This window comes from Mesorhizobium sp. M0145 (assembly GCF_040322355.1).
In the GTDB taxonomy this organism is placed as follows: Bacteria; Pseudomonadota; Alphaproteobacteria; order Rhizobiales; family Rhizobiaceae; genus Mesorhizobium.
On the sequence record NZ_JAMYTK010000005.1, the window covers coordinates 56,392 to 113,046 of the forward strand.

Genomic DNA, 56,655 nt, shown 5'->3' on the forward strand with positions numbered 1-56,655 from the left:
TATGATGTGCCAGTGGTCCTCGATGAAAGCCTCGGCGACGCTCCCGAAATCTATTTCGAGGGCGGTGACCATAGGACGCTGGTGCATGTGAGCGGCAAGGATTTCCGCGACCTGACAAAGGACGCGCGCCAGGCCCGTTTCAGCCACCCGGCCTATTGAAAGCTCTGCCCCACCCTGCCCGCACCGGCACTTTCACCGGTGCGCGCAGGGCAGGTTTTTTCAGCTCACGGTCTGGTGGCCGGCGGCGATTCCACAACTTTCCGATAGACATGCCAGGTCGCATGACCAAGGATCGGCAGCACGACTGCCAACCCGGCGAACACTGGCAGCGAGCCGACGATCAGGGCGACGGCGACGATAAGGCCCCACACGGCCATCACGATCGGGTTGGCCAGGACAACGCGCACCGAGGTGTGGATGGCTTCGTAGGCGCCGACATCGCGGTCGAGCAACAACGGGAATGCGACGACCGTGGTGCACAACACAACCGCGGCGAACACGAAGCCGATGGCGTGACCCAGGATGATGAGCGTCCAGCCGCGTCCCGTGGCGAATATTTCACTGATGAAGCTGGACAGCGATTGCGGCGGCGCCGGGCCGAACAGGGTCTGGTAGAATATCTGGGCCGTCAAAAGCCAGGCGATGAAGATCGCAAGCAGCATGACGCCGACCGCTGCAATAGCCGGCAGTGCTGGAGAACTCCTGACCTCAAAGGCGTGCCTCCACGAGGCGTCGAGCCCGGCTTCCCGTCGCCGGCTGATCTCATAGAGGCCGATCGCCGCGAACGGACCAATCAGTGCAAAGCCGGATACAAGCGGAAACAGCAATGGCAGCGTGTTGTTACCTGATGTCCAGACAGCAAGCACGACTCCCGCAATCGGATAGATCAGGCAGAGAAAAACGATGTGCGACGGCTTGACCATGAAATCATCGACGCCACGCCTGAGCGCATCAAAAAGATCGGAGACACCGATTTTTCGAATTCTGGTGTGTTCCAGCGCCTCGCTGGCGCCTGCTATTACGTGAAAGCTTGCCATGACCATTCCTCCAGACCAGGTCCGGTAAGGTCGCGTTTTACGGTGCTGCCGTTCCGCATGATTGGCCCACGCAAACCGCGACCTGCACCATGATCAATATACTCTCATGCGGGGGACTTGTCGCGCTTTGTAGGAAGGCCCGGGAGTAGGAGGTCCCGGGTAGCCTGACTAGCTACGGACGCCGTTCTTCGATATGCTCTTCTAGTCGAAGGTGAAGGTCATGGACGGAAGGACAGTTCTCATACTCGGCCTTGGCGTCATTATTCTGCTGTTGCTGGGATTTTGTGCTCTGCCAACGTGATGTTTTGAGCCGGGGTCAATAGTCGGCTGAAGCGATCACTCGCATTACAATGGTGTCGGCAAGCAACGCCGCAAATATTGCGAAAAGATAGACAATCGAATACGCAAACAGTGCCTTTGCCGGCTTCATCTCCTTGTCGGCGACGAGAACCTTCCAGGCCTGCCAAATGAAACCTGCACCCAACGCGGCTGAAACAGTGCCGTAATATCCGCTCGCGAAGCCGAAGCCCCAAGGAAGCACGCCGATTGGCGCCAAGAGCAGCGAATAGGCGAAGATTTGTTTTCTGGTCGAGTGCTGGCCGGCCACATTCGGCATCATCGGGACCCCCGCCGCGGCATAGTCACCGACCTTGAAAAGGGCCAGCGCCCAGAAATGAGGCGGCGTCCAGAGGAAAATGATCAGAAACAGGATGAGACTTTCAATGCCGATTGCGCCGGTTGCAGCAGCCCACCCGATTACCGGAGGAAGGGCGCCTGCCGCGCCGCCTATGACGATATTCTGTGGCGTCGAGCGCTTCAGCCACATCGTGTAGATAACAACATAGAAAAAGATGGTGAACGCCAACAACGATGCGGCGAGCCACCCCACCAGCACGCCGAGCGTCATGACCGACAGTGCGGAAAGCACCAGACCGAAGCTGAGAGCTTCGCCAGGCGTGACGCGACCGGACGGAATTGGTCGCTTGGACGTGCGAGACATCAAGGCGTCTATGTCTGCGTCGTACCACATATTGAGCGCGCCGGCGGCTCCCGCTCCAACCGCGATTGCGCCGATGGCAATTACGGCGATAACTGGATTCATCACGCCGGGCGCCATCATCAGGCCGACGAAGGCAGTAAACACGGCAAGCGCCATGACGCGTGGCTTCAAAAGCGCAAAGAAATCACCCGCCGTCGCCTCCGAGAGGCGGATGCCGGTATCCTTGAGACGGCTTTCTTCAGTCGACATTCAGACGACCACCGATGGGAATGGCAGCCTAGCCGGCCAATGTCTTTTTTGCAACGAGCCGCCCTCCCCACCGACACTGCCGGCAGATTGCGGCCGAGGCTATGCCTCGACCTGTTTGCTATGCCAAGATCCGGCGGAAGAGTCGGGCTATTTGGAGAATTGCTTCAGATAAGCAATGACGTTGGCGATGTCCTCGTCTTTCTTGAGGCCGACAAACGCCATCTTGGTTCCTTTGACCATCGCCTTGGGATCGCGAAGGTAGGTCGTCAGCGTGGCTTCGTCCCATTTAACGCCGGATTTTCCGGCCTCGGTCATAGCCTTGGAATAGCTGAACCCTGGATGCGTGCCGGCCGTTCGGCCGATGACGCCGTTCAAGGACGGACCGATCTTGTTCTGATCCTTGTCCGCGATATGGCAGACCTTGCATTTGGCGAAGACCTTCTCACCCGCCGCGGCATCCTGTGCCCGCGAGGGGCCGGCAATGACGGTGGCGACGGACATGATGATAAAAAACACAATGGCACGCATGGCATTTCCTCCCTGATCGCCAATTTGCCCTGGCTGACCTGCACAGGCCGACATTTAGTCCGCTGGCATGCGCTCTTGAATGGCAGAACGGATATCCAATGCCTGGGGTTGCGGCACCTACATACCACAGAACCCGGCCGGCAGGTAGAGTTCGGCCATGCAAAGGTTTAATGCGGACAATCTGCTCAAGGCAATTTGGTGTTGCAGCTGGCGGCGATCCGGCCGATCGCCCCTTCAACTCCGGTGAGGTCAAACTCGGCTTTGCCGCGCCCCGACAGCAGCCCGAACCGCCAGGACAGCAGCAGCCGGTCCGCGGAAATCAGTCGCCTGATGCCGTCGGCACCGTCGCGGACCAGCATTCTGCTGCGCGGGCCGACCGACCAGCTTTCGTTGAGCTTGCCGGATTGGCCGACAGTCACCGACATGGCGATGGTTCGGCTGGCGGAAACGGTGTCGCTCAGTTGCAGCCATTCGCTCCAACGCGGTTCGCCGGCTGTCCGGCAGGCGATCGTCAAAACCGGGCTGTAGCTCAATGCGCCGCCACCGGTGATGAGCTTGTTGGTCGCGTAAAGCGAGGCGGTGACAAGGCCATCGCTGCTCTTGTCGAACCGCCAGTTGTCGAGAACCGTATCAGCCTGGGCAATGCCGCAGACCGACGCAAGCAGGAACGCCGCCGCCACGCTTCCGATACCGAAGAACTGTCTCAACGATGCCTCCAACAACCGCTGCGGTCAGCAACCCAGCGCAGATAATCATCAAAGCTTCATATCGCTACCTCGACCGCCAGATGCGTGAAATCCGTTGCGTCTGCGCCACAACGAAAAAGGCCGCCTCGAGAAGGCGGCCTTTCGGAATTCAGCAGGGACGTTATTCAGCGTCCTTGGCGGCCTTCTTCTTCGGCGCGGCCTTTTTCTTCGGCTCTTCAGCGTCGTCGTCGGCCTTCTTGGTGTCCGCTTTTTTCGCAGCCGCCTTCTTCGCCGGCTTGGCCTTGGTTGTCTCCGTATCCTCGTCGTCGGCCAGCAGCTCTTCCTTGCTGACCTTGACATCGGTGACCGAAATCTGGCCGAGCAGATGGTCAACCACCTTCTCTTCGAACATCGGCGCGCGCAACGTGTTCAGCGCTTCGGGATTATTGCGATAGAATTCGAAGGCTTCCTGCTGCTGGTTGGCCGGATAGCGACGCACCTGCTCGAACAGGCCGCGCTGCAATTCCTCGTCCGTCACGGTGACGCCGGCCTTCTCGCCGATTTCGGCGAGAACCAGGCCGAGACGCACGCGGCGCTCGGCAAGCCGCATGTATTCGGCACGCGCTTCTTCTTCCGTCGTCTCTTCGTCGGCAAAGGTGCGCCCAGCAGCTTCGAGGTCGCGGTTGACCTGGTTCCAGATGTTGTTGAACTCGGCCTCGACGAGCTTGGACGGCGCCTCGAACGAGTAAGCAGCGTCGAGCTGGTCGAGCAACTGCCGCTTGACTTTCTGGCGCGTTATCGAGCCGAACTGGTTCTCGATCTGACCGCGCACCACCTCGCGCAGGCGCTCCAGCGATTCAAGGCCGAGATTTTTGGCCATCTCGTCGTTGATCTCAAGCGCACCGGGCTTCGACACTTCCTTGATCGTCACGTCAAAAGTGGCTTCCTTGCCGGCCAGATGCGCCGCCTGGTAGTTTTCCGGGAAGGTAACCGTGACCTGCTTCTCGTCGCCGGCCTTGCTGCCGACCAGCTGGTCCTCGAAGCCGGGGATGAATTCCTTCGAGCCGAGCACCAGCGGCTGATCGGTGCCGGCGCCGCCGCCGAAGGCTTCGCCGTCGATCTTGCCGACATAATCGATGGTCACACGGTCGCCCTCGGCGGCCTTGCCGGTCTTCGGCTCGTAAGTGCGGGCGGATTCAGCGACACGCTTGACCTGCTCGTCGATCTCTTCATCCGGCACGTCGAACACCTGGCGCGTCACCTTGATGTCGGAGAAATCCTTGATCTCGATCGGCGGAATGACCTCATAGTTCAGGCGGAACTCGAAATCGGCAGCGCCTGCCAGGATCTTCTCGGCTTCCTTCTCGTCCTCGGTCATGATCACTTCAGGCTGCATGGCGGCCTTTTCGCCGCGCCCGGTGATGATCGAACGGGTCGAATCATTGAGAATCTCGTTGACCACTTCGGCCATGAATGATTTGCCGTAGACCTTGCGCAGATGCTGAACCGGCACCTTACCGGGGCGGAAGCCGTTGATGCGGACCTTGTTCCTAGCATCGGAGAGCCGCGCCATCAGCTTGGCTTCCATGTCACCGGCCGGCACGGTGATCTTGATCTCGCGCTTGAGACCGGAGTTGAGCGTTTCGGTGACCTGCATCATAAAACCTTTGTTTCCACCAATGAGGCCGTCAAACGGCCCCTGCCGTTTACAGCCTGCCGGTATGATCTTGCCGGGAATGGCTTTTGGTGCGGGACTTGGCGATCTGTCCGCTCAACGCGGCACAAATCCTCCAGAAATACGCTCCAAAATGTGAATAAGTCTTTGTTTTTCCTACTTCTTATCACATTCTGCAGAAGCGGATCGTCGCGTCCCGTCACATTCGACACGCCTTTTGTCACAGGCGCGGCCGATTTTCAACCGTCTTTGCATTCCGGCCAATGATGCCGATATCGGCCCTGACATTGACAGAATGATGGCTACATGGGATTGGCCGGGCAATGCGGATGTGGCGGAATTGGTAGACGCCCTGGATTTAGGTTCCAGTGCCGAAAGGCGTGGGGGTTCGAGTCCCTTCATCCGCACCACCCTTCGCTCTTCGAGCTTCGGGTGGCAGGCCACTCGAAGCTCCTCCGAAGCCTTGGCGAAGGAGGATCATTGCCAAGGCCGTAGCGCGATCTAATAAAGCGGCTCCTCGAACAGTGTCTTGTCGCCGTCCACCAGCGCCTTGATCTGCGCCGTGCCGTTGGCCGCGATCGCCACCCGGATGCCGAACGGCCGCACCCGCATGTCGTTCTGGATCGCTATCCCCTCGCCTTCCGGTAGATAGAAGCGCTCGATGCCGTACTCCGGCGCGATCGTCGTTGCTCCCTGGCTGATATTCCAGCCCTCGGAGACGTGTCCGACGATATCGGCTTCATCGGATGCTGCCGGCGCCGGCGCTTGCCCGAACCAAGCCGCGGTCGGCCCCCAATAGCCGTCGGCGCCCTGCTTCAGCCTGACCACGATCGACGTTTCCTCGCTGGAAAGCTTGCCGGCCGGAATGTTGCCGATCAGCTTCACCGGTATGCGCGAAATATCGTAGCCGAGCAGAATGTAGTCACCGCGCAAGAGATCGCGCGGATCGATCGGCTCGACCCTGAGCAGGACCTGCTTGCCATCGCGCAGGATCGCCGCGCGTCCGGCGATGATCCAGCTCAGAAAGCCGATCTGGACGAGCGCCAGGACCAGCGCCGAGATGATCAGTCTTTTGCCGGTCATCATGCCGCCGCTCCTGTCATGTTCGAGGCGTTCATGCGCTTTTCTATGCGGATGATAATGAAAGCAAGAACGGCGAGAAGCACCGCCGCCGCAAGGAAGAAGCCTGCCGTGTCGAGCATTGATTGCAGCATCACCACATAGATGATGGCGAGTTCGAAGGCGAAGCCCGCATAGGCAACCCAGCGCAGTCCCCGGCTCTCGCGGCCACCCAGCACGATCGCCGCGACGATGCCGGCCAGCGCAACAGCCGAGGCAATGGCGAAGCCGCTATTGTAGCTGCTTTCATCCGCCAGTTCGAATTGGATCATCGCCAGGCCGGTGAGAAAGCCGATCAGCGCGTGCAAGGGCAACCTGCCGCCGAGTTGCAAAACCCTCTCGACCGGCCCGGCAGCAAAGATCGCAGCGGTAAAAAGCAGCACCGATGCGGCAACGAGCGGGATGGCGACTTGCAGCGTGTCGTATTCCATGGCCAACAGCACGAGGTAGAAAAGGACCGACAGGATGATCAGGTGGCGCGCCGCCTGGCTGCGCGTCCAGAACGAAACGGCGAACAGAATTAGCGCCATGACCACGAAGAGATGCGGAAATTCCGTGCGCCGGAAGTAGTCGAACCCTCTCAGGAACAGCCAGGCATCGGCGATGCCGACGGCAGCGACGGTCAGCGGGTTTGAGCGCAGCGCCACCGCCGCCAGCGCCGTGCCGGCGCCCCAGGTGATCAAGGCCGAGGCCTCGTCGCCCGACAAATGATACATCTGGCCGATCAGCGCGATCGAACCGCCGAATGCCGCCGCCGCGACGATCCACAGTGCTTCGCCGATCGCCGCATGGTCGCGCATCTTCAGCACCGCGCCGCCGACATAGCCGGCAAGGATAACGGCAAAAAGTGCCGCGACCCGCACCAGCCGCGGGATGACTTCCCAGTTGGCGGCGATAAAGATCAGGATAGCCGCGCCGAACAGCAGCGCCGCCATCATCGCCAGGATCGAGCCGAAACTCAGCGATTTGCGTTCGTTTGCCTCGACGTCGCGCGTCAGCGCATCGGCTGTCGGCGCGTCGATCAGGCCAGCCTGCTGCCATCGCGCGATATCCGACCTGACCCGTGACGAATAGCTCGCCATGCCCCTCCCCCTTTGCTTGGTCCTTTTAGCTCGTCCGGCCAAGCGTTTGACCTAACGGCATTTTCCGATCTGGGCGGAAAACCGGACGCGCGTTAATGCTGCATTGCACAATTTGCATTGCTGCCATGCACCAATAGCGCTTTTAAATCGATATAACCTCACCTATTTTCACGGTGCACACAAAGACGGAATGATCCGAAAGAAAGACGAAACGAGACTACCATGAACCTGATCCGCAACTATCGCAACTGGCGCCGCTATAGGGACACCGTGTCCGAGCTGAACCGCCTGAGCACCCGTGAACTGACCGACCTCGGCATCAGCCGCAGCGACATTCACTACGTCGCCCGCAAGGCGGTCTAATCCTTCGGGCCGCAAATGGTCCGAACCAGTTTTGAAAAGAGAACGACAATGAACCTGATCCGCAACTATCGTAACTGGCGCGTCTACCGCGAGACGGTTACCGAGCTGGGTCGCCTGTCGAATCGCCAGCTCAACGATCTCGGCATCGTCCGCGACGAGATCAAGATGGTCGCTCGCAGGGCGATCTAACAACAAGAATTTCGCCAGGGTCGACCTCCTCCCCGACCCTGACGGATACGGTCAGCCTTCACCTCCTCCCGAGGGTTGACCACAAAAACGGCGCCCGCCGGACCTCCTCCCCCGGCGGGCGCTGTTTCCAGGTTGTTTCTAAAAGGGTTTCGCGCCCTTCAAATGGCGAAAAGAATTTCGTTAAAGCCGACCTCCTCCCCGGCAATGACGAATACGGTCGATCTTCACCTCCTCCCGAGGATCGACCAACAAAACGACACCCGCCGGATCTCCTCCCTCGGCGGGTGTTGTTGTTTTGGGCGGTCTTTCCTAGGCAGCCCACTTGCGGTGCGATCCCTGGCAATTGCAATCCTCGCGCCAAGCGACTATTTCGGCGCTCATGGACAAGAACCCCATTCACGTTATCGGCGGCGGACTTGCCGGCTCGGAAGCCGCCTGGCAGGCGGCCGAAGCCGGCGTTCCCGTTGTCCTTCATGAAATGCGTCCCGTCCGCGGCACCGATGCGCACAAGACCGACGGGCTGGCCGAGCTCGTCTGTTCCAATTCCTTCCGCTCCGACGATGCGCAAACCAATGCCGTCGGCCTGCTGCACGCCGAAATGCGGCTGGCCGGTTCGCTGATCATGAGCGCCGGCGACGCGCATCAGGTGCCGGCCGGCGGTGCGCTGGCCGTCGACCGCGACGGATTTTCCGAAGCGGTGACCAGAAAGCTCGAAGCCCACCCGCTCATCACCATCCAGCGTGAGGAATTGCCGGGCCTGCCGCCGGCGGACTGGGACCAGGCGATCGTTGCCACCGGCCCGCTGACGGCGCCGTCGCTCGCCCAGTCGATTGCGGACGCAACCGGCGCCGACGCGCTCGCCTTTTTCGATGCCATCGCCCCGATCGTCCATTTCGACACGATCGACATGGATATCTGCTGGTTCCAGTCGCGCTACGACAAGGTCGGTCCCGGCGGCACCGGCAAGGACTACATCAACTGCCCGATGGACAAGGAGCAGTACCTTGCCTTCATCCAGGCGCTGGTCAACGGCCAGAAAACCGAATTCAAGCAGTGGGAAGGCACGCCCTATTTCGACGGCTGCCTGCCGATCGAGGTGATGGCCGAGCGCGGCGTCGAGACATTGCGCTACGGGCCGATGAAGCCGATGGGGCTGACCAATGCACACAATCCGTCTGTAAAGGCCTATGCCGTCGTCCAGCTTCGCCAGGACAACGCACTGGGCACGCTTTACAACATGGTCGGCTTCCAGACCAAGCTGAAGCATGCCGAGCAGGTGCGCGTATTCCGCACCATTCCCGGGCTGGAAAACGCCGAGTTCGCGCGCCTAGGCGGCCTGCACCGCAACACCTATATCAATTCGCCGACGCTGCTCGATGCGTCGCTGCAGTTGAAATCGCGGCCCGGCTTGCGTTTTGCCGGCCAGATCACCGGCTGCGAGGGCTATGTCGAGAGCGCCGCCATCGGCCTGCTTGCCGGACGTTTCGCGGCCGCCGAAAGGCTTGGCCATGCGCCGTCGCTGCCGCCCTTGACCACCGCTTTCGGCGCGCTGCTCAACCACATCACTGGTGGCCATATTGTCTCCGACGACGAGCCGGGAAAGCGCTCCTTCCAGCCGATGAACGTCAATTTCGGTCTGTTCCCGCCCGTGGACGCGCCAAAGATCGAGGGCAAGCGGCTGCGCGGCAAGGACAAGACGGTCGCCAAGCGGCATGCGGTGACATCGCGCGCGCTCGCCGACTGCCGCGAATGGCTGGGGCTGCCTTTTCGGGCGGAAGCTGCGGAATAACGATCAGGTTGGCTACGCGGCAGCCTCTATGCGACCGGCCAGCCCCGCGTCGCGCGCCGGAACAAGAGCAAATGCCGGCGCAAGGCCGAAAGCCGCACCGCGCCATCAAGCGGTGAGTGGCGGGAGCCCTCCATCTTGCCGAGATACGCGCCCGTCAGAGCCAGCGGCAGAAAGGCCGGACGCAGTGAAACCGGCAGGGTGGACGCCCCCTGCTCGAAAGCGGAAAGATGCTCGCGTGCCAGCGCGATCATCGCGGCAACGGCGCGTTCCGCGCCCGGCCCGCCGTCGCCTGTAACGAATTCTTGCGGCGAGGATCCCGCCGCTGCCAAAATGTCGGCCGGGACAAAGCACTGTCCCCGCTTGCGATGCAGCGGCAGCAGAAGCAGCAGACCGGTCATCGCCTGCGCACAACCTGCCCTGCCGGCAAGTTCGGCAAAGCGCGGTGCTTCGGCCGGATCGAGCACGATCGCCGCAAGCTGGATGAGCGCGGCGGCAGTCTCGCCGCAATAGCCTTCGAGATCGGTGCGCGACGGCATCGGGTCGTCATAGAGATCGAAGACGCGCGCTTCGAGCATATTGTCGAAAGCCGCCTTGGGCAGGCGGTGAGTGGAAATCGTCGCCTTCAGCGCGTCCGCCACGGGATGGCCAATCTCTGCCTCATCCTCTTCGGCGGCGATGACATCGCGCCACCATTGCAGCCGGACCTCGCCCGGCAGCGCTTCGCGGATGCGATCGCGTATGCCGGCAATTTCGGCGTTGAAGGCATAGAGCGAAAACAGCGCGTCCCGCTTGTCTTCGGGCGCGTAGAGCGCGGTCAGATAGCGGTCATGATCGGCGGCGCGCACCGTCTCCATGACGACTTTGGTGTTTTCGGCCACGTCAGTCGACGGCGAGGAGTGCTGCCGCCACGGCGCGGTCTTCAGCCAGCAGCACATTATAGGTCCGCACCGCCGCCCCGGTCGACATCGGATCGGCGGAAATGCCGGCGTCCTTCAGCGCGGCACGCAGCGCGGTCGGCAACGGCCTCAGATCCTTGCCGCTGCCGACCAGCAGGATCTCGACCTTGGCGGCCTCGTTGAACAGCTTGGTGAAATCCGCTGCCGTCAGCGCCAACGGATCGGCCGGCTCCCAGCCATAGATGCCAGAAGGCAGGCACAGCAGCGAGCCGCGATGCGACATGTCGGCAAAGCGGAAACCGCCATTGCCGTAAGCCTCGATCGGTGCGCGGCCGGGGAAATGCGCCTCGCGGATGACGATGCCCTTGGCCACTTTTGAGGCAAGCCGTCAGGTGGCTATGGCTTTGCCGCCGCCCACCGGCTTTTCCTCATCGGACGCTGTGGCCTGCGGCCGCAGCTTGAACAGGATAAGCAGTGGCGCGGCGATAAAGATCGACGAATAGGTGCCGAACACGACGCCGAACAGCATGGCCATGGTGAACGAGCGGATCACCTCGCCGCCGAACAGCACCAGCGCCAGCAGCGCCAGGATCGTCGTCACCGAGGTCAGCGTCGTCCTCGACAGCGTCTCGTTGATGGCGTTGTTCAGCAATTGCGGCAGCGGCATTCGCTTGTATTTTCGCAGATCCTCGCGAACACGGTCATAGACGACGATCGTATCGTTGAGCGAATAACCGATGATAGTGAGGATCGCCGCCAGCGACGACTGGTTGAATTCGAGGCCGGTGATGACGAAGAAGCCGATCGTCATGACCACGTCGTGAACGGTCGCAACGATGGCGCCGACCGCGAACTGCCATTCGAAGCGGAACCAGACATAGATCAGGATGCCGAGCAGCGCGACCAGCATGGCAATGGTGCCTTGCTTGGCAAGCTCGCCCGAGACCGTCGGCCCGACCACTTCGACGCGGCGGAAATCATACTGGTCCTGCAGCTCGCCGCGCACTTTGTCGATGACGGTCTGTTCGGCGTTCTCGCCGCCCTCCTGCGTGCCGACGCGGATCAGCACGTCGTTCGGTTCGCCGAACTGCTGAACCTGCACCTCGCCGATATTAAGTTCCGTCAGCCTGCCGCGGATGTCGGCCAGATCGGCATTGCCGGTCTTGGCCTGCACCTCGATCAGTGAGCCGCCCTTGAAATCGATGCCGTAATTGATGTCGATGGTCATGAAGCCGATGACCGACAGCACCGAAAGCACGCTGGACAGTGTGAACGTCCAGCGGCGGATGCCCATGAACGGAATTTTCGTTCCCGGCGGAATGAAGGTCACCGGCGCGCGCGGCAACTCCTTCGGACGGGCCCGGCGAAGCCAGATCGACACCAGCAGGCGGGTGAAGGTGAAGGCGGTGAAGACCGTGGTCAGGATGCCGATGGCATAGGTGACGGCAAAGCCCTTCACCGGCCCGGTTCCGAGCCAGAACAGCACCACGGTTGCGATCAGCGAGGTCACGTTGGAATCGACGATGGTCGCCAGCGCCTTGCTGAAACCGGTATCGATCGCCTGAATGACCGAGCGGCCGGCACGTCGCTCCTCGCGGATGCGTTCATAGATGAGGACGTTCGAATCGACCGCCATGCCGATGGTCAGCACGATACCGGCGATACCAGGTAGGGTCAGCGTCGCTCCAAGCAGCGACAGCAGCCCGACGATCATCGCAACATGCACCGCCAGCGCGATATTGGCGAGGAAGCCGAGGAAACCGTAGGCGACGAACATGAACGCCACCACCAGGATTGACCCGATGATACCCGCGACCTTGCCGGCATGGATGGAATCCTGGCCGAGACCAGGCCCCACGGTGCGCTCCTCGATCACAGTCAGCGTCGCCGGCAAAGCGCCGGCACGCAGCAGCACGGCGAGGTCGTTGGCGCTCTCGGCAGTAAAATTGCCCGAGATTTGGCCGCTGCCGCCAAGGATCGGTTCGCGGATCTGCGGCGCCGAAATCACCTGATTGTCGAGGATGATGGCGAACAGCTTGCCGACATTCTGCGATGTCGCCTGGCCGAACCGCGTCGCTCCCCTGGAATTGAAGGTGAACGAAACCACCGGCTCGTTGGTCTGGGAGTTATAGGTCGCACTCGCTTTGTCGAGGTCTTCACCCGAGACGATGACGCGGTTCTCGATCAGATAGGGAACGGGCGGATCGTCCTGCGAATAGAGCACCGAGGACCCCGCCGGCGGGCGGCCCTTGAGCGCATCCTGCACCGGCATCGACTGGTCGACCATCTGGAAGGTCAGCTTGGCGGTCTGGCCGAGGATCTCCTTCAGCCGCTGCGGATCCTGCAGGCCCGGCACCTGGACCAGAACGCGATCGTCGCCCTGCCTTTGCACGATCGGCTCGGTGGTGCCGAGCTCGTTGACGCGGCGACCGACGACCTCGATCGACTGCGTCAGCGCCGCCGAGGTGCGGTATTTGATGCCGGCATCGGTGACGGTGAACTTCAGCAGGCCGGGCTGGGATTCATCCAGCGTCATCTCCCGGATGGAGCCGCCGCTGAACAGGCCAGCTTGCACCGGATCGGTTAATGTCTTCAACGCATTCTTGGCGGCATCGACCTGATTGGCATCGGTGATGCGGACCTGAACGCTGCGGCCCGATCCGGAAAGGCCGGTATAGCCGACCTTGGCATTGCGCAGCAGCGTTCGAATTTCGTCGCGCGTCGTCTCCAGCTGGTCCTTGATCAGATCGTTCGGATCCATCCTGAGCAGGATGTGCGAGCCGCCCTGCAGGTCGAGGCCGAGCGTCATCTGCCGCTTCGGCACCCAGTCGGGCAACTTGGCCAGCGTGCTGGCGGAAAAAAGGTTGGGCGCAGCGAGGACCACTGTGGCGGCCACGGCCAGCCAGATCAGGATCATCTTGAAGCGCGAAAAATAAAGCATATGGCGTCGTCCGTCAGGGCGTACTGGCGGATCGTTCCGCCGACAATTCGGTTATTTCTTGGCGTTCTGGTTCGCCACCGGCTCGCCCTTAACCTGCACATCGTCAATTGTCGAGCGCGGTGCAGTCAATTTGGCGCCGCCGCCGGGATCGGTTCCGACGTAATTGGCTGATCTCCTGCCCTATTCTAATTCTGCCCGCCGCCAGGCGCTATAGTGCGTTCTTCAACTATTTTCAGTCTTGCCGGCAACGGACCAGAACGCAAAAGCAGGGCAAGTTCTTTGGCGCTCTCATTGGTGAAGTTGCCTGATATCTGGCCGGAGCCGCCAAGGATCGGCTCGCGGATAACTGGCGCCGAAAGCACCTGACTGTCGAGGATCATTGCAAACTGCTTGCCGACATTCTGTGAGGTCGCTTGAGCAAAACGCGTTGTACCCTTGGAATCGAAATTGAACGATACAACCGGCTCATTCATGGCCGAATTGTAGGTCGCCCGGGCATCGACGATGTTGTCACCGGAAACAATCACACGATCTTCGACCAGATAGGGAATCGGCGGATCGTCCTGCGAATAGAGCACCGAAGAGCCTCGCGGCGCCCGGTTGTTGAGCGCATCCTGCACAGGCCACGACGTATCGACCATTTGAAATGTCAACTTGCCAGTCCGTCCGAGAATGTCCTTGAACCGGACTGGGGTCCGCAAGCCGGGCACCCGAACCAGTATTTGGTCATCGCCTTGCTGCTGCACGATCGGTTCGAAAGCGCCACTCTCGCTAACCCGGAGTTTGACGACTTCCATCGACGGCACCAGCGCCATCAATGTCCGAAGCCTGACGCCAGCATCCGTTATTGTGAGGCTGAGCAATCCGGGTTCCGGCTCATCAAGCGCGATCTCCTCGACTGGGTTCGTCCCGGCAACCGGATCGGTGAATATTTTCAGGGCTGTTTTGGCGGCATCGATCTGAGCCGGATCCGAAATGCGGACCTTGACCTCGCGACCCCATCCAGCAAGGCCCGTATAGCCGATCCTGGCATCGCGCAGCAGCGAGCGAACGTCATTGCGCACCGTCTCCAGCCGGTTCTTGATCAGATCCTCCTTATCCACCTCAAGCAGAATCTGCCAACCACCTTGCCGGTCGAAACTCGCCTGCCGCTTCGGCAGCCAGGCAAGAAGGTCGACGAGCGTACCGTCCGGCTTCATAGCGCGCGCGCCAAGCATCACGCCCAAGACCACCATGCCGGCAACAGCCAGCCAGATAAGAATCTTGGTAAGGCGCGAAAACCACATATGGCGTTGCCCGTTGCGGATCGTGCCGCCCGAAGACCCGGTTATCTCCTGAGCTTTATTTCTTGGCGTTCTGGTTCGCCACCGGCTCGCCCTTGACGCGCACGTCGGCGATCGTCGAGCGCAGCGCCGTCACCTTGGTGCCGCCGCCAAGGTCGATCTCGAGCTCGTTATCGTCGATCACCTTGGTTACCTTGCCGACCAAGCCGCCACCGGTGACAACGGTGTCGCCGCGGCGAACCGCCGCCAGCATCTCGCCGCGCTTCTTCAGCTGCGTGCGCTGCGGCCGGATGATCAGAAAATACATGATCACGAAAATCAGAGCAAACGGCACGATCTGGATAAACATTGCGGACGAGTCCCCGCCGATGCCTTGGGCGTATGCCGGTGTCACGAACATCGAGGTACTCCTGAATTTTAAAAACAGCCGCCTTAACCGTTCTGGGAATTTGACGGCCCCGCCAAATTTGGCCGGAATATAGTCGGTAACGTTGCCAATGCAACTGCGCGGCCGGGCAAATCGGCTGCTTTTCCAGCCTGGTGAGCCGTGTTAGAGGGTGATCCCCAAAAGCGACGCTCGGTTTCCGCAAAAGATCATGCCCGAACAAATGCTTGGGACGAGTTTCGAAACCGCTGAAATCAGGTAGGTTGGCCTGCCGCACCATCCTGAAAGCGAAACAAAAAAGACAAGAGATGACCGACAGTACCATCGATATCCTGAGCCAGAAGCTCGACCGCCTGATCGAGGCGGTCGCCCGCCTCGCCCCGCCGCCGGTGCCGCAAACCAACCTCGGCGAGGCCGATTGCTTCGTCTGGCAGGCCGATCCCGGCTATCTGGAACCGGTGCGCAAGGTCAACCGCGTCGACATCGGCCTGATCCGCGGCGTCGACCGCGTCCGCGACATATTGGTCGACAACACCGAGCGCTTCGCCTCCGGCTACGCCGCCAACAACGTGCTGTTGTGGGGCGCGCGCGGCATGGGCAAATCGTCGCTGGTCAAGGCGGTGCACGCCGCGGTCAACGCTTCGGCCAAGCTCGACCTGCCGCTCAAGCTTATCGAGATCCATCGCGAAGACATCGACACGCTGCCGAAGCTGATGGGACTGCTGAAGGCGGCACCCTTCCGCTTCATCCTGTTTTGCGACGACCTGTCATTCGACCATGACGACACGTCCTATAAATCGCTGAAGGCAGCGCTTGAAGGCGGCGTCGAGGGCCGCCCGGCCAACGTCATCTTCTACGCCACCTCGAACCGGCGGCATCTGTTGCCGCGCGACATGATCGACAATGAGCGCTCGACGGCGATCAATCCGTCCGAAGCGGTCGAGGAAAAGGTTTCGCTGTCGGACCGTTTCGGCCTGTGGCTTGGCTTCCACAAATGTTCGCAGGACGAATATCTCGACATGATCGAAGGCTATGTCCGCCATCACGATCTCGCCATCGATCCCGAGACGCTGCGCGCCGAGGCGCTGGAATGGGCGACGACGCGCGGCAGCCGTTCGGGCCGCGTCGCCTGGCAGTTCACCCAGGATCTGGCAGGCCGGCTCGGCAAATCGCTGAAGGATTAGCCGCTCAAGGACTAACAGCAGAAGAAGCCCGCACCTTGCGGAGCGGACTTCCTCGGCGGGCTGAAGGTCAAGTGGCCCGCAAATCGCTTTCGTCTTCTATTCGAGATAGGTCGAAGGATCGACCGGCGCCGAGTTCTTGCGCACTTCGAAATGCAGTTTCGGCGAGTCGGTGGTGCCGCTCATGCCGGACAGGGCGATTTCCTGGCCGCGCTTGACCTTTTGGCCGCGCTGCACCTCGATCGAGCTGGCGTGGCCGTAGACAGTGACCAGACCGTTTTCGTGCCGCACCAGCACCGTGTTGCCGAATTCCTTGAGGCCGTCACCGGCATAGATGACGACGCCGTTTTCAGCTGCCTTGACCGGCGTCCCCTCGGGCACGGCAATGTCGACGCCGTCCTTGCCGCCGCCGAAGCTTGAGATCACGCGGCCGCGCACCGGCCAGCGCATCTTGCCGATGCCCGTTGCGTCCGGCGCCACCGCATCGTCGTCCTCGGCCTGCTGGATGACTTTCGCGTCCTTCTTTGGCGGCGTGTAGGAGGCGAGCGTCTGCGTCGGCGTGGCCTTGGCAGGCGGCTGGGTGGTGGCCGTCGTCACCGGATCGACCTTTGCCGGCTTCGCACTGGCGACGACAGCGGTTCCGCCTGCCGGCACTTTCAGGGTCTGGCCGATCTTGAGCAGTCCATCCTGCATGCCGTTCGCCTGCTTCAACGCGACGACGCCGACGCCGGTCTTTCTGGCGATGGCCGACAGCGTATCGCCTTGCTGAACCGTGTAGGTGCCGCCAGCACCGGCTGGCTTGGCCGTCGCCGAAGCCACTTTGGGCGCGGTCTTTCCATCCTTCGGCTGGCTTGCGGCAGCCGAGGCGTCCACCTGCGCGGCAGACTTGCCTTCCCTGAGCTTCGGCTGCTGCGGCAGCACGGCCACCTTCTCCGGCGCGTCGGCCGGCTGGTCGTGCCTGGTGCCGTTCGCGGGCTTGGCGTCGGCGACTTTCGGCGTGGCGCCGTTGCTCGAATACGCATAGGCCGGGATGACGAGCTTCTGGCCGGTCTTCAGCCCCTTGGTCGCGCTCAGCCCGTTTACTTTCATGATGGCATCGGCCGGCACGCCGTAGCGCCGTGACAGGCCGGAAATGGTCTCGCCGTCCTTGACGACGATCTCGGTTGCATGCGGTGCGCCGGCGGCCGTCGCCATGCGCGGCGCGTCGGGCTCGGCGTTCTTGAACGGCCTTGCCGCCGGAGCGACGGTGCCGGTTGCCGTCCTGTCGACACGAGGAGCGGCAGGCGCCAGGGTCGGCGCGGCAGCGGTACGCACCGGACGGGCTGCGGGTGCCAGGGCGGGAGCCGGCGGTGGCAACTGCTGTCCCGTAACCGGTTCGAGGCTTGAGCGGCTGACCGACTGGGTGTGGCTGCCGTCGATCGGCGCGGCCGCAACATCGCCCGGATAGGGCTGGGCAGCATCCTGCTTGTCGATGATGGCGCGCTGGTTGTTGGTCGAGGCGGTGAACACGTCATCGACGCTGTTGAACCGCGCCACCTGGGAACTACACCCCGTCGCAGCGCCTGCGATCATGAGGACGGCGCAGCCACGCGCCAGATTGCGTCCGTTTGCCTTCAAAACACTGAATTGCATCGCACTAACCCGCACAGACCCGGTACAACTGAGTGTGATTAAAGCGCGTTAATGTTACCGGTCGGTTAAACTTGTAGAATCAGACGCAAATTTTCTTAAAATATTCGAGGATCGAGCGCCGGGTGTGTCGAGATTCAGGTCAGGCCGAGCCGAAAATGGTGGGTTCCGAGAACCGGAGCGGAGCGTACTTTTGGGTACGTGAGCACCGGCCTACGCCGGCCATAGCCTTAACTGCCGCGACCTCTTATGAATGCTTCGGCCGGCGAAGGCCGGAAGTGGAGGAAGCCGCCATTTGCAGGCCGGCCTAACCTGAATATCGACACAGCCTAGATCACCGCGGCGACACCGTGCAGGATCGGCTGCAGGCGCACCAGGCCGATATCCTCGCGTTCGAAGCGGCTGCCGACCTTGGTCAGCTTGGCCAGCACCTGCTCGCCTTCGTCGGGTCCGATCGGCGCGATGACGATGCCGCCGCTCGACAATTGGTCGAGGAGAAAGCGCGGCAGGCTGTCGAAGGCCGCCCAGGCGACGATGCGGTCGAACGGCGCTTCGTTGGCCAGCCCGTTGGAACCGTCCGCCTGGCGCACGATGACATTGCCGATGGCGAGCGCCTCGAGCCGCTGCCGGGCCTGTTCGGCCAGCGTCTTGTAACGGTCGATGGTGACGATCCGCGCGGCAAGCCGCGACATCACCGCCGCCGTGTAGCCGGACCCGGTGCCGATCTCGAGCACCCGGTTGCCCGGCTCGATGGCAAGTGCCGCGATCACCGCCGCCTGCAGGTCGGCGCCTTCGATGGCCTCGCCGCATTCGATCGGCAGCATACGGTCCGACCAGGCTATCGAGTGGAAATGCGGAGACAGAAAGCCGCGCCGCGGCGTCGCCTCGAAGGCGGCGATCAGCGCCTTCGGCACCGTCCCCCTGCCGCGCAGACGAAGCAGGAAGGCAGCGAAACCTTCGCGCTCGTCGACCGTTGCAGCGTGGTTCAAGTTCATGCGAGCGCCTTGGCCAGTTGATCGCGGATTTCATGCGCGGTGAGATCGAGCTGCAGCGGCGTCACCGACACCAGCCGATTGCGCAAGGCATGGAGGTCGGTGCCTTGCTTGCCCTCGACCGGCTCGCGGCCGAAGCGCAGCCAGTAGTAAGGCAGGCCGCGCCCGTCGCGCCGCTCGTCGACCCACAGGCTGTGGACCAGCTTGCCCTGCGAAGTGACTACAGTTCCGGCGATCTCTTCCGGCGCACAGTTCGGAAAATTGACGTTGAGCAGCACGCCGTCCGGCAACGGCATGGCGACGAGCTTTTCGAGCAGGGCCGGCGCCAGCGCTTCGGTCGTCTCGTAGGGAACGACGCGGTCCTCGCCGACATAGGAATAGGCCTGGCTGATGGCGATCGATCGCACGCCGAGCAGCGCGCCTTCCATGGCGCCGGCGACCGTGCCCGAATAGGTGACGTCGTCGGCGATGTTGGCGCCGGAATTGACGCCGGACAGGATCAGGTCAGGCGCTTCGGGCAGGATCTTCTTCACGCCCATGATGACACAGTCGGTCGGCGTTCCGCGCACCGCAAAGTGCTTTTCGCCGATTTTCCTGAGCCGCAGCGGCTCCGAGATCGACAGCGAATGCGCATAGCCGGACTGATCCTGTTCCGGTGCCACCACCCAGACGTCGTCCGACAGCGTGCGCGCGATGCGTTCGAGTGATGCAAGGCCCTCGGCATGGATGCCGTCGTCGTTGGTCAGAAGGATGCGCATGAGACCGCCTTTGCAGAATTGGATTGACGGCAGCGCTCTACGATACCCCCCTCTGTCCTGCCCTCTTTTCCACCGCTTGACATCTCCCCCTCAAGGGGGGAGATCGGCAATTCCGTAGCCGCCGCCTTCCTTGCTACGCCAACAGTTGGCGAAAGCTGTGATGACGGCGCAATCTCCCCCCTTGAGGGGGAGATGTCCGGCAGGACAGAGGGGGGCGCGAAGGAACGCGGGGCCGACAAGCTTGTCACTTCGATGATTCGATCTTTGCGAGACCGCCCATGTAAGGCCGAAGCGCTTCAGGAATGGTTACGCTGCCGTCCTCGTTCTGGTAATTTTCGATGACGGCAATGAGAGCGCGGCCGACGGCGGTGCCGGAACCGTTCAGCGTGTGGACGAAGCGGTTGCCCTTGCCGTCTTTGTCCTTGTAGCGGGCGTCCATGCGCCGCGCCTGGAAATCGCCGCATACCGAGCACGACGATATCTCGCGATAGGCATTCTGGCCGGACAGCCAGACCTCGATGTCGTAGGTCTTGCGCGCGCCAAAGCCCATGTCGCCGGTGCACAGCGTCACGGTGCGGAACGGCAGGCCGAGCCGCTTCAGCACCTCCTCGGCGCATTCGATCATGCGCTCATGCTCGGCAACCGAAGTCTCCTGGTCGGTGATCGACACCAGCTCGACCTTGTAGAACTGGTGCTGGCGCAGCATGCCGCGCGTGTCGCGCCCGGCCGAGCCCGCCTCGGAGCGGAAGCACGGCGTCAGCGCCGTATAGCGCAGCGGCAGTTTTTCGTGCGGCGTGATCTCGTCGCGAACGAGATTGGTGAGCGGCACTTCGGCGGTTGGGATTAGGCCAAGCCTGCCGTCCCCGTGCCGAACGAAGAATAAATCCTCCTCGAATTTCGGCAGTTGCCCGGTCCCGAAAAGCACCTCGTCGCGCACCATCAACGGCGGCTGGATCTCTACATAGCCGTGCTCGGTGGTGTGCAGGTCCAGCATGAACTGGCCGAGCGCGCGTTCCATCCGCGCCAGGCCGCTTTTGAGCACGGTGAAGCGCGAGCCGGAAAGCCGTGCTGCCCGCTCGAAATCCATCATGCCGAGCGCTTCGCCGATCTCGAAATGCTCCTTCACCCAGTTCGGCCGCGTCGGCACCTCGCCGACGACGCGCTTGACGACGTTGTCGTGCTCGTCCTTGCCGACCGGCACGTCGTCGAACGGCACGTTTGGCAGCACTGCCAACGCATCGTTCAGCGCCTTGTCGAGCTCGCGCTCGCGCGCCTCGCCATTCTGGATGAAGGCCTTGATCTCGCCGACCTCGGCCTTCAGCCTTTCGGCAAGAGCTGCATCGCCCGAGCGCATGGCATTGCCGATCTCCTTCGATGCGGCGTTGCGGCGTTCCTGCCTGGTCTGCAGCTCGGTCAGATGCTCGCGCCGCGCCTCATCCGCGGCGATCAGGTCGTCGACCGTGGACTGCGCATCCTCAGCCGACCACGAGCGCTTCTTCAGCGCTTCGACAAGGGCCTTTGGGTTGTCGCGAATCCATTTGATGTCAAGCATGGTCTGTTCGTCCTCGGCACGGCGGTTTCGGGGCAAGGAAATGCCCAAAACAAAGACCAGAGGGCGTAAACCGCATCGATACAAGACGTCAAGGCAGAGTTCCTTCGCGCCGACCTCAGGTAGGCAGCACGCGCAACGTTCGATCGAAAGAACCCCGGAAACAAAAACCCGCCTCGAGAGGCGGGTTTTTGGAGCCAATTGGCACCATACTTAAATTAGTAGCATAGCTGCCGGCACAAAGCAAGAACAAAGTTGCCATGGCCGGCAAAAAAATGCTGCCCGCTTCAACCGAACCTACGTCGAAGACGCGTCCGCCGGCTTTTCGGCCACCTCTTCGGTGGCGTCCTGCTTTTCGCGGGCCACACGGTCGCGCTCCTTGCTGCGTTCGATCAGCCGGGCCGACCAGATCGAGACCTCGTAGAGCAGGATCGTCGGAATGGCGAGGCCGATCTGGCTCATCGGGTCGGGCGGCGTCAGCACCGCCGCCACCACGAAGGCGATGACGATCGCCCATTTGCGCTTCTCGGCCAGGGCCGTGGACGACAGCATGCCGACCCGCGTCATCAGGCTTGTCACCACCGGCAGCTGGAACACCAGGCCGAAGGAGAAGATCAGCGTCATGATCAGGCTGAGATATTCGGACACTTTCGGCAGCAGCGAAATCTGCACCTGGTCGTTGGTGCCGGTCTGCTGCATGGCGAGGAAGAACCACATCACCATCGGCGTGAAGAAGAAATAGACCAGCGATGCGCCCATCAGGAACAGGATTGGCGAGGCGATCAGGAACGGCAGGAAGGCGTTGCGCTCGTTTTTGTAGAGGCCGGGCGCGATGAATTTGTAGATCTGCGTGGCGATCAGCGGAAAGGCGATGACCATGCCGCCGAACATGGCGAGCTTGACCTGGGTAAAGAAGAACTCCTGTGGCGCCGTATAGATCAGCTCGACCTTGTGCGGGTCGAGCCCGGCCCATTGGGTCGCCCATCTGAACGGAATGACCAGAAGGTTGAACAGCCGCTTGGCGAAAAAGAAGCAGACCAGGAAGGCAACAAAAAAACCGCCAATCGACCAGATCAGCCGCCGGCGCAACTCGATCAGGTGCTCCATCAGCGGAGCCGACGATTTTTCTATCTCGTCCTTTTCCTTGTCCGAAACGCTCACTTGGCGGCTCCCGCCGTTTTCCTGGCGGCCGGCTTCTTCGTTGCTGACGCCGGCTTCTTCGCCGCTGACGACTGCGCTTTTTGCTCAGCTTTTGCGGCAGCCTTCGGCGCAGCGGTCTTTGCCGGCTTGGCCGGCGCGGCGGCCGCGGCTTTCGCGGGCGCTGGCTTCTTCTTTGCCGCAGGTGCTTTTTTCGGCACGGCCGCTGCAGCCGTTTGCACCTGCACTGCCGGCGCTACGACGGACTCGTCCGTCATCGCCGGAAAGATCGACGTGGCCGGCGTCGGCTCCGGCGGGCTGACGCCCGGCATCGTCGTTGCGCCGTTCTTCAGCGGCTCGGCTGTCTGCTCTGTCGAAGCGGCGGCATCGACGGCCGGCTTGGGTTTCATCACTGCGTCGACGCCGGAACGGACGTCGGCGGCGGCCTGCTCGAAGGGATTGAGCTGCTTCCTGATCTCGGCTGCCGGATTGAGGCTTCTCAGCGAATCGACCGACTTCTTGACGTCGTCGAGCTCGGCTTCCTTCAACGCATCGTTGAACTGCCGCTGGAAATCGGAAGCCATGGCGCGCAGCTTCGCCGTTGTGCGGCCGAAGGTGCGCAGCATGTTGGGCAAATCCTTGGGCCCGACGACCACGATCATGACGATCGCGATCACCAGCATCTCGGTCCAGCCGACTTCGAACATGGCTATACGTTCCGACTCAAGTTTTGGCCGACTAAAGTTTTGGGCTCAGCTTTTGCTGGCCTTTTCCTTCGGTACCGAAACGGTTTCGTCGGAACGGTGTTCGACGGTACGCTTGTCCTCGGCAGCGTCGTCGTCCGCCATGCCCTTCTTGAAGCTCTTGATGCCCTTGGCCATGTCGCCCATCAGCTCGGGGATCTTGCCGCGGCCGAAGACCAGCAGCACGATCACCAGAACGATCATCCAGTGCCAAATCGAAAATGAACCCATAGCAAATCTCTCTCGAACGGTTTCCCAGACGCTGATCTATGCGCTTTCGGGTTCGGATTCAAACAGAACTGCGACAGAGTTCATGAATGAGTGGCCGAAGTCACGCACTTTCGGCACGGCGGCCCGCTACCAATCGGCGCAGTTCCATCCTGCCTGTGGCTTTAAGATGGCGCTCGGCTCAATCTTCCGTGACGCGCGGCGTCAAAAGGCCGAGTTCTTCGAGGTCGATGTCGGTCAGCGGATCCTCGTCGTCGGTGAGCGCATCGGGGTCGGCCGGCGGCAGCGGCACCGAGAAATTCGACGGCATGCGGCCGGACAGCAGCCCGGCACCTTTCAATTCCTCCATGCCGGGGAGATCGCGGATCTCCTCCAGCGCGAAATGGTCGAGGAAAATGTCGGTCGTGCCGTAGGTGACGGGACGGCCGGGCGTGCGGCGCCGGCCGCGCATCCTCACCCATTCGGTCTCCATCAGCGTGTCGAGCGTCCCCTTTGAGGTCTCGACGCCGCGGATGTCCTCGATCTCGGCGCGCGTTACCGGCTGGTGGTAGGCGATGATCGCCAGCACTTCGAGGGCAGCGCGGGACAGTTTGCGCTGCTGCACCGTGTCACGGCTCATCAGGAACGCAAGGTCGCCGGCGGTGCGAAACGCCCAGGCATCGCCGACGCGCACCAAATTGACGCCGCGCCGCGCATAGATCTGCTGCAGGTCGGCCATCGCCGCGGCAATGTTGATGCCGTCGGGCAGTCGCGAAGTGAGCTGTTTTTCGCTGACCGGCTCGGCGCTGGCGAATACGATCGCCTCGGCCATCCGTACGGCCTCCGCCATATGCAGCCGCTCGCCAGGATTCCGCGACAAATTCTGCCCCTGATTTTGTGCCGGGTTTTCGGCGACCGCGCCTTGCTCGGCGTCGTCGTCGACCTTGAACGGAATGACCGAAGCGTTGGCGCGTTCGCTCATGGTGTCACCTCGACTATCTTGATGGCCGCGGCGCGGCCGCGCAGATAAAGCGGCGCGAACACCTGGTCCTGCCGCATTTCCATCTTGCCTTCGCGCACCAGTTCCAGCGTCGCCGCAAACGAGCTGGCAACCGCGGTGCGCCGCTCTTCCGGGCCGGCCAGATATTCGACCAGGAAACTGTCGAGCGCCGTCCAGTCGCGCAGCGACCCGATCAGCCTGGTCAGCACGTCGCGCGCATCCTTGAGCGACCACACGCCGCGCCTGGCGATCGTCACATGGGTTATTGCCTGCTTCTGGCGCTGCTGGGCATAGGCGGTCAACAGGTCGTAGAGCGAGGCCGAATAGGCATTGCGCTTCTCGACGATGACCATTTCCGGCATGCCGCGTGCAAACACGTCGCGTCCGAGCCGGTTGCGGTTGACCAGCCGTGCCGCCGCGTCGCGCATCGCCTCCAGCCGCTTCAGCCGGAACTGCAGCACCGCCGCCAGTTCCTCGCCGCTTTCGCCTTCGTCGCCGGGCTGCTTGGGGATCAGGAGCTTCGACTTGAGGAAGGCCAGCCATGCCGCCATCACCAGGTAGTCGGCGGCAAGCTCCAGCCTCAGCGCCCTCACCTTCTCGACGAACGCCAGATACTGTTCGGCCAGCGCCAGGATCGAGATGCGCGACAGGTCGACCTTCTGATTGCGGGCAAGATGCAGCAGAAGATCGAGCGGACCTTCGAAACCGGCCACATCGACGACCAACGCCGGATCGCCGGTCAGCCGGGAATCGTCGTTCTCGGCCCACAAGCGGTCCATCGGTGCGGCCTTGCCGGCCTTCAGGTCCAATGTTTCCGCCACTTCGCTTCCTTTGATGCTAGGCCACCGCGTCGAAATAACTGGCAAATTCGGCCCGAATCTCGGTCTCGTCCGCCACGTCGCGGTTCCTGATATAGGTCAGCGCCCGCTCCGCGCGCTCAAACGACTTGCCTTCAAGCCCGGTCGTGCGCGATGCAATGCCGGCCATCTCCTCGAACACGCCGTTGCAGTGAAGGACCAGATCGCAGCCCGCCGCAAGGATAGCGGCCGCCTTTGACGGGAAATCCCCAGAAAGTGCCTTCATCGAGGTGTCGTCGCTCATCAACAGCCCGTCGAAGCCGATTTCGTCGCGGATGATCTTTTCGATGACCTTGCCGGAAGTCGTGGCCGGGTTCTTCGGGTCGATCGCGCTATAGACGACATGCGCCGTCATCGCTATCGGCAAATGGTTGAGCTCCCTGAACGGGGCAAAATCATGCCGCTGCAAGTCGCCGATCGAGGCGTCGACGGTCGGCAGTTCGAAATGCGTATCGGCGAAGGCCCTTCCATGACCGGGAATATGCTTCATCACCGGCAGCACGCCGCCCGCCATCAGGCCTTCCGCCGCGGCGCGACCCAATTCGATGACGGCGCGCGGCTCCTTGCCATAGGCGCGCGCGCCGATGACGTCGCTGGCGCCCTCGATGGGCACGTCGAGCACCGGCAGGCAATCCGCCGTGATGCCGTAGCGCAGCAGGTCGAAGGCATGCAGCCGCGCCATCAGCCATGCGGCACGGGTGCCGGCGTCATGGTCGTCGCGCCACAAGGCGCCGAGTGCACCGGCAGCCGGATAGTTCGGCGCCAGCGGCGGCCGTAGGCGCTGCACCCGGCCGCCCTCCTGGTCGATGAACACCGGCGCATCCGCACGCCCGACGCAGTCGCGCATGGCGGCCACCAGATCGCGGATCTGCTCGGTCTCGCCGATATTGCGCGCAAACAGGATGAAGCCCCACGGGCATTCGTTGCGATAGAAACGGATCTCGTCGCGGGTCAGTGATTTCCCGGCGCAGCCGAGGATCATGGATTTTGATTCGGTCATGCGGAACAGTTTAGAGCTTCGCGCCGACAAAGGGAATCGCCCGCAATTGCCTTCAGAGGTTTCCGTTCACGCAAAAAAGCCGGCGCGGACGCCGACTTTTCGAGAGGTTTTGGTGCCTAGTGGGACACGAAGCAATTGCCGCCGGCAGCCTTGTAGCTGGTGCACAGTTTGATCGCCTCGTTGCGAGACTGCGCCGGAACGCGGACGCGGTAGAAGGTGCCCTTGCCGGCGATCTCGGCCTTGACGATGTTGGCGGTGCGGCCGGAAAGCACGCTGCCGTAGCGGCGCTGCAGATCCTGGTAAGTCGCCTGGGCGCTTTCGACTGTCGGCTGCGAAGCGATCTGTATCGACCACGAACCAGCCCCGGCCGCGGCCGGATCGATGGAAGCAACCTGATCGGGCTTGACCTCGCCAACCACATCGACCGGTTGGTCGGACGGACGCTGCGGCGCCACCGGAACCGTGGCCGGGGTGCTGGCGGACTGCTTGCTGGCTGACGGCTTAGCTTCAGCCTTTGTGTCGGGCTTGGGCGCCGGCTGCAGCTTGGAGGTTTCGGCCTGATCGCCGCTCGCCTGGTCGCCACTCGGCTGGTCGCCAATCTTCGGATCACTTGTGATTTGGTCGATCAGGGGCACGGTGCCGGTCTGCGCGGCGGCGTCGGCCTGGGCCGACGGAGCGACGTGCTGCGGCGCCGGATCGGCCGGCTCGGCAGCAGCCATCTGCGGGGCGGCAGGCGCCGGATCCTCGCGCGCCACCAGCGAACCGTCAGGTTTCACGACCATGGTCCGTACCTTGCGCGGCGCAACGGCGACGATCTCGGGGGTTGCACCCTTCTCGGCCTCCTGCAGAACCTGCGCGATGCGATCCTCGGACTTGGGTGCCGGTGCGGCGACGGTTTCGGTAGCGCCAGCCGCATTGGCGCCAAGCGCATTGGTGTCAGGCGCGCTGGTGTCACGCGCGTTGGTGCCAGACGCATTGCTATCAGACGCCTCGGTGCCGGGCGCGTCGATATCGTCCGCGGCATCGGGGTCATTGGGCGAAAGATCGACGACGCGGCTCTCCGGTTCGTTGGCTTTCAGGTCCACGGGCTCTTCGGTGTTGGTGACCAGCTTCTGCTGAACCGGCTCGGCGGGCTTGGCGCCCTTGACCACAGCGTCATAAACCTTGTTGTCCTGGTTCGGCACGACGGTGCCGCCTGGATTTTCCGGCTTGATCTTGATCGGCCTGTTGTCGGCCTTGACGATAACCGGCGCATCGCCGCCGCTCTTGCCGCCGAGGGTCAACGCAAAGGCGCCAAGGCCTCCGGCGATCGCCACGGCGCCGACCACCGCTCCTATCAGCAGCCCGCGCCTGCGCGGCTGCCTTTCGGCCCCGCGTTCGGCAAGGCCCGGAACCGACATCTCCTCGTCCAGTTCGGGATCGTAGTCGAGCTCATCGAAGGTGAAATCGTCGGCCTGCGAAACCGGCTGGCCACCGGGCAATGGGCCCAGATCGAAACCGTCCGCTGCATCGGCATAGGAAGCGGCCGCCGCGCTGACGGGGGCTTCCGCAGGCTTGGCGCCATAGGCGCGCGTCTCGCTACGATCTTGCTTGTAGCCAGACGCGAAGCCGGCATCGTATTCATCGTCATAGCCAGCACTGCGCACCGGGGCAGGCGCGATGTCAGTTGCATTCATTTCGGTGAGAAGGCTGGCAAAATCGGCATCGAGATCGTCGTAGGCGGGCGCCACCGGCTCGTCATCGTCGAAGTTGAGCTCCGGAATGTCGAGATCGTCCGCCAGCGCCACCACGCGCTCGGGCACGTCGACCGTCTCGACATCGGGCATCTCGTCATAGGCGGAAGGCTGTTGATGCGAGGTTGGTGCAGCTTCCGTGTAGGCGGGCCGATCTTCATAGGACGGCCTCTCTTCGACCGGTGCGGCCCGATAGGACGGCGTTGCGGCCGGCTGCGGCGGTGGTGCCGGACGCGCCGAAGCCACCGGCTGGCTTGCAAAAGCGGGCTGAGGCTGTGCGACCGGTGTCACGCGGCTCCACGAGCGGGCCGGCTCGGGCGGTGTGGCGCGTGTTGTCAGCCAGTTCAGCGCATCGAGCGGGTCTTCCTCGGCAGCAGCTGCCGCACTCTTGTCGGCCGAGTCGTGATCCAGGCCGATATTCCTGGCGAAGTCGGCATCGAGCGCATCGCTGTCGAGATCATCCGCGCGTCCGGCAGCGGCTTCGACACCGAAATCCTCGCCTTCAAGCTCATCGAGGAGGACACTGCCAAGATCGGCGTCATCGGCGGCACTGGACTGCTGCGGCTCGGCGGGCTCGTGCTCGTCGAGTTCCCAATCCAGCTCGTCGACAGCATGCACCGGTTCGTTGGCGACGTCCTCAGCCGCCGCCACGGGCTGTTCAGCAGCCACGGCTGGCTTCTGAACTACCGGCGCGACGGGCTGCTGAGCAGCCATCACGGGTTTCTGGGCAGGCTGCTGGGCAGACTGCTGGCTTGTCTGAGGTTCGTTGACCGCTTGTGCCGGCCGTGTGCTCATCGCACCCAGCAGCGCGTTCAGTTCGTCTTCCAGGCTGCGTTCCTCGGCCACTGGAGCCGTCGCGACGACAGCGGCCGGCGGCGCCGGTTCGGCCGCAACCTGCGCCACGGGCTCTTCGGCGTCCTCGGCAGGCGCATCGTCGAAGCTCAGATCGAAATCGTCGTCGAACGCCGCTTCAGCGGCCGTGCCGGAAAGCCGGGCGGCCTCTGGCTCTTCGATCGACAGCTCTTCGATAAACTCTGGTTCTTCGATGTCGGCAGGCTCGTTCGGACGGACGTCGAAGTCCATGTCGACATCGGCCATGGCATCATCGAAATGGCCGGCAAGATCCTCATCGGCCGAAACCGCTTCAACCGGCGATGCCGGAGCGGAGACGTTTTCCGCCGGCTCCTGCTGGTCGAACATCAGCTCGCCTTCGAGCGAGCTTGCAACGGCATCGTCGAACTCGTCATCGAACGCAGGCGCGGCCGCTTGCGCGGCGGTTTCAACGGCAGCCGCCTGCTCCATCGGCTCATGCTCTTCGAGCATCAGCTCGTCTTCGAGCGAACTTGCCACGGCGTTGTCGAACTCATCGTCCAAGGCGGGGTCGAAGGCGGGCTCGTCGACCGGCTCGATCGCCTCGGCTGCGGCCCTGGGATCATCCTCGCCGGTCACCGCGATCTTGGCCGTCACATCGTCGTCGTGCCGAAAATCCTGGTCGACAGAGGCGGCAAGTTCGTCGTCACTCGAAAGGTCGTCCTCGAACGGCGACACGTCTTCGAGCGAGCCGGCGACGGCGTTATCGAACTCGTCGTCGAACTCCGGCTCGACGGCGGGAGCGAACGCCCTTTCGGGGGCGGAGGCAATTTCGTCGGCGGCAACAGGAGCGGCCGCAACGGGAGCAGCATCGTCCGCCGCACTGTCGTCGAACGCGAAATCCTGTTCGAACGAGGCAGCAAGCGCGTCCTCCATTTCGTCGGCGGCGGCCGGTTCGGGTGTCGGCTCGCGAAGCTCGGCAGGGGAAGCATTGTCATTGGCATCGGCGCCGAACTCGCCCATCAACTCCTTCTCGAGATCGATGTCGAAATCGGCCTCGTCCACCGACGGTTCGGCGGCAGCGGTTTTCGGCTGGGCCGGCGTTTGCGGTTTGACCGGCTGGCGCGGGTCGAACCCCATGATCCTGGTCAGTTCCGCGAACGGATCATCGTTGGCGATGTCGTTGTGGTCGGCTGCTCTCAGCTGGGTTCTGTCTGCCATTATTGTTCCCGAACTCGCACTCATTCGGACGCCATGGACGTCGCGTAGGGTTGGCCCTTACCAGCGCAATGTGGGCAAAAGGTGACAGGTTTTTTACTCAAACCTAACGCATTTCGGTGGGCGCATTGGCTCCGATCAGCGTCAGGCCGGACGTCAAAACGTCCGAAACAGCCTGCACCAGCCCTAGTCTGGCATGCGTCAATTGTCGGTCGTTAACCTTAACAAAACGTAAGTCGGGATTATCGGTGCCCCGGTTCCAGTGTCCGTGGAAGCTGGAAGCGAGTTCGTAGAGGTAAAATGCCAGCCGGTGGGGCTCGAGCGCGAGCGCCGCGGCTTCGATCAGCCGAGGATATTCGGCGAGCTTCCTGATCAGGCCGATCTCCCCCTCATCGGTCAGCAAAGCCACTTCGGCGGCCAGCTGGTTGCGGTCGAACATGGCCTCGCCCAATTGCTCGCTCGCCTGCCGGAATACCGAATGGCAGCGCGCCGAGGCATACTGCACATAGAACACCGGATTGTCCTTCGACTGCTCGGTCACCTTGGCGAAGTCGAAGTCGAGCGGCGCGTCGTTCTTGCGGTAGAGCATCATGAAGCGGATCGGGTCGCGGCCGACCTCCTCCACCACTTCGCGCAAGGTCACGAACTCGCCCGACCGCTTCGACATACGTACCGGCTCGCCGGCGCGAAACAGCCTCACCAACTGGCAAAGCAGCACGGTAAGCTTGACCTCGTCGCCGGCAATCGCCCGGGCAAGCGCTTCCAGCCGTTTCACGTAGCCGCCATGATCGGCGCCAAGCACATAGATCAGGTCGACGAAGCCGCGATCGACCTTGTCCTTGAGGTAGGCGACATCGGCGGCGAAATAGGTGAAGGTGCCGTCCGACTTGACCAGCGCCCGGTCCATGTCGTCGCCGACCGCGGTCGAGCGGAACAGCGTCTGCTCGCGATCCTCCCAGTCGTCCGGCTTCTCGCCCTTGGGCGGCGGCAGCTTGCCCTTGTAGATGTGGCCCTTCAGCGTCAGGTCGTTGATCGCCGAGCGAATCTTCTTGGCATTGTTGGCATGCAATGTGCGCTCTGAGAAAAAGACGTCGTGATGCACGTTGAGCAGCGCCAGATCCTCGCGGATCATCGCCATCATCGCATCGATCGTTCTGTCCTTGACGATGGCAAGCGCCTCTTCGTCCGGCATCTGCAGCAGGGAGCGGCCGAATTCGCTGGCCAGCGCCTGACCAACGGGGATCAGATAGTCGCCTGGATAAAGCCCGGCCGGAATGTCGCCGATCTCATCGCCGAGCGCTCCGCGGTAGCGCAGCATGACCGAGCGTCCGAGCACGTCGATCTGCGAACCGGCATCGTTGATGACGTATTCCTTGGTCACGTCGTAACCGGCGAAGGCCATCAGATTGGCCAGCGCGTCGCCGACTACAGCACCCCGGCAATGGCCGACATGCATCGGGCCGGTCGGGTTGGCCGAGACATATTCGACATTGGTTTTCTTGCCGCCGCCGATAGTCGAGCGGCCATAGTTGCGGCCTTCGCCGAGCATCGCCGTCAGATGCGCCTGCCAGAAGCCGTCCTTGAGCCTGAGATTGACGAAGCCCGGGCCGGCGATCTCGGCGGCCGCGATATCCTCGTCGGCGCGCAGCGCCTCGGCCAGCCTTTCGGCCAGCGCGCGCGGGTTCTGGCCGGTCGGCTTGGCCAACACCATGGCTGCGTTGGTCGCGAGATCGCCATGGCTGGCATCGCGCGGCGGCTCGACGGCGATGCGCGACAGGTCCGGCGACACGCCATCCTTGTCTTTCAAATCAAGCGCTTCGACGGCCTTTATGATTCGCGCGTTGAAATCGGCGAAGATGTTCATTGCTGTGGCTCTGACGGTTTTGCAGGAATCCGGCTCGTTGGCCGGCAAAATCGCGCCCGCCCTAGCTCAAATCCGGCGTATGGTCAAACAAACGCCTGTGTTCCTTGAGTGCATAAGTGTCCGTCATGCCGGCCAGGAAATCGGCAACACTGCGCGCCTTGGCGCGGTCCTCTGCCCGGTCGAGCCCTTCGCGCCAGCCATCCGGCATAGCGCGCGGATCGGCGAAATAGACGTCGAACAGGTCCCTGACGATCTGGTCGGCATCGGCGCGCACCCGCATGACCTCCGCATGCCGGTAGAGGTGCTTGTAGAGAAAGGCCTTCAGCTCCTTTTCCAATACGGCCGTCTCGGCGGAGAAGCTCACCATCGGCTCGCCGGCCGCCCTTACCGCTTCGGCGCTGTCGGGCTGGATGCGCGCCAGATTGGCCGTCGTCGAGACGATCACGTCCTCGACCATGATGGTGATCTGCCGGCGCATCAGCTCGTGGCCGGTGCGTACGTCATCGAGCGCCGGATAGCGCTGACGCACGCCCTTGAGGATCGATCCCGGCAGCGAGACGCCCTCCAGCATATCCAGCGTCAACAGCCCTGCCCTCAAGCCGTCATCGATGTCGTGGGTGTTGTAGGCGATGTCGTCGGCAATCGCCGCACACTGCGCCTCGATACCAGCGAAGCGGTCGAGCTCGAGGTCGTGCAGTTCGGAATAGTCGCGGATAGCCTGCGGCACCGGTCCCTTCAGCCCTTTCCCCTTGGCATCGGTCAGCGGGCCATTGTGCTTGACCAGCCCCTCCAGCGTTTCCCAGGTGAGGTTCAGCCCATCGAACTCGGCATAGCGCCGCTCCAGCCGCGTCACCACACGCAGCGACTGCGCATTGTGGTCGAAGCCGCCCCAGGCGGCCATCTTCTCGTTCAGCGCGTCCTCGCCGGTATGGCCGAAGGGCGTGTGGCCGAAGTCGTGCACCAGGGCCACCGCCTCGGCCAGGTCCTCGTCGCCGCGCAGCGCCCGCGCCAGAGCGCGTGCGATTTGCGCGACCTCGATCGAATGCGTCAGCCTCGTGCGGTAATGGTCGCCTTCATGTGCGACGAACACTTGCGTCTTGTGCTTCAGCCGGCGGAACGCCGTCGAATGGATGATGCGGTCGCGGTCGCGCTGGAACGGCGTGCGCGTCGGGCTTTCCACCTCGTCGAACAGCCGCCCGCGCGACTTCGCCGGGTCGCTGGCATAGGCCGCGCGCGGCCGATAGCCGAATCCGATGTCGCCCAACTCGTTGGTCATAGCGTATGCCACAGTTGACTTGCCCCGTCGCGCTTCATACCTATCATACGAAACCGAATGCAAGGTGACGCCCATGGGCGCTGATGCCAAGACCGCCATGAAAGTCGAGATGACCGACGCCGCCGCCAGGCGGATCGCCAAGATTGTAGCGAGCGAAGCCGGTAAGACGGCCGTGCGCGTTTCGGTCGAGGGCGGCGGCTGTTCCGGCTTCTCCTACAAGTTCGATCTGGTCGACAGGCGCAATGACGACGACGTCGCCATCGAAAAGGACGGCGCCACCGTGCTGATCGACGACCTGTCACTGGTCTATATGGGCGGCTCGGTGATCGATTTCGTCGACGATCTGATGGGCCAGTCGTTCCAGATCAGAAACCCCAATGCGGTCGCCTCCTGCGGCTGCGGCACCAGCTTCTCGATCTAGAAATGCCCGACATCGGCGCGGTCCGTCAGGTCGCGCTTTCCGCCGGGCGCGACCTTGATGCGACGCTGGCGTTCTGGCGCGAGGTGCTCGGCATGAACCTGCATGCGCGTTTCGATCCGCCGGGCATCGCCTTTATCATGGCCGGTGACGTGCGCCTGCTTTTCACCGACGGCCTGCCCGCCGGCACCGTCTATCTCGACATCTCGGGCCTCGAAGAGTTCCACGCTTCGGCCAAGGCCGCCGGCGTTCCCTTCACCGCGCCGCCGGCGCTCGTCGATCGCGACACCGAAGGCCTGTTCGGCCAGGCGGGGGAAAGCGAATGGATGGCCTTCCTAAAGGACCCGGCAGGCAATACGATCGGCCTTGTCGAACGTCATCCACCGGATCGCTAGTCTCCGGACCACCAGCCTATCGAGGCCGTCATGAAAATCGTCACCTGGAACATCAACGGCGTTCGCGCCCGCATCGGCAATTTGACCCATTGGCTGACGGAAAGCGCGCCCGACATCGCCTGCCTGCAGGAGATCAAGACGGTCGACGAGCAGTTTCCTCGCACCGAGATCGAGGCGCTCGGCTACAATGTCGAGACTTACGGCCAAAAAGGCTTCAACGGCGTCGCCATCCTGTCGAAGCTGCGTTTCGACGAGGTCAATCGCGGCTTGCCGGGCGACGATGCCGACGAGCAGGCGCGTTTCATCGAGGGCGTGTTCTCGACCGACAAGGGCGCCTTGCGCGTTGCCTCGATCTATCTGCCGAACGGCAACCCGATCGACGACGAGAAGAAGTTCTCCTACAAGCTTTCCTGGATGGCGCGACTTGAGCGCTGGGCCGAGGAGCGGCTTGCTCTGGAAGAGCCGCTGGTCCTGGCCGGCGACTACAATGTCATTCCCGAGCCGATCGACGCGAAGTATCCGGAAAACTGGCTAAGCGATGCGCTGTTCCAGCCCGCGACGCGGCAGGCGTTCCGGCGGCTGAAGAATCTCGGCTTCACCGAAGCCGTGCGTGCCGTCACCGACGCCCCGGACATTTTTACGTTCTGGGACTATCAGGCCGGCGCCTGGCAGAAGAACAACGGCATCCGCATCGACCACCTGCTTCTGTCGCCCGAAGCCGCCAACTGGTTTTCCTCGGCTTCGATCGAAAAACAGGTGCGCGCCTGGGAAAAGCCCTCCGACCACGTGCCGGTGGCGATCGATCTGGCGCTGCAGCCGGCCTGACCGGAGCTGCTGTCCGGCGGCACATTGATAGTTGACCTCTTATCGCCACAAATCGCGCGCTTGATGAGAAATCATCATGGTGGCTGGGGTTTCCATGACTACTCGATTTGCACTCTGCCCGATCGGCTGCGCGCTTGCGATGGCGGTGGCGACGCCGGCTTTTGCCGATGCAGAGTGCCTGGCTAACGGCAAATCATTCCAGATCGGCCGGGTCGCCTGCCTGACGCTTGCCGGCCAAAGCTACCTCGCCCGTTGCGAGATGGTGCTCAACAACACGTCCTGGACCAAGCAGCGGGATGGCTGCCCGGAGAACACGCTGGCCCCACATCTGCAGGGCACGCCGATCTCAACACCGGCGCCCAGCGGCATGCCGGCGGAACCGACCGACAATTGATCTAAAACGGAAATTCTGCCGACCTATTGGTCGCCGCCACCCTTGGTGAGGATGTCGTCGGCCAGCGAGATCGCGGTGCGGCGGTCGGCTTCGCCGGCGGCCGCAAACGCTTCTTCCTGCATGCCGCGGATCCATGGCTGGTCGGCGGGTGAGGCCCGTTCGAGCGCCGCGGTCATCATCGCCAGCCCCCGCACGATCTTGCCGCTTTGGAAAAGCAGGTTGCCGAGCGTCGCCTGCGCGCCCGCATGGCCCTTTTCGGCCGCCAGCTGGAACCAGCGTCCGGCCTGCTTGACGCTGGCCTTGACGCCGCCCTCACCCTTGAGGAACATCTGGCCCATCTCGAACTGGGCGTTCGGGTTGCGGTAGTTGGCGGCGGCGCGCATGTAATATTCCTGGGCCGCCACCTCGTTCTCCTCGACGGGGCTGCCGGGAATGCCCTTCCTCAGATAGTCGCCAAGCGCCACCAGCGCGTCCGAAACATAGCTTTCCTCGGGCGAACCGGGCTCGACATCCTGGTCGACGATCTCTGAGAAGAACTTGAATGCCGCGTAGTCGTCTCGCGCCACGCCATCGCCTTCGGCATACATGCGCGCAAGCTTCCAGGTGGCGCCGATCTGGCCGTTCTCGGCGGCATATTTATAGGCTTCCGCGGCCTGCTCCTTATGGCCGTTCTTGTAGGCGGAAAAGCCAAACTGGAACACCGCCCACGGGCTCGACTGCGGCTTCACGCCGGTCTTGTCGTCGAACACCTTGTCGTCGAAGGCCATGGCCTGGCCGACGGCGCCCAAGGTCGCGCCAAACGTGGCGAGCGCAACCAGTGCCGAAAGGACAGACGACCTCAACAACTCAGATGTCCGCATAGCAGTGTGTTTCTTTGGCACCGCCGGGATGGGTGACCGCGCCGTCGCGGGCAGATCCGACCGTCTGTGCGTATTTCCAGATCGCGCCCGACTGATAGTCGGTCGTGCGCGCCTTCCATGCCTTTGCCCTCGCAGCCAATTCGGCTTTAGACAATGCAACCTCGATCGTGCCGTTCACCGCATCGATCGAGATCAAGTCGCCATCCCTAAGCAGCCCGATCGGGCCACCCACTGCCGCTTCCGGCCCGACATGGCCGATGCAGAAACCGCGCGTCGCGCCCGAAAAACGCCCGTCGGTGATGAGCGCCACCTTGCCGCCCATGCCCTGGCCGTAGAGAGCCGCCGTCGTCGACAGCATTTCGCGCATGCCCGGGCCGCCGCGCGGACCCTCGTAACGGATGACGAGAACCTCGCCTTCGCTATAGTTACGGTGCGTAACAGCCTCGAAACATTCCTCTTCCGAATCGAAGCAGCGTGCCGGACCCGAGAATTTGAGTTCCGCCATGCCTGCGACCTTCACGATCGCGCCTTCGGGGGCAAGGTTACCCTTCAAGCCCACGACCCCGCCGGTCTGGGTAATCGGCCTATTGGCGGGACGGACCACATCCTGGCTGTCATTCCAGGAAACATGTTCCATATTTTCGGCCAAAGTGCGGCCGGTCACCGTCAGGCAATCGCCATGAAGATAGCCATGGTCGAGCAGCGTCTTCATCAAGAGCGGAATGCCGCCGGCCTCGAACATGTCCTTGGCGACGTATTTGCCGCCCGGCTTGAGGTCGGCGATGTAGGGTGTTTTCTCGAATATCTTGGCCACGTCGAAAAGATCGAACTTTATCCCGGCCTCGTGCGCGATCGCCGGCAGATGCAGCGCCGCGTTGGTCGAGCCGCCGGTGGCCGAGACCACAGTCGCGGCATTTTCCAACGCTTCTATAGTAACGATGTCGCGCGGGCGGATGTTCCTTGCGATCAGCTCCATGATCTTTTCGCCGGAAGCGAAATTGAAGCGGTCGCGCATCTCGTAGGGTGCCGGCGCGCCGCAGGAATAGGGCAGCGCCAGGCCGATCGCCTCAGCGACGGTGGCCATGGTATTGGCGGTGAACTGGGCGCCGCAGGAGCCGGCCGACGGACAGGCGGCTTGCTCGATCTCGAGCAGCTCGGCGTCGCCGATCGTGCCGACCGAATGCTGGCCGACCGCCTCGAACACGTCCTGCACGGTGATCTGCCGGCCACGGTAGCTGCCGGGCAGGATCGAGCCGCCATAGATGAAGATCGACGGTACGTTGAGGCGCACCATGGCCATCATCATGCCGGGCAGCGACTTGTCGCAACCGGCCAATCCAACCAGCGCATCGTAGCAATGGCCGCGCATGGTGAGCTCGACCGAGTCGGCGATGACCTCGCGCGACACCAGCGACGACTTCATGCCCTGATGACCCATGGCGATGCCGTCGGTGACGGTGATGGTGCAGAATTCGCGTGGCGTGCCGTTGGCGGCCGCCACGCCCTTCTTGACCACTTGTGCCTGGCGCATCAGCGAGATGTTGCAGGGCGCGGCCTCGTTCCAGCAGCTGGCGACACCGACCAGAGGCTGCGCGATCTCGGCCGCCGACAGCCCCATCGCATAGAGGTAGGAGCGATGCGGCGCCCGCTCGGGACCAACGGTCACGTGGCGGCTCGGCAGCTTGGCCTTGGAGATCGCTCTGGCGTCCATACTCGTCCTTGCCGCGGGCAGTGCGGCCTGCCTCTTCGCCTAGCCTTTTGGCGCATGTCCCGAGACAAGTTCGAGGTGCGCCGGGTTTATGGCGGGAAATAGGCAATGTTCCCGGGCGGCCGGGTGGCGCGAGGGTTGTTCAGAAACTGTTGCCAAAACGTCACAATTATCGGAGCGAACATCATGGGGGCAATTTGTTGCATTGGCCGAATGCCGGATGACGCACCGAACAAAACGGCCGGGCAACGCCCGGCCGTTTTGTCGTTTAAAATTTAATAGTTAGAACTTGATCTTGACGGAAGCCGAACCAGCGAGAAGCAGGTCGTTGCCGTAGGTATAGGTAACGGCATTTGCCACGTCGCCGACACCGCTGAAAGTCGATGACCCGCTCGTCAGCACACCGATCGAGCCGCCGAGCCTGACCTCGATCTGGTCGTTCGGCGAATAGGAGACGCCGCTGGCAACGGCCCAGGTATCCGACTGATAGCCGGAGGTCGTCGAGGTGCCGCGATCCCAGGTCAGCGAAACCACGCCCGACAATTGATCGGTGAACTTGTGCCCGATACCGCCCGTGACCGTCCAGCCGTCGCGATAAAGCAGGTCGAATGAAACGGGCGAGGGCAAACCGGTTACCGGACTGCGCACGCCATTGATGGCAATGACGCCAAGCTTGCTCCACTCCTGCCAGCGGATGGAACCAAAGGCCAGCCAGCCAGGAGCTATACCGCTCTGCAGCTTGAATTCCAGAGCCTGAGGTATCTCAGCCGACGCCGAGACTGGGTACACGCCGGTAGAGCCGGGAATCAGATCCGCTGGAAAGGCGCCCCTGAAGCCGGTCGTGTCGACGGTTCCCGACAGCCCGTCATATTTGTAGCTCGAAGAGTACATCAGGGTGGCGCGCAGGGCGATCTCGGGGATCTCATAGGCTGCGCCCGCACGCCAACCCCATGCCTCGTCGGATAGCTTGAAGACGCCGAGGCCGGTATTGCCGAAGGCGAGCAGTGTCTGACGGGAAAGAAACGCGTCTACCTGCTGGTAGGAGACACCGCCGATGAATCGTATGGCGCCCTTGCCGACGTTCACCTTATAGGAGCAGGTGAGACCGAAATCGTCTGTGTCGACGGCGTATTTGACCGCTGTCGGCGAATAGGCGTTGTTCATGCCGAAATTCGCGTCCGCACCATACGGTCTCGTATAGGTGGCAAGACAGTCTACGGGCTCAAAGATGTTGGCCTTGATGCCGACATGCGGCACCGCATAATCGCCACCAACGTCCACCGCCGATGTCGACAAACCCGAGCCATCGAGACGCTGCACATTCTTGAGTTTGCGCTGTGGCGAAACATAGGTGACGCCTGCGTCGAACGAATATGGCGCCGCGTCGAACAGCTGGTCGATATTGACGCCGCCCCGGTCAAAGCCCCCGGCTTGCACCGCCCCAGCCAAAGCCAGCGAAAAAGCCCCCGCGCCCAGCAGCACTTTCAGACGCGAATAACACATGAATCTCCTCCCCGAAATGTCCTTGCATCAAGCTAGAACCAATTCAGGTTAACGGCGCAACAACGAATTCGCCGTGCGTACATGTACAGCTTGGCTGAACGCATTTCCGACAAGGTGTCGGCCTTCTTACCGAGGCGGGAAAATGGCCGCCACAATACAGATCGACGAGAAAACTCGGGAAAAACCCCTAAATCACTATAAAACAGGGCATTTTGCGTGCCCAGTCAGCCATTGTTACATTACGGCAACAATGGGGCAAAAACATTCAGTTTGCCTCAAGATTTACGCTGCGGAATGCCCGTTTTCGTGGCAGGCGGCCTGTCTGGAAGGCAGATTCGTGACCGGCGAATCTATTGCGGCCAGCCGGCCCAATTTGTTTGATCAGCCGGCCCAATCTGTTCGATCAACCGGCCCAATCTGTTCGATCAACCGGCCCAATCTGTTCGATCAACCGGCATCACGCACCCGCGCCAATGCCACCGAAAGCTTCTCTTGCGCCTCGCGATATTCGGCGAGTTTTTCACGCTCGGCCTCCACCACCTCTTCCGGCGCGTTGGCGACGAATTTCTCGTTGGACAGCTTCTTGTAGAGCCGCGCTATTTCCTCGGTCACCTTGGCAAGCTCCTTGTGCAGGCGCGCTGCCTCGGCGGCAAGGTCGATCAGGCTGCCGAGCGGCAGGCAGATCGTCGCCTCGTTGACCACGATCTGGGCGGATCCCCTTGGTGGCGCCTCGGCGAGCGAGATGTCGCCGACCCGCGCCAGACGCTTGATAGCCGAGCCCTGACGCTCGAGCCTTTCGTGTGTCGCGTCGTTGGCGCCGATCACCACGAGCGGTGCGATAGCCGCCGGCGGCACGTTCATCTCCGAACGCACCGAGCGGATGCCGGAGACAAGGTCGACCAGCCAGTTGATATCGGCGGCGGCCGCCTCGTCCTCGAAGTCGGGCGACGGCCATGCCGCATGACAAAGCAGCGATTGCCGTTGCCTGCCCTCACCGGCGGTTTCGGCCCACAGTTCCTCGGTCATGAACGGCATCATCGGATGCAGCAGCTTGTAGATCTCGTCGAGTACGAAGGCGACGCATGCCCTGCTCTCGGCCTTGGCGGCCTCGTCGGTGCCCATGAACACCGGCTTCAGCAGTTCCAGGTACCAGTCGCAGAACTGGTTCCAGACGAACCGGTAGGCGGCACCCGCCGCCTCGTTGAAGCGGTATGAGGTGATACCGTCCGTTATGTCCCGCGCGGCTCGCGTCAGCTCCGTCAAGATCCAGCGGTTGACCGCCAGCTTGGCGTCCTGCAGCCAGAAATCGTCGTCGCGCGCCACTTCGTTCATCTCGGCGAAGCGCGTCGCGTTCCACAGCTTGGTGCCGAAATTGCGATAACCGGCAATGCGGGCCGGATCGAGCTTAACGTCGCGCCCTTGCGCTGCCATCACAGTCAAGGTGAAGCGCAGCGCATCGGCGCCGTATTCGTCGATGAGCTCGAGCGGATCGATGACGTTGCCTTTCGACTTCGACATCTTCTGCCCGTTCTTGTCGCGAACCAGCGCATGGACATAGACGGTATGAAACGGCTCCTGATCCATGAAATGGAGGCCCATCATCATCATGCGGGCGACCCAGAAGAAGATGATGTCGAAACCGGTCACCAGCACGTCGGTCGGGTAATAGGTCTTCAGCTCCGGCGTCTGGTCCGGCCAGCCAAGCGTCGAGAACGGCCACAGCGCCGACGAGAACCATGTATCGAGCACGTCCTCGTCGCGGGTCAGGATCTCGCCAGGCTGGAAATTCTCAAGCTTGTCCTCGACCCAGGCCTTCCACGGCCCTTCCAGCGCCAGATAATATTCGACGGCGGCACCGAGCGCCTCTTCCTCGGTCTTTTCGACAAAGACATGCCCGTCCGGCCCGTACCAGGCAGGGATCTGGTGACCCCACCAGAGCTGGCGCGAAATGCACCAGGGCTGGATGTTTTCCATCCAGTCGAAATAGGTCTTTTCCCAGTTTTTGGGCACGAAATTGGTACGGCTCTCGCGCACCGAGGCGATCGCCGGCTTGGCCAGTTCCGCCGCATTGACATACCACTGGTCGGTCAGAAACGGCTCGATCGGCACGCCGCCGCGGTCGCCGTGCGGCACGGTGTGGCGATGCGGCTCGACCTTCTCGAGAAAGCCGCCCGCCTGCATCAGCTCGACGATCTTCTTGCGCGCGTCGAAACGGTCCAGGCCGTCGAGGCCGTCCCATACGGCCTGGCGCTCCGGCGTCACGTCCAGTCCGGCGAGAAAGTCCTCATTGTCCTTGAGGCTCACCGCCGCATTGACGGTGAGGATGTTGACCGCCGGCAGCCGGTGGCGCTTGCCGACCTCGAAATCGTTGAAGTCATGCGCCGGCGTGATCTTGACCGCACCGCTGCCTTTTTCGGGATCGGAATACTCGTCCGCCACCACCGGGATCCTGCGGCCGACGATCGGCAGGATGAGGTTCTTGCCGACAAGATGCCGGAAACGCTCGTCGTCGGGGTGGACTGCGACAGCCGTATCGCCCAGCATCGTCTCCGGCCGGGTCGTCGCAACGGTGATGAAGGTCTTCGGATTTTCCGGATCGAAGGTCATGCCTTCGACCGGATAGCGGAAGTGCCAGAGGTTGCCGTTGACTTCCTGCTGTTCGACCTCGAGATCCGAGATGGCGGTCAACAGCTTCGGGTCCCAGTTCACAAGGCGCTTGTCCTTGTAGATCAGCCCTTCCTTGTAGAGCGTCACGAACACTTCGAGCACGGCCTTGGACAGGCCCTCGTCCATGGTGAAGCGCTCCCGGCTCCAGTCGGCCGAGGCCCCGAGCCGCTTCAGCTGGTTGAGGATGGCGCCGCCGGACTCGGCCTTCCACTCCCACACCTTGTCGATGAACTCATCGCGCGTCAGGTCGCGGCGGTGGATCTGCTTTTCCATAAGCTGGCGCTCTACCACCATCTGCGTGGCGATGCCGGCATGGTCCATGCCTGGTTGCCAAAGAACATTCTTGCCGCGCATTCGCTCGAAGCGCACCAGAATGTCCTGCAGCGTGTTGTTGAGCGCATGACCCATATGCAGCGAGCCGGTGACATTCGGCGGCGGGATGACGATGGTGAAGGCTTCAGCCCCCTCCTCGGCCCCGGCGCCGGCCCGAAAGGCGTCGGCCTCTTCCCAGATCCTGGCAATCTTCGGCTCGACGGCTTTGGCGTCGTAGGTCTTTTCGAGCATGGGAAAACGGTCCGCGCTGTCCGGAATTTGTGGTCCGGTGTAAATCGGAAGGTTGTTGCCAAGTCAACCGCAAGGGCGGCATGGCCAATAGATAGCGCCGGGATGGTTCGGTGCAACTCGCGGGACTGAATGTTGCGAGGCAATCGCTTCAGGTTTGCGCTGCCCCTCATTGCCCTGCCGGGCATTTCTCCCCGTATAGTGACGGGGAGAAAGACGCCTGTACTGAAGCTTTCGCCAGTCACGAACGTTGCGGAAAAGGCGCCTAAATTGCGGTCAACCCCTTCTCCCCGTCACTATACAGGAGGAGGTGCCGGCAGGCGGATGAGGGGCAGCGCCGACTTCGACAATTCGCCGGTCGAGCGCCGCCCATTGGCGGCTCTCCGAATTGCTACTGCGCGCCGCGCGCGACGCGCTCGATTTCCTCGCGCACCAGCCGCTCGACCAGCGTCGGAAGGTTGTTGTCCAGCCAGTCCTGCAGCATGGGCCGCAGCATCTCCTCGGCCATCTCGTCGAAAGTCTTCTTGCTGCGGCTGGCAAACGCGTCGGAAAGCTCGCCGAAGGCGGCGGCAACCTGCCGGCCCGTATGCTCCGAAAGGATTGCCGGACGTGCGGGCGGCGCCTCGCTGGCCGCCGGACGCGCCAATCCGATTTTCGACGATTCCGGGCCGATTTTCGAAGATTCCGGGCCGCTTTCCGAAAGCTCCGGCCCAATTTCCGAAGGCTCCGGCACAGGTCCAGCAGTCGCCTCGTTCTCGAAAACCTCGGCTTTCGGCTCGGCGTCCGGCGTCCGGAGTGGCTCGGCGCGCTCCGGCTTGGCCATCGCGTCGCCGACCGCCGCGATCTCGCGCCGCCAATCGGCAATGATGGTGTCGGTCGTCTCGGCAGCCTTGGCTGTCGCAGGCCGATCCGGCTTTGCGGGCGGTTCGGGAGCGGTGTTCACCTCAGCCAGCGTCACCGCTGCCTTTACCGGGCCGGCGCGCAGCGGCGTTTCCAGGCGCTCAATGACCGGCGCGGCCGTTGGCTGCACCTCGGCGCGCGTGGCCGGCTTGGCGATCTCCAGTCCGCCGCGCAGTTCGGAGCGGAACGTATCCCCCTCCGCTGCCCGTCCGGCTGCCGGCGCCGGCTGCAGATCCTGGCGCAGATCGTCCGCGTCGCCCGGCTGCTTGCGGCCGGTATCGCTGTCCTCGATGATCCTTCTGATGGAAGCCAGTATTTCTTCCATGGAAGGTTCGCGCTGTACGCTGCTTGCCGTCGCCATCGTCACATCCGCCGCCCTTGTGACTCGTTCTCAGATTTCCTGTCCGGCAATGCCGGATTCGAATCATGGCAACAGCGTAACCGACGGAACGGCTTGCGAGAATCCCCAATCTGGCGACATCTCGGATTTCAACAGATTAGGGTCGGGAGTTGAAAGCCCGCGCGTCGTTCGAGCGCGGGCTGAAAACACGGCTTGGCGATCAGCGGCCGTCCGGCGTGCGCAGGCCGATCCACTTGTCCTTGACGGCGTTGTAATGCTCTTCGGGCCTGTACTTCGTCACGTTGAGCGCAAGGCGGTCTGCCGACAAATGGCCAACCGCCGAGAGGATGGCATAGCTCGCCACCACCACGTCGCGTTCGGCGCTGACAAGATTGATCTTGGCGGTGATGAGGGTCGCCTGCGCGTTGAGCACGTCGAGCGTGGTGCGCTGGCCGACATTGCGCTCTTCGATGACGCCGTTCAGGGCAAGCTGCGCGGCGGCGACCACCTGCCGGTTGGCCGTGACGCTTTGCTGCGCGGCGGTGTATTGCGACCATGCCGAGGTCACCGCTTGGCGCACGGTGTCGCGGCTGACATCGACCTCGATACGGGCCTGGCTAAGTGATTCCTTTGATTGGCGAACCAATGCCGAGGTCCGGCCGCCGGAATAGATCGGTATCGTCAATGTCGCGCCGATGTTCGCCGAATTGGTTACGCCATCCTGTGTCGAGGAGAGCGAGCCGGGCGCGGTGCCGCGAAAGGCGCTCGAAACACCTGCCGACGCCGATAGTTGCGGCAGCAACGCGCCTTCGGCAGACTTCACCGAAAACCCCGCCGCGTCGACCAGATGCGCGGTGGCGAGGATGGCCGGATGCTCGGCCGATGCGATCGCGATCGCCGCATCGAGGCTCGACGGCAACAGCTTCGACAGCGGCGAAGCCGGCCTGAGCCTGCCCGGCTCGTCGCCGACGATCTGGCGATAGGTCGCAGCGCTTGCCAGCGCCGTCGCGCGGGCGGCGCTCAACTGCGCCACCGCGGAGGCACGCTGGGCGTCGGCTTGCGCGACGTCGGTGCGCGTACCTTCGCCGACCTCGAAGCGCGAACGCGCCGCACGCGCCTGCTCGGTCAGGAATTGCAGATTCTGTTCGGTCAGCACGGCGACCTGGCGGTCGCGGATAACGTCCATATAGGCGCTTGCCGCGTTGAAAAGAGTGTTTTCTTCGGCGTTGCGCAGGCTTTCGAACGAAGCGCGGACCCGCGATTCGGCGGCCGCCACATTGTTCCTGGTCTGAAAACCGTCAAACAGCGTCTGGTCGATCTCGACGCCGAAGTTGCCGGTGGTCAACGAGATGTTTCGGTGCAACCGGTTGCTGTGGCTGGCGGTATAATCGATGCTCGCGGAACCGGTGATGGTCGGGCGCCAGCCCGACTTGGCGATGGCAACGCCCTCGTCGGTGACACGAACGCCGGCGCGTGAAGAATTGAGCGAGGAATTGTTTTGGTAGGCCTTTGAAAGGGCCCCGATGATCGTTTCAGCCGAGGCGGCCATTGGAGACAGCGCTGTCGCCGAAACGAGGACAGCGGTAAAAAGCAACTTGCGTACAGACGGCACGTTATATTCCCTCATTCGTTTTGCACGGGAACTGCGCCACGCTGGCTTCTCCTTCTGATCAGCCGGCGCCGCGTTTTTTATCGTTCCCCCGCTGAAAGCCCCCAGAAACGCCCGGTTATGCAGATCAGCAACGATTGTTCAAACGCAAGCGATCATGACAGCGCCTTCGCTGCAAGGCAAAATCACTCAGAATTCGAAGGCGGGAATGCGTTCGAATCCCGGTAGTGGCTTAATTGCCGCATTAAATGCGCGTCTTCCCGTTACAACCCCTCCAGTCTTAAAAAAAAGCCGGGCTACGCCCGAATTGCCCTGCCCCTCCACGGCGACGAGTCGGCCGCCTTCGGCAAGCTGGTCGAACAGCGCCGCCGGCACCTCCCCGACGCTGCCGCCGATCAGGATCACGTCGTAAGGTGCCTTGGCGGCATGGCCTTGCGGCAGCGGCCCGTGGACCACGGTGACATTGCCGCAACCCAGCGCCGCAAGCGTCGAAGTGGCGGTCTCGGCCAGCGCCGGATCGCCTTCCAGCGCCACCACGGACCTTGCCAGCCGCGACAGGATCGCCGCCGCATAGCCGGTGCCGCAGCCGACATCGAGTGCCGAATCGCTTGGGCCGATATCGCCCAGTTGCATAAGCTTGGCCAATGGCGACGGCTCCATCAGATAGCGCGGGCCATCGGCCGTATCGGCGATGCGGATGTCCTCGTCGATATAGGCAAGGTCACGCTGGCCGGCGCCGACAAAGGCCTCGCGCGGCACGACAAGCATCGCCTCGAGCAGCGGTGCGCTGGTCACGTCGGTGGTGCGGATCTGGCCGTCGACCATCTTCACCCGGCGTTCGGCAAAATCAGCGCTCATGTTCCAACCATCCGCTTGCCGCGCAAAGGCCGCGGCTGTTTCGACCGGAACTGAAGCCCCCTGGCGCTGACGCGCGGGAGCTCGGGCATTGGAGGCCTCGCCCGGAATCGAACCGGGGTGCAAGGATTTGCAGTCCTCTGCGTAACCACTCCGCCACGAGGCCTCATTGCTCCCGGCGTTCCACCCGGCTCCAATAGGTTGCGGCGAAAATGCCGTCAAGCGGCCACCATGCATTCCCAACGGTTCCTCGACATTCCATGCCCTGCCTTATCAACGCAATGCCCATCTTAGCAATAACATATTAGCTTATCGTTAAGCATGATTCTGGGCGACGGGAACCCGAAACCGGCGGCCACGTTGGGCAAAGAGGAGGCTCCGCCATGCGTCGAGCAGCTACGAAGGACGGCACGTCGCGCGGATTGTCGCAGTCTGCAGAGCTTGTGCGCTATGCCATCGACCGCCTCAGCATAGAAGGCGCAAACACCCTGCCGCCGCGCGACCGGGCGCGGCTGGCATCGGCTACCGCCGTTCTCAAGGAGCTTTGCGAACGTCTGGAGAGCTGCTTCGACCAACCTCGGTAAACGTATGGGCGGACGACGCCGCTCGCCGACATATGGCAGGCTGGCGGCCGTCAGCGGGGCAATCTCAGTCAGGCCGGCGCCGTCGCTCCCACCAGACGACGAAGCGGCGCCGATGACGACGCACCAGGGCAAATTCGTAGGAGAGCACCAGCAGTCCGATCGGTACCATCCAGAAACCCAGGATCGGCAGGAAGCCGAGAATGCCGCCGATGATCAGCACAACGCCGATCGCAATCCTGAGGCCGCGCGAGCGCGGCATGGTGAACTGGCGGCCGAAGACCGAGATTTTCCGGGCCGGTGGCTGTTCGTCGCTCATTGCCGTCATGTGAAATGTCGATCCGTTTGCATCAGTAGCACCATCAGCCGGAGAAAGCCGCAACGGCCTTTTCTGTTCCGTGACAGGCGAGAGACAGCTCATATGAGGGCGCTCGCCGGCCATTGCCAGCAAGCCCTGCGCCAAAAAGCACCGAAAAAATGCGAAATGCTTCTTTGCAAAGCCGAAACGGGTTTGCTATAGGCTGCCCCACTCACATGAGAGCCTCTGTTCCCCGGTAGCTCAGTGGTAGAGCAACCGGCTGTTAACCGGTTGGTCGCTGGTTCGAATCCGGCCCGGGGAGCCACCGCCTCTTCTACGCCATAGCGCGATATTGCGCGCCAGCGTACAATTTCTCCCTACGCGTCGATCTCGATAGTCCTGCTTCCAGAGTGTCAGAGCATCGAGGACCGATGAAATCAGGCGTAGAATAGCAGGCTCGCCCGCCCACGCCTATTCGGCGGCTACCGCGCGGAAATACTGATGACCGGCGGCTTCGCGCCCGAGTGCGCCGTTCAGTTCGCCGCGGCGGCGTCCGAACGTTGCCGCCCGTTATTACTTGCCGTCGCTGCCTCAACGACAGCAGCTTACAGACGGGCGCGAGGTGTTCGTGGACGGCGGATTGCATAGCTTTGAGCCTGCGCGCGCGAGGCGTCGCTGGGACAAAGCGGAGAGGCCTCGCGCCAGACCTGCACAGGCAAGATCTCAACGCCTACTCGGTTGAACATGATCCGCGTGGACGTCGCGCCTGCGGCGTTGCCTGGAGAATTTACCCCCGTGCCTCCTGCCGGTGGGGAGGCTTCGCACCGTTCGTGTCCTAGTTGTCAAGACCCCAAAGATCCGTGTTCCGTTTGAAGTACTCAATCAGCATCTCGGTGAGCACCCGCACTTTCCGCGTGGGATGCTGACCCGGCGGTCGGACGACATACGCGGCCCCCGGAGGTACCGGATAGCGTGTCATGATCGGGACCAGCGCGCCGGAGGCCACATATTCATGTGTGATGCAATCGGGGAGCCAGGCGATGCCGAGACCTGCCGCCGCCGCGGCGGCAAGCGCCGTGGCGCTATCGGCCTTGAACCTGCCCTGCGGCTGGACCGTAACAATCTTGCTGCCATTTATGAACTGCCAGGCTTCCGTTCCCTGCATGAGGGCCTGATGGGTGACGAGTTCGTCCAGAGTCTCGGGTGACCCGTGCACCTCGATATAATCCGGGCTTGCGACAAGCTTTCCGTGGATCGGCCCGACGCGCTTCGCGATCAGGTTGGAGTCTTGAAGGTAGGCGCCCCGGATCGCGCAATCGAAACCTTCTGCGATGAGATCGACGAAGCGATCGCTGTAGGAAGTATGGATGTGAAGCTTCGGGTGCAGACGCGCCATTTCCGCGAGCACGGGGGCGAAGTGGGTCGCGCCGAAAGTAAGCGGCATGGCAACCCTCAGGCGGCCGCGCAGCTCACCGGTGGGGAGGATCGTTTCCCGAGCCGTATCGATCTCTGCGCTGGCCCGGGCCGCATGGTCTCTGAACGTGATTCCCGCTTCGGTGAGCGCGGCGCCGCGGGTCGTTCGTGCAAGAAGCTGGACGCCAAGTTCCGCTTCAACCCGAAAGAGCCGCCGACTGACGATTGACTTGGAGACGCCGAGCCGGCGCGCGGCGGCCGATACGCCCCCTGCATCGGCCACTGCGACGAATGTCTGTAGATCTTCGATGTCCAATTCAGCGTTCCTCATTTCGCGACACAGCTTGCCTGATTATGGCACTACTGCATCACCAAAAGGAACGGCAAATTGCGTCCAGGCAACGCTCGCCCGCTGGCGCATGTCTCCCGTGAACCCATTGCCGTCCATAGCGGCAGAGAAAGATTGCCGTCCATGGCGGCAGAGAAAGGAAGTCTTGATGACCCCTCGCAACGGCCTTGATTCGCTTCTTCGTCCTGAAGACTCGGTACTCGTTCTGATCGACCACCAGCCTTACCAACTCGCGAACCTGAACAGCCACGATCCGCAAGCTGTGGTCAACAACGCGACCGCGCTGGCGAAGCTAGCAAAAGCCTTCAATGTTCCGACCATTCTCACCAGCGTGATCGCGGGTCGTGGCGGCATCCTCTTCAAGCAGATCACTGACGTCTTCCCGGGGCAGGAAGTGATCGACCGGACTTGGGTGAACACCTGGCAGGACGAGAAGGTGGTGGACGTGGTCAAGGCGACCGGCCGCAAACAACTGATTATCGCAGGCCTTTGGACCGAAGTCTGCGTCGCGATGCCTGTCATCCAAGCCCTCGGCGAAGGCTGGGACGTGTCCGTGATCACCGATGCGTCGGGCGGCGTTTCGACCGAGTCCCACCAGATCGCCATCCAGCGGATGATCGCGGCTGGCGCAAACATGATGACCGTGATGGCGCTCGCTGGCGAATGGCAGCGCGACTGGGCGCGCACCGAGCATGTCGAAGAGCTGACCGAGATTCTCATCCAGCACTTCGGCGGCAGCGGCATCGCCTTCCTGTGGGAGCAACAACTCCTCAAGACGCCTGTGCCGAGCGAAGGCTGATTCGGGCCGGGATGGCGAGCATTTCGGTGAGGGTCGGAATCGATCCGTTTGCCGGCCCTCGCCATCTCACCTCACAGAGAAGCCTTGTGATGCCGAACCCACCTTCACGAGCAGTCGCTCGTCGCACATCCTGGATAGATAGCATCGGGGATGCCGATGGCCGTGAGTTCAGCCGTGCGCACCTCGCCCCGCCCTCGCGGTAGAGCGATGGCCCGCTCCCTGAGCGTCGGTGTCGGCCCGCCGGCGAGGCGTAGGGCTTCTGCGCCGTCCGGTCACGTTTGCGCATTTTTGGCGACTCTGGTGCATTCTGGTGTAGGGGGGTATGGCAAATTCGTATTTCTCAGCTTCATCGACTCCGGCGAGCCACCGTCTTTTCTACGCTAAGGCGCGATGCAGCGCGCCGCCGTCCGACTTTTCTCCGCGTAACGATCTGGGTCAAGTTTCCACCAGCCTGGCGGACAGGAATTCGATGAAGCGCTGGGCCTTGGCTGGAATGAGGCGAGTTTCGGTGACGGCGTGAATGCTGACCGCCGATCCCTGCCATTCGGGCAGGACACGCCGGAGCCTGCCCGAGGCCAAATCTTCGGCGACGATCTTCTCGGCAAGCAGGGCGATGCCCTGGTGGTTGACCGCCAGGGCGCGGATCATCCCGACGCTGTTGACAGTGAAGCGGCCTCCAACCTCGACTTCGACCTTGTTCGTCCCCTGATGCAGGGTCCAGATCTTCGGCATGCAGATGCATTCATGCTCCGCCAGATCCGCCGGTGTCGCCGGCTCGTCGGACGCTTCGATGTAGCCAGGAGACGCATAGAGGTGGCGCGCGTGGCGCCCGATCAGGCGAGCGATCAGGCTGGAGTCTTCCAGCTCGCCGATGCGGATCGCTACATCGAACGGCTCGGCCACCAAATCGACGCGGCGCGGGGTCAGGTCGAACTCGAAAGTGATGCCGGGATAGTGCCGCGCGAAATCGACGATGATCGGCGTCAGGTAAAGCGTGGCGAAGTCGACCGGGAGCGAGACCCGCAGGACACCGCTCGGCTGCTCCAGCATCGCGCCGAGCTGCTCGTGTGCGAGCCGTGCCTCGTCGACGATGCGCTTGCTTCGTTCGTAATAGAGCTGGCCGGCCTCGGTGAGCTCGATCTTGCGCGTCGTTCGATGCAGAAGCCTCAGGCCGATCGCCTTCTCCAGCGCGCTGATACGTCGCGACAGAGTCGAGTTGGGCATGCCCAGAGCCTCAGCCGCCTTCCGGAAGCTCCTCGCTCTCGCCACCTCCACGAACAGCGCCATGTCGTTCAAATGGCTCACGCTATTGCTCCATATTTGGAATATTAATTTCACTTTTGCCAGATTTATCCCGACATTGGAATAGTGGACAAGCGCTCCAGCAAAATGGAGATCCCAATGAGTCCCTTATTCACCCCTGTCCGCGTCGGCCGCTACACTCTGCCTAACCGCCTCGTCATGGCCCCGATGACCCGCAGCCGCGCCGCCTTCGACGGTACGCCGGGCGAGCTGGCCACCGAATATTATTCCCAGCGCGCCGGCGTCGGCCTGATCGTCACCGAAGGCACCCAGCCCTCTGATGACGGCCAGGGCTATCTCACCACACCGGGCATCTACACGCCTGCCCATGTCGCCGGCTGGCGGAAGATCGCTTCCGCCGTGCACGACAAGGGCGGCCGCATCTTCATCCAGCTGATGCACGCCGGGCGCATGTCGCATCCCGACAATACGCTGCATCACCGCCAAGCCGTCGCGCCCTCCGCGATCGCGCCGGGGGCGGGTATGTTCACCATGACCGGGATGCAGGATATTCCCACGCCGCGCGCGCTGACGACCGAAGAGGTGCGCCAGACGGTCGACGATTTCCGCCATGCCGCGCGCTCGGCGGTCGAGGCGGGCGCCGACGGCATCGAGATTCACGGCGCGAACGCCTACCTGGTCCAGCAGTTCTTCGCGCCCAGCGCCAACACGCGCACGGACGAATATGGCGGGTCGATCGAGAAGCGAGCGCGCTTCGCCATCGAAGTCGCCACGGCGATCGCCGAGGAGATCGGCGCGGACCGCACCGCGATCCGCCTTTCACCCGGGACGACGATATGGGGGATCGACGAAGGCGCCGAAGGGCCGGACCTCTACCGCTATCTGGTCGCCGAACTCGACAAGCTCGGGCTCGCTTACGTGCACATCATGCACCAGGGCGACGAGGCGCTGCTGGCCGATATCCGCAAGCTCTGGCACCAATCGCTGATCCTCAATCGGCCAAGTCGTCCGCGTGACCAGATCGGCGCCGACGTAGATTCGGGGCTGGCCGATCAGGAGTCCTACGGCCAGATGGTCCTGGCCAATCCGGACTTTGTGGAACGGTTGAAGACCAATGCGGCGCTGAATGCGGCAGTCCAAGCCACTTTCTATGGTGGCACCGCCCTGGGCTACACCGACTATCTTGCTTTGAGCGCGTAAAGCGCAAGCAAGTAAATCCCCAAGCGCCAGCAGTCGAATAAGCATTTCTCACCCGATGTGGACTGCATAATTAGAAGTTCTTCTTGAGAGATTTCAAACTATATCGTCCAACAGGAAGGAGAAGCCTGATGAACCTACACAATGACTTCCAAAGTGCCCCCGGCCGGGCTGAACCGCTTGGCTCCGGCCGGGCCCTGCGTCTTCAAGCATATGGCGGCACAGAGAGCTTGAAGGTCGATTGGGTATCCGCCCCCGAGCCTGGTCCCGACCAAGTGCTCGTCCAGGTCAAGGCTGCCGGAGTAAACGGAATCGACTGGAAAATCCGTGAAGGCTACGTCCGCGACAAGTTCAAGTTATCTTTGCCCGCGACGCTTGGCATCGAAATGGCGGGGGTCGTGCTGCGGACCGGCTCCAACGTCGAAGGCGTGAGGGTCGGAGACCGGGTCATGGCCGCGCTGGGGGGCCTGGGCGCTTATGCTGACCATTTGCTGATAAATGCCGAAAAACTCGTCGAGACGCCTGCAGTCCTGTCAGACATTGACGCGGCGGCAGTACCGGTGGCGGCGATGACGGCATGGCAAGTCCTTCAGGTCGCCGATTTCGACCTTCGAGGGCGGCGGGTGTTGATCCACGGCGCGGCTGGTGGGGTGGGCAGCTTCGCTGTCCAGTTCGCCAAGACGGCTGGAGCGACCGTCTATGCTACAGCCTCAACCAAGAGCGTGGCCCATGTCCAAGCCTTGGGCGCTGACGAAGTGATCGATTACCAGAAACAGAACTTCGAGCTTCTTGCGAGCGACATTGACCTTATCGTCGATCTTGTCGGGGGTCAGGTCTTGGACAAATCTTGGTCGGTCCTATCGCCTGGCGGCGTCCTGGCCAGCATCGCTGCAACTGATGTGGTTTCGCGCGCCCCGGCAGGCCGTCGTGGCATCTGGTTGTCAGTCAAACCTGACACCGCGCGCCTAGCCACAATCGCTCAAGAGATCGCTGGCGGCTCGCTGCGGTCGACGATTGCAGAAGTGATCGGCTTCGACGATCTGGCATCCGCGATCGAGCGCAATCGCACCGGCCACGCTCCCGGAAAGATAGTCTTAGACCTCACCAGGTGACTTCAGCTCATGGTAATCGTCCCTAAAGGGGGACCGTCTGCATTCGGCTCATGTTGGGACGGCCGTGAACCACAGTTATGCAGGGCCTTTCCGCTCCGCCGCAAATCTCAAATGCGCGTTTTTTAGCCTTCCCTGACCGGCAGCGCCTTTTCACCGGAATCGACCGCCCTATTTTCGCCTCGACAGGTGGGTGGCTGCTTGCTGGACGAGTCCTTGCGGCGAGTACGGCATGTGCTTCGAGGTACCCCACATGAACTTCCACGATCGGCACCTATTGAGGTTGCGGGTGAACGGAGAGGATCACAGCCTTTCCGATCTCGATCCCCGCGTCACGCTGCTCGACCTGCTGCGCGAGCGGCTGCATCTGACCGGAACGAAAAAGGGATGCAATTTCGGCGAGTGCGGCGCCTGCACCGTGCATCTCGACGAACGGCGTGTGAATGCCTGCATGATACTTGCCGTGTCCTGCGAGGGACGCGAGGTCACGACGATCGAAGGCCTGGCAAACGGCGATGCGCTTCATCCCGTGCAGCAGGCGTTCATCGATCATGATGGTTTCCAGTGCGGATTCTGCACGCCCGGCCAGGTGATGTCGGCGGCGGCGCTGATCGAGGAGGGACACACCGGCTCCGATGCGGAGATCCGCGAATGGATGAGCGGCAATCTGTGTCGCTGCTCGGCCTATCCGCAAATCGTCGAGGCGGTGCGCTCAGCAGCCGGGAGGGCGAGCCAATGACCCCATTCGTCTATGCGCGCGCCGACAGCCTGGGCGAAACGATCGCAGCCGGTGCCGCGCCGGACAGCGCCTTTCTCGCCGGCGGCACCGAATTGCTCAACTGGCTGCGCCTTGGCATTGCCGAGCCGACCCGGATCATCGACATCTCCCGCCTCGACGGGCTGGATCAGGTCGAGGCACTGCCCGGCGGCGGCTTGACGATCGGCGCGCTGACGCATCTCAACGATGTCGCGCAGCATGCGCTGGTCATGCGCGACTATCCGGTGTTGAGCCAGGCGATCCTCAACGCCGCATCGCCGCAGCTGAGAAACCTAGCAACGATAGGCGGCAATCTTCTGCAGAAGACGCGCTGTGCCTATTTCCGTGCCGAAGAGCAGTTGCCATGCAACAAGCGTCAGCTCGGCTCCGGCTGCTCGGCATTGCATGGCATCAACGACAATCACGCGATATTCGGCTGGACCGAGGATTGCGTCGCCACCCAGCCATCCGACCCGGCGGTGGCGCTGGCAGCACTTGATGCGGTCATCGTCACCGCGCACCGCAGCGGCGGCCGGCGCATTCCGGCAGCGGAATTCCACCTGCTTCCCGACACGCGGCCCGAGGCAGACAATGTGTTGCAGCAAGGCGAACTGATCACGGCAATCGAGCTGCCGGCGCCGGCGCCGCGATCGGCTTACCTCAAGGTGCGCGAGCGCGAATCCTACGAATACGCCATCGTCTCTGCCGCCGCTGTGCTGGAGATGGACGGCCAAACCATCCGTCGGGCGGCCCTGGCGCTGGGGTCCGTCGCGCTGCGGCCGTGGCGGCTGAGCGCCGCCGACCAGCAGCTCGCCGGTGCCGAAATCGGCGATCGCGAGGCGTTGAGCACCGCTATCGAGCAATCCTTCGCCGAAGCGCGTCCCTTGTCGCAGAACGCCTACAAGATCGAACTGGCCAAGACCGCCGCTTTGCGGGCGATCGAAAGAGCAGCGAGGATGCCGTCATGATGATCAGCCAGCCTGTTGCCCGCCCTGACGGCGGCGTCAAGGTGACCGGCCGCGCCCGCTATGCGGCCGACTATTTTGCCCCCGATCTGCTCCATGCGGTGCTGGTGACCGCGCCCGTTCCCGCCGGCCGCGTGACGTCGATCATGGTCGACGACGCGCTCGCCGAGGAAGGCGTCGTGCGTGTGCTCACGCATGAGGACATGCCCAAATTCGGCCGGTTCGCATCGCCGAGGGCCGAGCCGGATACGCAGATGCAGCAGGCCGAAGGCCCGCCGGCAGCGCAGAGCTTCATGCCCATGCAGGGCGACGAGATACGTCACGAGGGTCAGCCGCTTGCCATTGTGCTGGGCGAGACGCTGGAGGCAGCGGAGGCCGGTGCCCGCCGCGTCGCATTGCGCTACGAGTTCGCCGAGCCGGAATTGCCGGCACCGCCGGAGTGGACCGCCATCGACAAGGCTGCGGTCGTGCCGAGGGAGAGCGGCTTCCTGTTCCTGGAGCCGACGTTTACCAAGGGCGCGGTCGACCGCGGGCTTGCTGACGCCGCCGCCATGGTCGAAGCCGTCTACCTGCAGCCGTCGCGCCATCACAACGCCATGGAGCCCTCGGCGACGCTCGCCGAATGGAATGACGGAGAGCTGACGCTGCACGACGCCACGCAACACGTCTACGGTGTCCGCCAGGTGGTTGCCGCCCGCATGAATGTCCCGGCCGAGAAGGTCCGCGTGATTTCCCGCCATACCGGCGGCGGCTTCGGCGGCAAGGGCTGGATCTGGCCGCATCAGGTGCTGGCCGCCGCCGCCGCGCGCATCATGCAGCGCCCGGTCAGGCTGGCGCTCAGCCGCGCCAATGCCTATTCCTGCCTCGGGTATCAGCCGCGCATGGCACAGAAGATCGTGCTGGCGGCGGACAGGTCGGGCAAGCTGACGGCCGTGCAGCAGGACGTGGTCAACCTGACCACCGTGACCGACGATTTCGTCGAGTTCGCCACCGAAGCCTCGAAGGGTCTCTACGCCACGCCGGCCATGCGTCTCAGCCAGCGCGTGGAGCGCGCAAACGTCGCCATGCCGACGCCGCTGCGCGCGCCGGTCGAGGGTCCGGGCACCTGGGCGCTTGAAAGCGCGATGGACGAGCTCGCCCACCGCCTCGGCATCGATCCGCTCGACCTGCGTCTGGTCAACCATGCGGACACGGATCCGGCCACCGGCCAGCCCTGGTCGTCGAAGAAGCTGCGCGAGGCTTATGAGGAAGGCGCCCGCCTGTTCGGCTGGCGCGAGCGCCCGCGCAAGCCGCAACGCGACGGCGATTGGCTGATCGGCTACGGCATGGCGACCTGCAGCATGGGCTGTTTCCGCAACCCGACGCCTGCAGCCGAGGTCAGGTTGCACCGAGATGGCACGGTGCTCATCCGCACCGGCACCCAGGACATAGGGACCGGAACACTCACCATCTTTCCGCAGATCGCGGCCGACGTGCTGGGCCTGCCGATGGAGAGGATTGAGATGGAAATGGGCGATACACAGCTGCCGGAGGCGGGACCGACCTATGGCTCGTCATCGACCATGGGGGTGGGCGCGGCGGTGCTTGCCGCTGCCGAAGATGCGCGTTCGCAGCTTGCCCGTCTTGCCAATCTGCTGCCGGACGAGGTCGAGATGCAGGACGGCAAGATTCGCCGCAGAGGCGCTGCCGGCGGTCAGACGATCGCCGACGTGA

The 56,655-nt window shown here is 62.7% G+C and carries 51 protein-coding genes and 3 tRNA genes (2 of these 54 cut by a window edge); 18 read left to right on the top strand and 36 right to left on the bottom strand.

What is annotated here, in order from left to right; all coding sequences use genetic code 11:
- Positions 1–159 carry the 3' end of an aminoacyl-tRNA deacylase gene (locus NKJ28_RS10900; RefSeq protein ID WP_352577606.1) on the top strand. 315 nt of this gene lie to the left of the window's left edge, so only the last 159 of its 474 coding nucleotides appear in the window; its start codon lies off the left edge, out of view; it ends in the stop codon at positions 157–159.
- A 65-nt stretch (positions 160–224) separates the two neighbouring features.
- Here the strand turns inward: NKJ28_RS10900 and NKJ28_RS10905 are convergent, their stop codons facing one another.
- From NKJ28_RS10905 to tig, 5 genes are all read right to left on the bottom strand, one after another.
- On the bottom strand, positions 225–1,037 hold the full coding sequence (locus NKJ28_RS10905; protein ID WP_352635486.1) for a DUF2189 domain-containing protein: 813 nt from the start codon (positions 1,035–1,037) through the stop codon (positions 225–227).
- Between the two features lie 316 nt (positions 1,038–1,353).
- The gene (locus NKJ28_RS10910; RefSeq protein WP_023678907.1) at positions 1,354–2,286 is read right to left on the bottom strand and encodes a heme o synthase; all 933 of its coding nucleotides are present in this window, start codon (positions 2,284–2,286) and stop codon (positions 1,354–1,356) included.
- 147 nt (positions 2,287–2,433) lie between these two features.
- Positions 2,434–2,787, bottom strand: coding sequence for a c-type cytochrome (locus NKJ28_RS10915; protein WP_502894605.1), 354 nt, complete (start codon positions 2,785–2,787; stop codon positions 2,434–2,436).
- A 212-nt stretch (positions 2,788–2,999) separates the two neighbouring features.
- Complete coding sequence (locus NKJ28_RS10920) at positions 3,000–3,521, bottom strand: hypothetical protein (protein WP_352635489.1); 522 nt, start codon at positions 3,519–3,521, stop codon at positions 3,000–3,002.
- A 160-nt stretch (positions 3,522–3,681) separates the two neighbouring features.
- Positions 3,682–5,157: a trigger factor gene (gene tig / locus NKJ28_RS10925; RefSeq protein ID WP_352635675.1), complete on the bottom strand. Its 1,476-nt coding sequence runs from the start codon at positions 5,155–5,157 to the stop codon at positions 3,682–3,684.
- A 343-nt stretch (positions 5,158–5,500) separates the two neighbouring features.
- Here tig and NKJ28_RS10930 point away from each other — a divergent pair.
- Positions 5,501–5,585, top strand: a tRNA-Leu gene (locus NKJ28_RS10930).
- A 91-nt stretch (positions 5,586–5,676) separates the two neighbouring features.
- Here NKJ28_RS10930 and NKJ28_RS10935 read toward each other — a convergent pair.
- Both NKJ28_RS10935 and NKJ28_RS10940 read right to left on the bottom strand, forming a co-directional pair.
- Positions 5,677–6,261, bottom strand: a complete 585-nt coding sequence (locus NKJ28_RS10935) for a GDYXXLXY domain-containing protein (protein WP_352635491.1) — start codon at positions 6,259–6,261, stop codon at positions 5,677–5,679.
- Positions 6,258–7,376 (bottom strand): DUF2157 domain-containing protein, encoded by a 1,119-nt coding sequence (locus NKJ28_RS10940; protein ID WP_352568847.1) that lies wholly within the window; start codon positions 7,374–7,376, stop codon positions 6,258–6,260. Before NKJ28_RS10940 ends, NKJ28_RS10935 begins: the two co-directional genes overlap by 4 nt.
- Before the next feature lie 222 nt (positions 7,377–7,598).
- Between NKJ28_RS10940 and NKJ28_RS10945 the strand changes: the two genes are divergently transcribed.
- From NKJ28_RS10945 to trmFO, 3 genes are all read left to right on the top strand, one after another.
- A complete protein-coding gene (locus NKJ28_RS10945) occupies positions 7,599–7,739 on the top strand; it encodes a DUF1127 domain-containing protein (RefSeq protein WP_023678913.1) in 141 nt (46 codons plus the stop codon).
- A gap of 48 nt (positions 7,740–7,787) precedes the next feature.
- Positions 7,788–7,928: a DUF1127 domain-containing protein gene (locus NKJ28_RS10950; RefSeq protein ID WP_023678914.1), complete on the top strand. Its 141-nt coding sequence runs from the start codon at positions 7,788–7,790 to the stop codon at positions 7,926–7,928.
- Positions 7,929–8,307: 379 nt separating this feature from the next.
- Positions 8,308–9,717 (top strand): methylenetetrahydrofolate--tRNA-(uracil(54)-C(5))-methyltransferase (FADH(2)-oxidizing) TrmFO, encoded by a 1,410-nt coding sequence (gene trmFO / locus NKJ28_RS10955; protein ID WP_352635493.1) that lies wholly within the window; start codon positions 8,308–8,310, stop codon positions 9,715–9,717.
- 26 nt (positions 9,718–9,743) lie between these two features.
- Here trmFO and NKJ28_RS10960 read toward each other — a convergent pair whose 3' ends face one another.
- The 5 genes from NKJ28_RS10960 to yajC form a co-directional block, all read right to left on the bottom strand.
- On the bottom strand, positions 9,744–10,571 hold the full coding sequence (locus tag NKJ28_RS10960; RefSeq protein WP_502894606.1) for a phytoene/squalene synthase family protein: 828 nt from the start codon (positions 10,569–10,571) through the stop codon (positions 9,744–9,746).
- Between the two features lie 25 nt (positions 10,572–10,596).
- Positions 10,597–10,986 carry an Mth938-like domain-containing protein gene (locus tag NKJ28_RS10965; RefSeq protein WP_352568849.1) on the bottom strand — a complete coding sequence of 130 codons (390 nt, stop codon included), beginning with the start codon at positions 10,984–10,986 and terminating at the stop codon, positions 10,597–10,599.
- A 15-nt stretch (positions 10,987–11,001) separates the two neighbouring features.
- The gene (gene secDF, locus NKJ28_RS10970; RefSeq protein ID WP_352568850.1) at positions 11,002–13,554 is read right to left on the bottom strand and encodes a protein translocase subunit SecDF; all 2,553 of its coding nucleotides are present in this window, start codon (positions 13,552–13,554) and stop codon (positions 11,002–11,004) included.
- 185 nt (positions 13,555–13,739) lie between these two features.
- Positions 13,740–14,840, bottom strand: a complete 1,101-nt coding sequence (locus tag NKJ28_RS10980; RefSeq protein WP_352587894.1) for a SecDF P1 head subdomain-containing protein — start codon at positions 14,838–14,840, stop codon at positions 13,740–13,742.
- 55 nt (positions 14,841–14,895) lie between these two features.
- Positions 14,896–15,237: a preprotein translocase subunit YajC gene (yajC, locus tag NKJ28_RS10985; protein WP_352451381.1), complete on the bottom strand. Its 342-nt coding sequence runs from the start codon at positions 15,235–15,237 to the stop codon at positions 14,896–14,898.
- 293 nt (positions 15,238–15,530) lie between these two features.
- Here yajC and NKJ28_RS10990 point away from each other — a divergent pair, with 293 nt between their 5' ends.
- Positions 15,531–16,406: an ATP-binding protein gene (locus NKJ28_RS10990; protein WP_023678922.1), complete on the top strand. Its 876-nt coding sequence runs from the start codon at positions 15,531–15,533 to the stop codon at positions 16,404–16,406.
- A 96-nt stretch (positions 16,407–16,502) separates the two neighbouring features.
- Here NKJ28_RS10990 and NKJ28_RS10995 read toward each other — a convergent pair whose 3' ends face one another.
- The 13 genes from NKJ28_RS10995 to NKJ28_RS11055 form a co-directional block, all read right to left on the bottom strand.
- Positions 16,503–18,035, bottom strand: coding sequence for a peptidoglycan DD-metalloendopeptidase family protein (locus tag NKJ28_RS10995; RefSeq protein ID WP_023678923.1), 1,533 nt, complete (start codon positions 18,033–18,035; stop codon positions 16,503–16,505).
- A gap of 326 nt (positions 18,036–18,361) precedes the next feature.
- Complete coding sequence (locus tag NKJ28_RS11000; protein WP_352500868.1) at positions 18,362–19,027, bottom strand: protein-L-isoaspartate(D-aspartate) O-methyltransferase; 666 nt, start codon at positions 19,025–19,027, stop codon at positions 18,362–18,364.
- Complete coding sequence (gene surE / locus NKJ28_RS11005) at positions 19,024–19,782, bottom strand: 5'/3'-nucleotidase SurE (protein ID WP_352467008.1); 759 nt, start codon at positions 19,780–19,782, stop codon at positions 19,024–19,026. The genes NKJ28_RS11000 and surE overlap by 4 nt, the downstream gene beginning before the upstream one ends.
- Before the next feature lie 244 nt (positions 19,783–20,026).
- Positions 20,027–21,334 carry a serine--tRNA ligase gene (serS, locus tag NKJ28_RS11010; protein WP_352467009.1) on the bottom strand — a complete coding sequence of 436 codons (1,308 nt, stop codon included), beginning with the start codon at positions 21,332–21,334 and terminating at the stop codon, positions 20,027–20,029.
- Positions 21,335–21,628: 294 nt separating this feature from the next.
- The gene (tatC, locus tag NKJ28_RS11015; protein WP_023678927.1) at positions 21,629–22,492 is read right to left on the bottom strand and encodes a twin-arginine translocase subunit TatC; all 864 of its coding nucleotides are present in this window, start codon (positions 22,490–22,492) and stop codon (positions 21,629–21,631) included.
- On the bottom strand, positions 22,489–23,175 hold the full coding sequence (tatB, locus tag NKJ28_RS11020) for a Sec-independent protein translocase protein TatB (protein ID WP_352467010.1): 687 nt from the start codon (positions 23,173–23,175) through the stop codon (positions 22,489–22,491). The genes tatC and tatB overlap by 4 nt, the downstream gene beginning before the upstream one ends.
- A gap of 45 nt (positions 23,176–23,220) precedes the next feature.
- Positions 23,221–23,442 (bottom strand): twin-arginine translocase TatA/TatE family subunit, encoded by a 222-nt coding sequence (locus NKJ28_RS11025; RefSeq protein WP_352635497.1) that lies wholly within the window; start codon positions 23,440–23,442, stop codon positions 23,221–23,223.
- Positions 23,443–23,620: 178 nt separating this feature from the next.
- On the bottom strand, positions 23,621–24,400 hold the full coding sequence (scpB, locus tag NKJ28_RS11030; RefSeq protein WP_352467012.1) for an SMC-Scp complex subunit ScpB: 780 nt from the start codon (positions 24,398–24,400) through the stop codon (positions 23,621–23,623).
- Positions 24,397–25,197 carry a segregation and condensation protein A gene (locus tag NKJ28_RS11035; RefSeq protein ID WP_352635677.1) on the bottom strand — a complete coding sequence of 267 codons (801 nt, stop codon included), beginning with the start codon at positions 25,195–25,197 and terminating at the stop codon, positions 24,397–24,399. The genes scpB and NKJ28_RS11035 overlap by 4 nt, the downstream gene beginning before the upstream one ends.
- Before the next feature lie 58 nt (positions 25,198–25,255).
- Positions 25,256–26,275 carry a beta-N-acetylhexosaminidase gene (gene nagZ, locus NKJ28_RS11040; protein WP_352635499.1) on the bottom strand — a complete coding sequence of 340 codons (1,020 nt, stop codon included), beginning with the start codon at positions 26,273–26,275 and terminating at the stop codon, positions 25,256–25,258.
- Positions 26,276–26,391: 116 nt separating this feature from the next.
- Positions 26,392–30,039, bottom strand: a complete 3,648-nt coding sequence (locus NKJ28_RS11045; protein ID WP_352635501.1) for an SPOR domain-containing protein — start codon at positions 30,037–30,039, stop codon at positions 26,392–26,394.
- 103 nt (positions 30,040–30,142) lie between these two features.
- Positions 30,143–31,900 carry an arginine--tRNA ligase gene (argS, locus tag NKJ28_RS11050; protein WP_352635503.1) on the bottom strand — a complete coding sequence of 586 codons (1,758 nt, stop codon included), beginning with the start codon at positions 31,898–31,900 and terminating at the stop codon, positions 30,143–30,145.
- 61 nt (positions 31,901–31,961) lie between these two features.
- The gene (locus tag NKJ28_RS11055) at positions 31,962–33,176 is read right to left on the bottom strand and encodes a deoxyguanosinetriphosphate triphosphohydrolase (protein WP_352635505.1); all 1,215 of its coding nucleotides are present in this window, start codon (positions 33,174–33,176) and stop codon (positions 31,962–31,964) included.
- 73 nt (positions 33,177–33,249) lie between these two features.
- On the opposite strand from NKJ28_RS11055, the gene erpA reads away from it, so the two are divergent.
- The 4 genes from erpA (at position 33,250) to NKJ28_RS11075 (ending at position 35,208) form a co-directional block, all read left to right on the top strand.
- On the top strand, positions 33,250–33,597 hold the full coding sequence (erpA, locus tag NKJ28_RS11060) for an iron-sulfur cluster insertion protein ErpA (protein WP_031212336.1): 348 nt from the start codon (positions 33,250–33,252) through the stop codon (positions 33,595–33,597).
- Positions 33,598–33,599: 2 nt separating this feature from the next.
- Complete coding sequence (locus NKJ28_RS11065; protein WP_352635507.1) at positions 33,600–33,989, top strand: VOC family protein; 390 nt, start codon at positions 33,600–33,602, stop codon at positions 33,987–33,989.
- A gap of 30 nt (positions 33,990–34,019) precedes the next feature.
- Positions 34,020–34,814 carry an exodeoxyribonuclease III gene (gene xth, locus NKJ28_RS11070; RefSeq protein ID WP_352635509.1) on the top strand — a complete coding sequence of 265 codons (795 nt, stop codon included), beginning with the start codon at positions 34,020–34,022 and terminating at the stop codon, positions 34,812–34,814.
- A gap of 76 nt (positions 34,815–34,890) precedes the next feature.
- Positions 34,891–35,208 (top strand): hypothetical protein, encoded by a 318-nt coding sequence (locus NKJ28_RS11075; protein ID WP_352635511.1) that lies wholly within the window; start codon positions 34,891–34,893, stop codon positions 35,206–35,208.
- A 23-nt stretch (positions 35,209–35,231) separates the two neighbouring features.
- Here the strand turns inward: NKJ28_RS11075 and NKJ28_RS11080 are convergent, their stop codons facing one another.
- From NKJ28_RS11080 to NKJ28_RS11115, 8 genes are all read right to left on the bottom strand, one after another.
- The gene (locus NKJ28_RS11080; protein WP_023678939.1) at positions 35,232–36,068 is read right to left on the bottom strand and encodes a tetratricopeptide repeat protein; all 837 of its coding nucleotides are present in this window, start codon (positions 36,066–36,068) and stop codon (positions 35,232–35,234) included.
- Positions 36,055–37,779 carry a dihydroxy-acid dehydratase gene (gene ilvD / locus NKJ28_RS11085; RefSeq protein ID WP_352577585.1) on the bottom strand — a complete coding sequence of 575 codons (1,725 nt, stop codon included), beginning with the start codon at positions 37,777–37,779 and terminating at the stop codon, positions 36,055–36,057. The genes NKJ28_RS11080 and ilvD overlap by 14 nt, the downstream gene beginning before the upstream one ends.
- 279 nt (positions 37,780–38,058) lie before the next feature.
- A complete protein-coding gene (locus NKJ28_RS11090; protein ID WP_352568864.1) occupies positions 38,059–39,279 on the bottom strand; it encodes an outer membrane protein transport protein in 1,221 nt (406 codons plus the stop codon).
- Between the two features lie 447 nt (positions 39,280–39,726).
- The gene (locus NKJ28_RS11095; protein WP_352568865.1) at positions 39,727–42,510 is read right to left on the bottom strand and encodes a valine--tRNA ligase; all 2,784 of its coding nucleotides are present in this window, start codon (positions 42,508–42,510) and stop codon (positions 39,727–39,729) included.
- 388 nt (positions 42,511–42,898) lie between these two features.
- Entirely contained in the window at positions 42,899–43,768 is an 870-nt protein-coding gene (locus tag NKJ28_RS11100) for a DUF2497 domain-containing protein (protein ID WP_352635514.1), read from the bottom strand.
- Between the two features lie 199 nt (positions 43,769–43,967).
- Complete coding sequence (locus NKJ28_RS11105) at positions 43,968–45,359, bottom strand: TolC family outer membrane protein (RefSeq protein WP_352635516.1); 1,392 nt, start codon at positions 45,357–45,359, stop codon at positions 43,968–43,970.
- 186 nt (positions 45,360–45,545) lie between these two features.
- Positions 45,546–46,214 (bottom strand): protein-L-isoaspartate O-methyltransferase family protein, encoded by a 669-nt coding sequence (locus NKJ28_RS11110; protein ID WP_352635518.1) that lies wholly within the window; start codon positions 46,212–46,214, stop codon positions 45,546–45,548.
- An 89-nt stretch (positions 46,215–46,303) separates the two neighbouring features.
- Positions 46,304–46,377 (bottom strand) — tRNA-Cys (locus tag NKJ28_RS11115).
- 217 nt (positions 46,378–46,594) lie between these two features.
- Between NKJ28_RS11115 and NKJ28_RS11120 the strand changes: the two genes are divergently transcribed.
- Positions 46,595–46,795: a hypothetical protein gene (locus NKJ28_RS11120; RefSeq protein WP_352451402.1), complete on the top strand. Its 201-nt coding sequence runs from the start codon at positions 46,595–46,597 to the stop codon at positions 46,793–46,795.
- Between the two features lie 64 nt (positions 46,796–46,859).
- Here NKJ28_RS11120 and NKJ28_RS11125 read toward each other — a convergent pair whose 3' ends face one another.
- A complete protein-coding gene (locus NKJ28_RS11125; RefSeq protein WP_023676401.1) occupies positions 46,860–47,120 on the bottom strand; it encodes a hypothetical protein in 261 nt (86 codons plus the stop codon).
- A gap of 220 nt (positions 47,121–47,340) precedes the next feature.
- On the opposite strand from NKJ28_RS11125, the gene NKJ28_RS11130 reads away from it, so the two are divergent.
- Positions 47,341–47,415, top strand: a tRNA-Asn gene (locus tag NKJ28_RS11130).
- Positions 47,416–47,925: 510 nt separating this feature from the next.
- On the opposite strand, the gene NKJ28_RS11135 is transcribed toward NKJ28_RS11130, so the two are convergent.
- Complete coding sequence (locus NKJ28_RS11135; RefSeq protein ID WP_352635520.1) at positions 47,926–48,819, bottom strand: LysR family transcriptional regulator; 894 nt, start codon at positions 48,817–48,819, stop codon at positions 47,926–47,928.
- A 181-nt stretch (positions 48,820–49,000) separates the two neighbouring features.
- Here NKJ28_RS11135 and NKJ28_RS11140 point away from each other — a divergent pair, with 181 nt between their 5' ends.
- Entirely contained in the window at positions 49,001–49,651 is a 651-nt protein-coding gene (locus NKJ28_RS11140) for a hydrolase (RefSeq protein ID WP_352451920.1), read from the top strand.
- Between the two features lie 435 nt (positions 49,652–50,086).
- Here the strand turns inward: NKJ28_RS11140 and NKJ28_RS11145 are convergent, their stop codons facing one another.
- Positions 50,087–50,956 (bottom strand): LysR family transcriptional regulator, encoded by an 870-nt coding sequence (locus NKJ28_RS11145; protein ID WP_352635522.1) that lies wholly within the window; start codon positions 50,954–50,956, stop codon positions 50,087–50,089.
- Positions 50,957–51,040: 84 nt separating this feature from the next.
- Here NKJ28_RS11145 and NKJ28_RS11150 point away from each other — a divergent pair, with 84 nt between their 5' ends.
- From NKJ28_RS11150 to NKJ28_RS11170, 5 genes are all read left to right on the top strand, one after another.
- Positions 51,041–52,114 (top strand): alkene reductase, encoded by a 1,074-nt coding sequence (locus NKJ28_RS11150; RefSeq protein ID WP_031211698.1) that lies wholly within the window; start codon positions 51,041–51,043, stop codon positions 52,112–52,114.
- Positions 52,115–52,242: 128 nt separating this feature from the next.
- Positions 52,243–53,223 carry an NADP-dependent oxidoreductase gene (locus NKJ28_RS11155; RefSeq protein ID WP_352635524.1) on the top strand — a complete coding sequence of 327 codons (981 nt, stop codon included), beginning with the start codon at positions 52,243–52,245 and terminating at the stop codon, positions 53,221–53,223.
- A 250-nt stretch (positions 53,224–53,473) separates the two neighbouring features.
- A complete protein-coding gene (locus tag NKJ28_RS11160) occupies positions 53,474–53,959 on the top strand; it encodes a (2Fe-2S)-binding protein (RefSeq protein WP_023676406.1) in 486 nt (161 codons plus the stop codon).
- On the top strand, positions 53,956–54,945 hold the full coding sequence (locus NKJ28_RS11165) for an FAD binding domain-containing protein (RefSeq protein ID WP_352635527.1): 990 nt from the start codon (positions 53,956–53,958) through the stop codon (positions 54,943–54,945). The genes NKJ28_RS11160 and NKJ28_RS11165 overlap by 4 nt, the downstream gene beginning before the upstream one ends.
- On the top strand, positions 54,942–56,655 hold the 5' portion of the coding sequence (locus tag NKJ28_RS11170; RefSeq protein ID WP_352635529.1) for a xanthine dehydrogenase family protein molybdopterin-binding subunit. It continues 548 nt past the right edge of the window; only the first 1,714 of its 2,262 coding nucleotides appear in the window; the start codon lies at positions 54,942–54,944; the stop codon falls past the right edge of the window. Before NKJ28_RS11165 ends, NKJ28_RS11170 begins: the two co-directional genes overlap by 4 nt.

What these genes read in the sequence shown, in the direction of transcription:
- NKJ28_RS10905 (WP_352635486.1), bottom strand. Translation starts at nt 1,037, where the DNA reads ATGGCAAGCTTTCACGTAATAGCAGGCGCCAGCGAGGCGCTGGAACAC.
- NKJ28_RS10910 (WP_023678907.1), bottom strand. Translation starts at nt 2,286, where the DNA reads ATGTCGACTGAAGAAAGCCGTCTCAAGGATACCGGCATCCGCCTCTCG.
- NKJ28_RS10915 (WP_502894605.1), bottom strand. Translation starts at nt 2,787, where the DNA reads ATGTCCGTCGCCACCGTCATTGCCGGCCCCTCGCGGGCACAGGATGCC.
- tig (WP_352635675.1), bottom strand. Translation starts at nt 5,157, where the DNA reads ATGCAGGTCACCGAAACGCTCAACTCCGGTCTCAAGCGCGAGATCAAG.
- NKJ28_RS10935 (WP_352635491.1), bottom strand. Translation starts at nt 6,261, where the DNA reads ATGATGACCGGCAAAAGACTGATCATCTCGGCGCTGGTCCTGGCGCTC.
- NKJ28_RS10940 (WP_352568847.1), bottom strand. Translation starts at nt 7,376, where the DNA reads ATGGCGAGCTATTCGTCACGGGTCAGGTCGGATATCGCGCGATGGCAG.
- NKJ28_RS10945 (WP_023678913.1), top strand. Translation starts at nt 7,599, where the DNA reads ATGAACCTGATCCGCAACTATCGCAACTGGCGCCGCTATAGGGACACC.
- NKJ28_RS10950 (WP_023678914.1), top strand. Translation starts at nt 7,788, where the DNA reads ATGAACCTGATCCGCAACTATCGTAACTGGCGCGTCTACCGCGAGACG.
- trmFO (WP_352635493.1), top strand. Translation starts at nt 8,308, where the DNA reads ATGGACAAGAACCCCATTCACGTTATCGGCGGCGGACTTGCCGGCTCG.
- NKJ28_RS10960 (WP_502894606.1), bottom strand. Translation starts at nt 10,571, where the DNA reads ATGGAGACGGTGCGCGCCGCCGATCATGACCGCTATCTGACCGCGCTC.
- secDF (WP_352568850.1), bottom strand. Translation starts at nt 13,554, where the DNA reads ATGCTTTATTTTTCGCGCTTCAAGATGATCCTGATCTGGCTGGCCGTG.
- NKJ28_RS10980 (WP_352587894.1), bottom strand. Translation starts at nt 14,840, where the DNA reads ATGTGGTTTTCGCGCCTTACCAAGATTCTTATCTGGCTGGCTGTTGCC.
- yajC (WP_352451381.1), bottom strand. Translation starts at nt 15,237, where the DNA reads ATGTTCGTGACACCGGCATACGCCCAAGGCATCGGCGGGGACTCGTCC.
- NKJ28_RS10990 (WP_023678922.1), top strand. Translation starts at nt 15,531, where the DNA reads ATGACCGACAGTACCATCGATATCCTGAGCCAGAAGCTCGACCGCCTG.
- NKJ28_RS10995 (WP_023678923.1), bottom strand. Translation starts at nt 18,035, where the DNA reads ATGCAATTCAGTGTTTTGAAGGCAAACGGACGCAATCTGGCGCGTGGC.
- NKJ28_RS11000 (WP_352500868.1), bottom strand. Translation starts at nt 19,027, where the DNA reads ATGAACTTGAACCACGCTGCAACGGTCGACGAGCGCGAAGGTTTCGCT.
- surE (WP_352467008.1), bottom strand. Translation starts at nt 19,782, where the DNA reads ATGCGCATCCTTCTGACCAACGACGACGGCATCCATGCCGAGGGCCTT.
- serS (WP_352467009.1), bottom strand. Translation starts at nt 21,334, where the DNA reads ATGCTTGACATCAAATGGATTCGCGACAACCCAAAGGCCCTTGTCGAA.
- tatB (WP_352467010.1), bottom strand. Translation starts at nt 23,175, where the DNA reads ATGTTCGAAGTCGGCTGGACCGAGATGCTGGTGATCGCGATCGTCATG.
- NKJ28_RS11025 (WP_352635497.1), bottom strand. Translation starts at nt 23,442, where the DNA reads ATGGGTTCATTTTCGATTTGGCACTGGATGATCGTTCTGGTGATCGTG.
- scpB (WP_352467012.1), bottom strand. Translation starts at nt 24,400, where the DNA reads ATGAGCGAACGCGCCAACGCTTCGGTCATTCCGTTCAAGGTCGACGAC.
- NKJ28_RS11035 (WP_352635677.1), bottom strand. Translation starts at nt 25,197, where the DNA reads ATGGACCGCTTGTGGGCCGAGAACGACGATTCCCGGCTGACCGGCGAT.
- nagZ (WP_352635499.1), bottom strand. Translation starts at nt 26,275, where the DNA reads ATGACCGAATCAAAATCCATGATCCTCGGCTGCGCCGGGAAATCACTG.
- NKJ28_RS11045 (WP_352635501.1), bottom strand. Translation starts at nt 30,039, where the DNA reads ATGGCAGACAGAACCCAGCTGAGAGCAGCCGACCACAACGACATCGCC.
- argS (WP_352635503.1), bottom strand. Translation starts at nt 31,900, where the DNA reads ATGAACATCTTCGCCGATTTCAACGCGCGAATCATAAAGGCCGTCGAA.
- NKJ28_RS11055 (WP_352635505.1), bottom strand. Translation starts at nt 33,176, where the DNA reads ATGACCAACGAGTTGGGCGACATCGGATTCGGCTATCGGCCGCGCGCG.
- erpA (WP_031212336.1), top strand. Translation starts at nt 33,250, where the DNA reads ATGGGCGCTGATGCCAAGACCGCCATGAAAGTCGAGATGACCGACGCC.
- NKJ28_RS11065 (WP_352635507.1), top strand. Translation starts at nt 33,600, where the DNA reads ATGCCCGACATCGGCGCGGTCCGTCAGGTCGCGCTTTCCGCCGGGCGC.
- xth (WP_352635509.1), top strand. Translation starts at nt 34,020, where the DNA reads ATGAAAATCGTCACCTGGAACATCAACGGCGTTCGCGCCCGCATCGGC.
- NKJ28_RS11075 (WP_352635511.1), top strand. Translation starts at nt 34,891, where the DNA reads ATGGTGGCTGGGGTTTCCATGACTACTCGATTTGCACTCTGCCCGATC.
- NKJ28_RS11080 (WP_023678939.1), bottom strand. Translation starts at nt 36,068, where the DNA reads ATGCGGACATCTGAGTTGTTGAGGTCGTCTGTCCTTTCGGCACTGGTT.
- ilvD (WP_352577585.1), bottom strand. Translation starts at nt 37,779, where the DNA reads ATGGACGCCAGAGCGATCTCCAAGGCCAAGCTGCCGAGCCGCCACGTG.
- NKJ28_RS11090 (WP_352568864.1), bottom strand. Translation starts at nt 39,279, where the DNA reads ATGTGTTATTCGCGTCTGAAAGTGCTGCTGGGCGCGGGGGCTTTTTCG.
- NKJ28_RS11095 (WP_352568865.1), bottom strand. Translation starts at nt 42,510, where the DNA reads ATGCTCGAAAAGACCTACGACGCCAAAGCCGTCGAGCCGAAGATTGCC.
- NKJ28_RS11100 (WP_352635514.1), bottom strand. Translation starts at nt 43,768, where the DNA reads ATGGCGACGGCAAGCAGCGTACAGCGCGAACCTTCCATGGAAGAAATA.
- NKJ28_RS11110 (WP_352635518.1), bottom strand. Translation starts at nt 46,214, where the DNA reads ATGAGCGCTGATTTTGCCGAACGCCGGGTGAAGATGGTCGACGGCCAG.
- NKJ28_RS11120 (WP_352451402.1), top strand. Translation starts at nt 46,595, where the DNA reads ATGCGTCGAGCAGCTACGAAGGACGGCACGTCGCGCGGATTGTCGCAG.
- NKJ28_RS11125 (WP_023676401.1), bottom strand. Translation starts at nt 47,120, where the DNA reads ATGACGGCAATGAGCGACGAACAGCCACCGGCCCGGAAAATCTCGGTC.
- NKJ28_RS11140 (WP_352451920.1), top strand. Translation starts at nt 49,001, where the DNA reads ATGACCCCTCGCAACGGCCTTGATTCGCTTCTTCGTCCTGAAGACTCG.
- NKJ28_RS11150 (WP_031211698.1), top strand. Translation starts at nt 51,041, where the DNA reads ATGGAGATCCCAATGAGTCCCTTATTCACCCCTGTCCGCGTCGGCCGC.
- NKJ28_RS11155 (WP_352635524.1), top strand. Translation starts at nt 52,243, where the DNA reads ATGAACCTACACAATGACTTCCAAAGTGCCCCCGGCCGGGCTGAACCG.
- NKJ28_RS11160 (WP_023676406.1), top strand. Translation starts at nt 53,474, where the DNA reads ATGAACTTCCACGATCGGCACCTATTGAGGTTGCGGGTGAACGGAGAG.
- NKJ28_RS11165 (WP_352635527.1), top strand. Translation starts at nt 53,956, where the DNA reads ATGACCCCATTCGTCTATGCGCGCGCCGACAGCCTGGGCGAAACGATC.